The following is a 57671-nucleotide window of genomic DNA, read 5'->3' on the forward strand; positions in this document are numbered from 1 at the left end:
TCGCCGCCGCGCGCCACAGCCGTTTGGGGGCCCCCCAACTTGCCCCGCGGCCCCGCCCCACGTCGCGGGACGCTTGGCACCATCCTTCAATCCATATGCTTCAAACCGACGCGCAGATAATCCCAACCGGTTAGCAGGGTCAGGATCGCTGCGGTCCATAATGCGGCGATGCCCAGTTGCTGCATCCACAGCTGGTCGGGAAATCCGCCCGCAAAGATCAGCGTGCCCAGCGCGAGTATCTGCAGCGTCGTCTTCCATTTGGCGAGTTGCGAGACGGGCATCGAAACCTGCAGCCCGGCAAGAAACTCGCGCAACCCCGATACCGTGATCTCGCGCAGCAGGATGATAAGCGCCGCGACGACGTGCACCCCGTCGATGTCGTTATTGGCGCACAGGATCAGGATGACCGCGGCGACCATGATCTTGTCGGCGATCGGATCCAGGAAGATGCCGAGCTTCGATACCGCACCCTGCGCACGGGCGAGATAGCCATCGAAATAATCGGTGATGCCCATCAGACTGTAAACGACGAAACCCAGCAGATAGCCGGTGGCCCAATCCGGCCACCACAGCAATGCGGCGAGGAGAGGGACTGTGACGATACGCGACAGTGTCAATATGTTGGGCAAGGTAAGCATGGCTGGGGAGCCTCTTAACGGCATTTGTTCCGGATGGAAATGGCTTGACCGGTCCTGAATCCATCCCGATACCCGCCGCTGCATGGCAGCCTCGCCGGGGCGCGATGACACAAGCAGGGCTTGCGGGCAAAATCGCAGAGGATTGACTAAATGGCTTCAGCAGGCGCGCTTTTGAACAAGAGGCGCTTTCTCCCCCTGTTCGTGACCCAGTTGCTCGGGGCATTCAACGACAACCTCTACAAGAATGCGATGGTGCTGTTCGTCGTCTACAGCGTCTACAATGACGAGACGGCAGAGACCTGGTTCAGCGCGATCGCCACGGCCGTGTTCATCCTGCCGTTCTTCCTGCTGTCTGCGCTGGCCGGGCAACTTGCCGACACCCGCGACAAGGCGAGCATCATCCGCATCGTCAAATTCTGCGAAATCATCATCATGTTGGTGGGCGGCAGCGGCCTGTACCTGGCGTGGGCGGGTATGGCGGTGCATACCATCGCCATTCCGATGATGATGCTGGCGCTGTTTGCCATGGGCATCCATTCAACCTTTTTCGGCCCGATCAAATACGCCATCCTGCCCCAGCATCTCAAGGACGACGAGGTGCTTGGCGGCACCGGCCTGGTCGAGGCGGGCACCTATATCGCCATCCTGCTCGGCACCATCCTGGCTGGCTGGTTGCCGGTCGAGGTGGCTGGCATCGCGGTCGTGATTACCGCGATGATCGGCTACATGACCGGACAGCAAGTGCCTGCGGCCCCTGCGATGATCGACCGGAGCAAGCTCGATTACAATTTCGTTCGCGCCTCGATCGCGTTGATCAAGGCGACGATGAAGGTGCGCCGCGTGTTCCTGGCGATCATCGCGATCAGCTTTTTCTGGACCATCGGTGCAGTGCTGTTCATCCAGTTTCCGCCGCTCGCCAAGAACGTGCTGACCGCCAGCAAGGAGGTCGCCAGCCTGTTCCTCGTCGTGTTCTCGATCGGCGTTGCCACTGGCTCGGTCGCGATCAACGCGCTGCTCAAGGGCACCGTGTCCGCACGGTATTCCCCGATTTCGGTGATCGTCATGGGGCTGTTCGTGGTCGCATTCTTCTTCGTGTGCCAGCAATGGGTGCCCGATACCGGTGGTTCGCTGTTCACCGTGGGCGAGTTCATCCGGCATCCCATGGCGGTTCCGCTGCTGCTTTCGCTGCTCGGCATCGCGGTTGCAGGTGGCATGTTCGTCGTGCCGCTTTATGCCTTCCTGACCACCACGGTGCAGAAAAGCGAGGCTGCGCGCACGATCGCGGCCAACAACATCGTCAATTCGGGCGCGATGGTGGTCGGGTCGCTGATCGCCATCGGCCTCAGCCTCGCGGGGGTCGATGTGATCTATCAGCTGCTGCTCAGCGCTGCGATGTGCCTGTTTGCGGCATGGCTGGGGCATCTGCTGCACGTGGCGAGCCTTGAGCCGCATGCCGAGCACGAGTTCGACGGGGTTTAGGCCGCTACTCGACGACGCGGACGAGCTTGCGCTCGAGCGGGGCCAGAACCCCCGACAGCTCGTGTCCGCGCTTGAGCACGGCACCGCCCTCGCCCACCAGCGCCCACATGCCCTGCTTGCGGCGCAATGCCGGGCGTTTCTCGATGCGAAACTCCGGGCGCTCTGCGGCACGACGGAAGCACGAGAAGATCGCCGCCTCCTTGCCCAGTTCGATCGCATAATCGCGCCAAAGCCCGGCGGCGACCATGCGCCCGTATAGATCGAGGATGCGGTTGAGTTCCTGCCGGTCGAAGCCGGTCTGGTTCGCCGTCCCGCCGACCAGCGGGAACAAAGCGATGTTGCCGCCCGGGTTCACGCTGCAGCCTCAGCGGTACCGATCATCTCAGGCAGCGGTGCCCGTATCGCGATCGGGCGCTGCGTGATCGCCGCTGCGCACCGCCTTGCGGGCCTCGTCGCGCTCTTCCATCAACTGCCTGATCCGCTCCTGCATTTGAAGGATTTCGCACTGGAGCAGTTCGAGCTTCTGGGTCGAAGGATCGAACGTCTGGCTGCACGGCGTGCCATACTGCACGAACCCGCGCTGCTTTTCCGCCGCATCGACCGGGGTGGGACGCGCCGGGATGCCGACCATCACCGATCCGGGGGCGACATCGCGGGTGACGACGGCGTTCGCGCCGATACGTGCGCCCTTACCGACGGTGAGCGGGCCAAGGATCGCCGCTCCGAGGCTGACGATAACATCGTCCTCGATCGTCGGGTGGCGCTTGCCGCCGACGCCATCGGTGGGGTTGCGCCCGCCCAGGGTTGCGCCCTGATAGATCGTGACGTTGTCGCCGATCACTGCGGTCTCGCCGATCACGACGAAACCGTGGTCGACGAACAGGAAGCGCCCGATCTGCGCGCCGGGATGGATATCGATGGCGGTGAGGAAGCGCGAAATGTGGTTGATCAGCCGCGCCAGGAAATACAGCTCGCCGGTAAACAGCCAGTGCGCCACCCGGTGCAGGCCAAGCGCGAGAACGCCGGGATACAGCAATATCTCCCACCGGGATCGCGGGGCGGGATCGCGCGCGCGGATGGAATCCAGATATTCGCTCAATGCGCTGAACATGCGCCGTTCCTTCGCCTGTGACAGCTGCCTAGATAGAGGATGGCAACCGGGTTTACCAGACCCCGGCGCAATCAGCCCAGGCTCAGCCCTGCCCGAAGCCCCAGGAACTGCGCCAGACGGCGCAAGCGACGCTCGACCACTTCGCCGTAAAGCGCCCTGTCGGCGGCATCGAGCACGAGGTGAAGCGCATCGCCTTCGCGCCGCAGATGGCTGCGTTTGAGCACATCGTGCGTGCCAGCCCCCAGCCGCTGTGCAAGCCGCATCGCCAGCCCCCAGCCAATCGCGCGATCGAGCATCGCGGGAGAGGCGACGTGATGGTCGAGCGGGAACGCCTTCGGGCCGCCGCCGAAGTTGGTGTACAGCGCCTGGCCGATCATCGAGCGTCCGATCAGGTCGACCCCCACCCAGCTGCCGTGCAGCGCGATCTCCAGCCCGCGCTCGGCGCGGAAATCAGGACTCGCCTGCCACGCGACATCGGACAGATGGCATGCCGCCTTTAGCCACCGCTGCCATTGCGGCGGATCGTCGGGAAACACCCGCGAAATCCAGTCGAACAACGGCTGCGAATCCTCACCGAAGCGCGATTGCAACTGACCATAGCGATCGGATGCGACCAGCAACGGATCGCGCCTGCGCACGTCGTCGTCCATCCGCGCGAACAGCAGGCCTTCGCGCAATCCATAGGACGACACGATGAACTCGCTGGGATCGATATGTCCGCGCATCAGTTTCAGCAGCGCGATCGCATCGGGCAGTGTCTCGATCCGCGACGGCGCAAGGCCGGTGGCCTGACGCACCGAATCGCGGTCCATCGCGCGGAAGCCCTCGAGCACCGCTTCGGGCCGCGACACATCGATCCGGTACTCGTTGAGCACCCGCAAGGGGTACGCGGTCAGGTGCATGTCGAGCCGGGCAAAGGCGCGCCACGACCCGCCGACAAGGTAGAAAGGCTTGCCGGGGTGCTGGCGCAGCCATGGATAGGGTTCGATCATCTGCCGGAAGGCGCCTGCCAGCGTCATCGCATCGTCCTTGCGCACCGCAGCGGCGCGCAGAACGCCCAGCGGCAGCGTCGCGGTTTCCAGAACGGTACCATTGCCGATCCGCGCCAGATCGAGGCTGCCGCCACCCAGATCGCCGACGATGCCATCGGCATCGGGGATCGCGGACAGAACGCCCAGGCCCGAGATCCGCGCCTCGTCGTCACCCGACAGGATGATGATGTCGAGACCCAGCGCCCGCACCCGCTGCGTGAATTCATCGCCATTGCTGGCATCGCGCACCGCAGCGGTGGCGACGCACACCGTTTCATCGACGTCCATCTCGCGCGCGACGATACGGAACCGCTCGAGGGCATGGATCGCGCGCTTCATCGCGGCGGCATCGATGATTCCGGTGTCGGCGAGCGAGCGCCCCAGCCCAGCCATCACCTTTTCGTTGAAGATCAGCGCAGGGTTGCGGCGCGGACCTGAATACACCACCAGACGCACCGAGTTCGAGCCGATATCGATGATCGCCGTGCGATAGAGATGCGCCGGCTGGTTCTGCTTGCGGATGAAAAAATCCATGACGGGCCCGGTCAATCCTCGCGCGGTGCGCGGCGATGGAGACTGAGCTTGGGTACCGCGTCGCTGTTCTTGAGCGCCGTGCCGCGCCCGGACAGCGATGGGTTGGTCATGAAATACCTGTGCAGGTTGAACGGCTTGTTTTCTGGCCGGATGCGGATGTAGCGGCCATCGCCGTCGAGCTCCCAGCTTTGCTCGTTGTCGAGCAGATTGGCGACCATCACCTGCTCGAGCACCTGATCGTGCACGGTGGGGTTCTGGATCGGCAGCATGTATTCCACCCGGCGGTCAAAGTTGCGCGGCATCCAGTCGGCCGAGCTGATGAACACCTTGGCCTTGTCGTTGGGCAAGGCATCGCCATTGCCGAATGCCCAGATGCGGCTGTGCTCCAGGAACCGCCCGACCACCGACTTGACGCGGATGTTGTCCGACATGCCTGCGACGCCGGGTCGCAGGCAACAGATACCGCGAATGACCAGCTCGATCTGAACGCCGGCGTTACTCGCCGCATACAGCTTCTCGATCATCGCAGGGTCGACCAGCGAGTTCATCTTCGCCCAGATTGCGCCGATCCGCCCGGCGCGCGCCTCGTCGATCTCGCGATCGATCAGCGCGATCAGGTCGGACCGCATGTCGCGCGGCGACATCGAGAGCAGCTCGAGCTTCTCGGGTTCGACATAGCCGGTGATGTAGTTGAACAACTGGGCGGCATCGCGGCTGGCGCGCGGATCGGCAGTGAAGAAGCTGAGGTCGGTATAGATCCGCGCGGTCACCGGGTGATAATTGCCGGTGCCGAAGTGGCAATAGGTGCGGAAACCGTCGGGCTCGCGCCGCACCACCATAGAAATCTTGGCGTGGGTCTTCCACTCGATAAAGCCATAGACCACCTGCACGCCCGCACGCTCCAGCGCGCTCGCCCACAGCAGGTTCTGTTCCTCATCGAAGCGCGCCTTGAGCTCGACCACCGCGGTGACGGACTTGCCGGCCTCTGCCGCCGCGATCAGCGCGTTGATGATCGCGGACTGCTTGCCGGCGCGATACAGCGTCTGCTTGATCGCCACCACGTCGGGGTCCTGCGCTGCCTGTTTGAGGAACGCGATCACCACCTCGAAGCTCTCGTAAGGGTGATGAATGACGATGTCCTTGCTTCTTATGGCAGCAAAGCAATCGCCGTTATGTTCACGGATTCGTTCGGGAAAACGTGCCGTGAAGGCAGGGAATTTGAGATCGGGCCGGTCCTCGTCGACCAATGCAGCCAGATCGCCGATGCCCAGAAAGCCGTCGTCGGACGACTTGTTGCCGCCCTCGTGCAGCAGATTGTCGTCGAGCAGTTCGGCCAGCCCCCTGTCCATCAGCCTGGAGGTTTCCAGCCGGATCACCTGGCCGCGACGCCGCCGCTTGAGCGCGGTGCGGAAATACAGCACCAGATCTTCGGCCTCTTCCTCGACCTCGATGTCGCTGTCGCGGATGATGCGGAACAGCCCCGATCCGCGAACGTCATAGCCGGGGAACAATTTGTCGGCGAAGGCGACAACGATCTTCTCGAGCGCGACATACCAGCCCTGATCGCCTGCAATCCGCACGAAACGTGGCATGGTGGCGGGCAGCATGACCAGCTCGCGCACCGTCTTGCCGTCCGACCGGCGCTTGAGATCGAAGATCAGGCTCAAGCCCTTGTTGGGGATGAACGGGAAAGGATGGGCAGGATCGAGCGCCTGCGGGGTGAGCACCGGGAAAATCTGGGTGACGAAATGTTCACGCAGCCAGGCCTGGTTGGCCTTGTCCAGATCCTCGACATTGGCTTCCACCACGCCGTTATCGGCAAGCTGCGCGCGCAGATCGCTCCACACCTGCTGCTGCGCGGCGTTGAGCCTGTCGACCGCGCTTTCGATCTCGATGAGCTGCTGCGCCGGGGTCCGTCCATCGACCGAGCGTTCCTCGACCTGCTCGGCCACCTGGCCGACCAGCCCGGCGACGCGGACCATGAAGAACTCGTCGAGATTGTTGCCCGAGATCGACAGGAAGCGCAGCCGCTCGAGCAGCGGGTGCTTCGGGTTGCAGGCCTCTTCGAGCACCCGGTCGTTGAAGGCCAGCCAGCTCAATTCACGGTTGAAATACCGGCGGGCCGAATCGGCTGCGTCGGTCGGGGATGAAATGCTAGTCTGTATCGGGTGAGCCGCCATCTGTTCCTGCCAATGTCGCCAGTGCGTCGCGCACCAGTCTTTGGCCGATTGGGCGCTGCATTGCCAGCGCCATCTCATCGATTCGGCGCGCCAGCAGCCCGATCGCGGGATAAGACCGCTCGACCCTGAGCGCCGCATAGTCCGCCAGCGCATCGGGCAGCGCCAGGCCGGCGCGCGCCAGCAGCTTCTGCAGCAACAGCGCGGCCATCGCCTCATCGGGCGGCGGAATTTCGATCAGCAGCGATGCATTCAGCCGCGACAGCAGATCGGGCAAACGGATGTCCCAGCGCATCGGCGGCCGCTCGGCTGCGAACAATACGGGCAAGCCCTGCACCTGCGCGCGGTTCCAGGCGTGGAACAGCGTCTCGTCGTTCTCGGCGTCGGCATTGTCGATGAAGCAGCCGCCCGATCCGCTGACGAAGGCCCGACCGATAGCGGTCTTGCCCGATCCCGTCGGGCCGATCAGCACCGCCGCTCCGAAGGGCAGACGGGTCCAGTCGAACAGCCGGTCGATAACGGCGCGGTTCGAATCGGTGACCAGAAAATCGCTGTCGCCATCCGGTCCGGCTGCCGCAAAGGGCAGTACGAACTGGCCCGTCATATTTGGCTTACCCCCCGCCGCCCGGAGGCGATGCAGGCGCCTGGGCACGCGAGATCCGCAGCACTCCGGCGCCCTGCTGCACGCGCCAGCCACGCGCCTCGAGAGCGCCACGCAGCGCCTCGATGTCGATGGTTGCGTTGACCTGCATCACCGATGTGCCGCCCAGCGCAAGGCTCGCGGTGCTCGCCGATTGCACCCCGGGAATACCGCGCAGCAGCCGTTCGCCGGATTGGACGGCGGCGACGTCCGGGGTATCGAACTGGATCGAGATAATCTGGGCGCCGGTGGTGAGGCCACCGCTTTCCACCGGAATTTCCTCGGCGAGGCTATCGTCGATGAGTTCCTCGACGATCGCCGCCGGCTTTTCGATGATCAGCGAAGCATCGGGCCGCAGATCGCCCGAGCGCACGGCACCGGCATAGATGCGGTCGAGCCGCTGGATTGCCTCATCGAGCATCGCGGGAAGGCCATCGCTGTTGCGCGCACGCAGCGTGAATGATCCAAGCAACCGGCTGTCCGGGCCGAAGCGGGCTGCGAAGCGTCCGGTAATGGGGCCGCCGGGATATTGCCGCTCGATATGCGCGACAGGCACCACGACGTCGGCCGCGCCGAACTGGTCGAGAATCAGCCGCCACCAGGTGCGGCTGCGGCGACCCGATTGTGCGGCGTTGACCAGCAGCGAATCCGCACCCGACCCGTGCGGGCGGATATAATCCACGACGCTTTCTGCCGTGCGGTAACGTGCCCAGGCCGCCTGCCACGGCGTGCGGTTCTCGAATGTCTGCGCCGAGCCGCCGCTGATATATACCGGCACGACGAGCATGGGTGCCGAGCGCATCACCGATCCGCTGACCCCGAGCAGTTCACCGGCTCTCGCGCGGTCGAACAGCACGCCCAGTGTCGCGATATAGCGCCGCGGGCCGATCTGCTCGTATTCGACGACGATTGCCGAAACGATGCCGTCGAGCGCCGAATCGCTGAGCTTGGGGGCGGCGCCCGAGCGATTGACCTGCGACCAGAGCTTCTCCCAGCCCTTGCGCTGCGCATCGCGCCAGGCGTTGGCGCGTGCCTCCTGCGCGGTCTTGCCCGATGCGTCGACCTTGATGCCGCTGACCTCGAAATCGCCGCCGCTGGCGACCGGCGGGATCCCGCGGTCGCCCTCGATCTGCGCATAGACGATCGCCCCCAGGAGCAGCAGCAGCGGGAGCAGGATGCCGGCGATCCACGCGCGCGAGATTTTCGGCGCTGGGCGGGTCAGGGACAGGCTGTTGGTCAAATTATCCCTAGCTTCAATCAACCGTAAAAAGTGATGATCCCCGGCGCATGGAGCGCTGGTGGTCGTTTGGCGGCCCTTTTGGCGACAATGGCGTGGAAATCCAAGCGAGAAGTCGCTAACCGCTCTGCCCATGACTGACAAGACCGGCAATCCGCCCGCTCCGACATCCTATAGCTACGCCCAGGCCGGGGTTTCGATCGCGGCAGGCAACGCACTGGTTAAGGCCATCGGTCCGCTGGCCAAGGCGACCGCGCGCGCCGGCGCCAACGCCGAGCTCGGCGGCTTTGGAGGATTCTTCGACCTCAAGGCGGCAGGCTTCCGCGACCCTCTGCTGGTTGCGGCCAATGATGGCGTGGGCACCAAGGTCAAGCTCGCCATCGACCATGACCGCCATGACGCCATCGGCATCGATCTGGTCGCGATGTGCGTCAACGATCTGATCGTCCAGGGCGCTGAACCCCTGTTCTTCCTCGATTATTTCGCGACCGGAAAGCTCGATACCGGTATCGCGGAACGCGTCGTTGCCGGCATCGCCGAGGGCTGCAAGCTAGCCGGATGCGCGCTGATTGGCGGCGAAACGGCCGAGATGCCGGGCATGTATGCGCCGGGCGATTACGACCTTGCCGGCTTTTGCGTCGGCGCAGTCGAGCGCGACGAGGTGCTCACCGGCGACAAAGTGAAGCCGGGCGATGTGCTGCTCGGCCTCGCCTCGTCGGGCGTCCACTCTAACGGTTATTCGCTGGTCCGCCGGCTCGCCGAGGACAAGGGCTGGAAGCTGAACCGGCCTGCGCTGTTCGATCAGGACGTGCTGCTGATCGATGCATTGATCGCGCCGACGCGAATCTACGTCTCATCGCTGCTGCCGGTCGTCAAATCGGGCCGCATCGCCGCGATGGCGCACATTACCGGCGGCGGACTGCTCGAGAACATTCCGCGCGTGCTGCCCGATGGCGCGCATGCGCATGTCGATGCCGATGCCTGGGTACAACCGCGGCTGATGGCGTTCCTGCAGGCGCAGGGCCGCATCGAACCCGAGGAGATGGCGCGTACCTTCAACTGCGGTATCGGCATGGTGCTGGTGGTGGACGAAAGCGATGTCGCCTCGGTCACGACGGATCTCGAGGCGGCGGGCGAAACCGTCCGCCGCATCGGGCGGATCGATGCAGGCGACAAGGGCTGCACGGTCAGCGGATCGGTCGAAACCTGGAGCGCGCGCGGAGCGTGGAGCGCCACCCATGCGGGGTGACGCCACCCCTCTCCCCTCCCGCAAGCGGGAGGGGCAGCGCGGCTTGCCGCGCGGGGTGGGCCTGTACATTGTGCCTGCCATGCCCACCCCGGCCTCGTCTGCGGCTCGTCCACCCCTCCCGCAAGCGGGAGGGGAAAGGTGAAGGCCAAGGTCGCCATCCTGATCTCGGGCAGCGGCACCAACATGGCCGCTCTGCTCTACGCCTCGCGCGCGGCGTCCTGCCCCTATGAAGTGGTGCTGGTGGCATCGAACAATCCCGAAGCCGGGGGGCTGAAACTCGCCGCAGGCGAAGGCGTGCCGACCTTCGCGCTGTCGCACAAGGGCATGAACCGCGAGAGCCACGACGCCGCGATGGACGCCGCGATCCGCGCATCGGGCGCAGATCATGTCGCGCTGGCGGGCTATATGCGCATCCTCACCCCGGGTTTCGTGCGCGGGTGGGAGGGGCGGATGCTCAACATCCATCCTTCGCTACTGCCCAAATACAAGGGGCTCCATACCCACCAACGCGCGATCGATGCAGGCGACAAGGTCGGCGGATGCAGCGTGCATCTGGTGACCGCAGAGCTCGACGACGGACCCGTGCTGGGCCAGACCGAGGTCGCGATCCTGCCCGGCGACACAGCGGACACGCTGGCGGCGCGGGTGCTGATCGCCGAACATCAGCTCTATTCGCGCACGCTTGGAGATTATGTCGCGCGCGAATCCGATCCCGACTGGATCGTCGCCAAAATCGGCGAACTCGCGCTCGCGCTGCCCGAAACCGATGCCCGCCCCTCGCACGGTGCGCCTGGCTGGCGGGTCGGCGGCGACAAGACCGGCAAGTATTTCGCCTATGTCTCGATCCACCACCATGGCGAGGAAGCGATCGCTTTGCTGGTCAAGACCAGCGGCGCGGACGAGCAGGCGGCCTTGGTCGATCAGGACCCCGAATTGTATTACCTGCCCAAATTCTATGCCCCCTCGGGCTGGATCGCCATCCGCCTCGACACTGGGCGCACTGACTGGGAGCACATCGCCGACTGGCTGGGCAGAAGCTGGCGTAGCGTCGCGCCGAAACGGCTGACCAAGATGATGGATATCGCGGCGGAGTTTTGAGGCGCCGCTGTTCCCCTGCGAAGGCAGGGGCCCATCTCCTGCTCTCGCGCTCAATGCACCATTAATTGTGCTCGCCACCGTTCGAAGATGGGCCCCTGCCTTCGCAGGGGAACTGCAGAGCTTCAGTGCAATCCGTAACAAAAAAGGCCGCCGGATTGCTCCAGCGGCCCTTTCAATGTGATCAGCAATTCGCCGATCAGCCGACGATTTCTTCGGGCTTGAAGAAGTACGCGATCTCGATCGCGGCGTTCTCGTCGCTGTCCGAGCCATGCACGGTGTTGGCTTCGATGCTTTCGGCCAGTTCCTTGCGGATCGTGCCGGGCTCGGCATTGGCGGGGTTGGTGGCGCCCATGATGTCGCGGTTGCGCTGCATGGCGTCTTCGCCTTCCAGAACCTGCACGACGACGGGGCCGGAAATCATGAAGTCGACCAGTTCACCGAAGAAAGGGCGCTCGCGGTGGACGGCATAGAAGCCCTCGGCCTGTTCGCGGGTCATGTGGATGCGCTTGGATGCGACGACGCGCAGGCCTGCTTCTTCCAGCATCTTGGTGACCGCGCCGGTCAGGTTGCGGCGGGTGGCGTCGGGCTTGATGATCGAAAAGGTCCGGGTAACGGCCATGATGAGGTGCTCCTGAGGTTTGACTGTGTGCACGCGCACGCACGGCGCGTTTCGTCGCCGCCCCTAGACGGACCGATTGTGCGCTGCAAGGAAAACCGAATCACCCGGGCAACGGTGTCGTTTCAGCTCTCGCCGGCCAGCAGCGTGATCGAAGTGTTGCCGTCGACGTCGGTCGCCTGAAGGCTGAACGAGCCGCTATCGCTTGTGCCAGCGATGGACTTGAGCTGCGGCGTCGTGATCTCGCTTTCGATCTTGAAGCCCTTGGCCTCGACCGTCTTGCGATACCAGGCGATCACGGTGTCACGATCGGCGCTGGTTTCCATCACCACCATTCCCCCCGATTTGCCGTCGGCGTTGGTTGTCATCGTAGATACCACCTTGGCACCGGGATAGACCGACAGCCCAAGCGGCAGCTTGGCAGAGGTGCCGCCGCTGTCGATGTTGACCGTGGCCGATCCGTCCGAACTGGTGATCTTGATCTCGGACGCATCGCCATCGGCTTTGCGGGTGACGTTGACCTCATTGCCTTCGGCATCGCTGTAGACGGTCTTCTCGCCGCCGCATGCCGCCAGCGCCAGCGTTGCAGTCGCGGCCATCCACAATGTGCGCATCACCCGTTCCTCCCCAATGGCCCCAAATCCGGTCGGCCCAAATCCGGTTGGCGTGCCCCGTTACTGCGAACCTTCGGCATCCTGACGCTTACTGGACGCCTGTTCAACCCATTTGCCGCCGTCCTGCTTCCAATAATGCCTTGCCAGCCCGTCATGTGTGCCCAAGGTCACCCAGGCCTGGCGTGCAGCTGCAATGGTTTCATCGTTGAAAAGCAGAAAGATGCGCGAGAAAGCTAACGCTTCGTCACGCCACAGGCCGTCCGCCAGCGCGATAAATTTCGCGCCATTGGCGGACTCCACCCGGTCGGCGAGCAACAGCGGTTGAATCTGCGGGTTCGGCCCATCCAGATCGCCATGCGCCAGAAAGCTCTCGCGCGTATGCGTCCACAATGCATCGCTCAACATCGCCCGGTGGCCGGGGTCGGCCGAGACGATCAGCATGCGCTCGCCGAGCGCCAGCGTGCGGGTCGCCAGGACCGGCAGCACGCGCTCGACCGGATCGCGTGTCAGGTGATAGAAATCGACCTGCATTCAATGCCGCCCTTCACCAAATCTCGTCATTCCCGCGAACGCGGGAATCCCGCTCTTGCTCAACGTTTGCGCAGAAGCGGGACCCCCGCCTTCGCGGGGGTGACGATCGAGCCTTTCAAACCAGCACATGCAGGCGAGCTAAGACTCAACCTTCAAAATTGTCCGCAATCCACTGATTCAAAAGCCGAACACCAAATCCGGTAGCTCCCTTGTCCCAGACCGGGCCGGGCTTGTCCGCCCAGACCATCCCGGCGATATCGAGGTGCGCCCATTTGACGCCGGGCTTGATGAAGCGCTGCAGGAATTGCGCGGCAGTAATCGATCCGCCGCCGCGTGCTCCGACGTTCTTCATGTCGGCAATCGGGCTGTCGATCATTTTGTCATAGGCCTTGCCGAGCGGGAAACGCCACAGCGGGTCGCCTGAAGCTTTGCCCGCCGCAGTCAGTTTGTCGGCCAGGCCATCGTCGTTGGTGAACAGCCCTGCATGCTGGTCTGCCAACGAAATGATGATCGCGCCGGTGAGGGTTGCGAGATCGACGATGTATTCGGGGTCATACTGCTCCTGTGCCCAGTGCAGCGCGTCGCACAGCACCAGACGGCCTTCGGCATCGGTGTTGATGACCTCGATGGTCTGGCCCGACATGCTGGTGACGACGTCGCCGGGGCGCTGTGCGTTGCCATCGGGCATGTTCTCGACCAGGCCGCAGATGCCGATGACGTGGGCCTTGGCCTTGCGACCGGCCAGCGCCTTCATCGTGCCCGCGACCGCGCCAGCGCCGCCCATGTCCCATTTCATGTCTTCCATGCCGGCGGCGGGCTTGATCGAGATGCCGCCGGTATCGAAGGTCACGCCCTTGCCGACCAGCACGACGGGCTTGGTCTGCGCATTGCCGGTGCCGTTCCAGCGCATCGCGATCAGCCGCGGCGGGCGCACCGAGCCCTGCGACACGCCGAGCAGCGCACCCATGCCCAGTTTTTCCATCTCATCCTGGCCCAGCACCGTGATCTCGACGCCCATTGCCTCAAGTGGACGGCAGCGTTCGACGAAGCTTTCGGGGTAGATGATATTGGCTGGCTCGGTAACGAGCTCGCGGGTCAGTGCCACGCCTGAAGCGATCGCGGCATAGTCGCACCACACCGCCTGCACGCCCCTGGGCCCGCCGATCACGCCGATCTCGCCGAGCGTCACCTTGGATTTTGCGGGCAGCTTGGTGCGATACTGGTCGTGCGACCAGCTGCGCACCTCGGCACCGAAAAGGAACTGCGCAGCAGCGTCACGGTTCGAGGCAATGGCACCGGTGGTCATGTCCACGGCAAGCGATTCGACGCCCGAGCGCTGGTATTTGGCGACCAGCTGTCCCCCTGCCCGCTCCATATCGGCGCGCGCGCCAGTGCCGGTACCGACCAAAGCGACCCGCAACGTCTTGCCCGACTGATTCACGAAAATGTCGAACACTTCGCCCGCGCCAGCCTCGAAACGCGCCGCCTTGGCAGCTTCGCGCACCAGTTCGGCGGCATCCAGCGGCAGAGTCAGGCTGGCAAGTTCGTCCTTCGCAACCGGGAAGGCGACCAAGGTATAAGTATCGGCAGAGGCGTCAAAAACTATATTCATCAAGGGATCCCCGAGCGGCAGGCGTCGCTGCCAGGTTAATCGATTATGCACCATATCGCCCCTATGGCAGGGGTTTCAGGCAGCACATGGCCAGCCCCGACATATCGGTGCTGTGGCCGGACTTGCAAGCGATAGGACAGGTTCACCGTGTTTGCCAGCATTTGCCGCAGCTTTGCACGGGTTGTCGAAAGCGGTTTGCAGTTGCGGTTGCGCGGTGCGATAGGGCCGATTCTGGCGCGGGGGCGACCGGTGATTCTTGCCCGCAAGACCCGTTGGACAAATCTAGGCCGGATAGATCGATGGATGAACGGCTTGCGCGTTAACAGAGCATATCTCCTGCTGGGCACCGCGATGATCGCGGCCAATGCTGCGCCTGCGCTTGCGGCAGACCAGGCCGTGTGCACACGCACCAGCTATCTGCTGGGTGAGAACCTGACCTTCAGCCGCAAGGACATCGTCCAGTACGCCGATGCCCAGGATGCCGCCCCGGGCGCTGCCGGCCCGCAGGCTGAGGGCGAGCAGGTCATCGAATTCACCGCCGACCAGCTGGATTATGACAGCAACGCAGATGTCGTGACCGCCACCGGCAACGTGCTGCTGGTCAGGGCCGACCAATCGCTGGTTGCCGACAGCGTGACGTGGGACCGCAAATCGGGTGAAGTGCGCGCCAACGGCGAGGTGCAGATCATCGATGCGGAAGGCAACAAGCTGTACGGCGATTCGATCGAGCTGACCGAGTCGATCCGCGATGGCGTGATCGAAAACATCCTGGTGGTGCTCGATGCAGGTGGCCGGATGGTCGCCTCGCGCGGCACTCGCAACGATGGCATTATCACGCTGGACAATGCCGCATACTCCGCCTGCCTGGTCGAGACCCCGACCGGCAAACCCAAGAACCCCAGCTGGCAGCTGCGTGCGATCAAGGTGGTGTACAACCCCGCCGACAAGCGCGTGCGCTATAAAGGCGCGCGGCTGGAGCTGTTTGGATTGCCGGTCATCCCGATGCCTGGCCTGAGCCATCCCGTCGGCGAAGGGAGCGGCGGCGGCCTGCTGGTGCCCGACGTTCGGTTCAGCCGGGCCAACGGCGTGCAGTTGAGCGTGCCGTATTATTTCAATCTTGCGCCAAACCGCGACCTCACGGTGACCGGATCGGTGTTCACCGAGGTGTTGCCGATGGTGAGCGCCAACTATCGCGCCCTTACCGATCGCGGCGCCTATCAGATCACCGGCTATGCCACCGCCAGCTCGCGCATCCCGGTGGGTGCAGGCGGCATCGGGGTGGACAGCCAGGATGACTTTCGCGGCTATCTCGATGCCTCGGGAAAATTCCAGCTGAGCGAGGCGTGGAGCATCGGCGGATCGATCCGCGTCGCGACCGACCGCACCTTCCTGCGCCGTTATGATATCAGCCGCGACGACCGGCTACGTTCGACGATCGAAGCGGAGCGGATCGGCCCCAATAGCTATTTCTCGCTCGCCGGCTGGGCAACGCAGACCCTGCGCGTCAACGATCCGCAGGGCCAGGTGCCGATTGCGCTGCCCGTGCTCGATTGGCGGATGCGGTTGCCCGACCAGGTGGCTGGCGGCAAAGTCGAGTTCCAGGTCAACACGCTGGCGATCACCCGCACCGAAGGGCAGGACACCCAGCGCGCCTTCGCGCAGGCCCGCTGGGATCTTCGTCGGCTGACCGGGCTTGGCCAGGAATTCACGCTGACCGCACTGGCGCGCGGCGATGTCTACAACAGCAGCGACAACGCGCTGACCAACACGCTGATCTATCGCGGCGAATCCGGGCTGCAGGGGCGTGCGAGCGGATCGGTGGCAGCGGACATGCGCTGGCCGTTCGTCGGCGAGGCGTTCGGCGGCACCCAGGTGCTCAGCCCGCGCGTCCAGGTCGTCGCCACCCCGACCACGGGCAACCTCGAGCTTCCCAACGAGGATTCACGCGCCATCGAGCTGGAAGACAGCAACCTTTTCGCGCTCAACCGGCTGCCCGGCTATGACCGGATTGAAGAGGGTGTGCGGGTGGTCTACGGCATCGAATGGTCGTTGCAGCGCCCCGGCATGCAGCTCAACGCGGTCGTCGGGCAAAGCTATCGTTTCGATGACGAGCGCGATTTCCTTCCCGAGGGAACCGGGCTGGGCAACCGTACCTCCGATGTCGTCGGGCGGCTCGACGTCAAGCTGCGCAACTTCATCCGCTACACCCATCGCTTCCGGCTGGACAAGGACAACCTTGCCGTGCGCCGCAACGAGGTCGACATCACCGTCGGCGGGCGGCAGACCTATGCCCAGATCGGCTATCTGCGGCTCAACCGTGACATCGGCCCGGAGATCGAGGATCTGCAGGACCGCGAGGAATTGCGTGTTGCAGGCCGCATCCGCCTGGCGCGCTATTGGTCCGTGTTCGGCGCGGCGGTGGTTGATCTGAGCAACGCCGAGGAAGACCCCCGGCTGCAGTCGGACGGGTTCGAGCCGATCCGCACCCGGCTGGGCGTGGCGTATGAAGATGACTGCCTTGAACTGGGCGTGACCTGGCGCCGCGATTACATTCCGGTCGGCGACGCCCAGCGCGGCAATACCTTTCTGTTGCGGGTGGCCTTGCGCAACCTTGGCTTTTAAGCCCAAAGGCGATATTCACCGCCCCGCTCATCCACGGTTAACGCAGAGGTGGGCAAGGGATCGCTTTTCCCCAATCAGGAAGATATGAGCTTGCACGCATTGAACACCATCGCGATCCGTACCCGTCGGCTGGCGAAAAAGACGCTCCTGCTGTCGCTGATTGCCGGGCTATCGATGCCCGCGTTCGCGCAGACCGTGTCTGAAGAAGGCGCACCACCGCCTGAAGCCCAGCTCGACGTTCCCGAGGGCCTGACGATGTTCGGCAAGCAGGACCCGAACGTCCGCCGCGCCACCGCGATCGTCAACAGCGAGATCATCACCGGTACCGATATCGACCAGCGGGTCGCATTGATCCTGGCGGCCAACGATGCGCCGGTGTCTGACGAGGAACGTGAGCGGCTGCGGCTGCAGGTGCTGCGCAATCTGATCGACGAGACGCTGCAGATCCAGGAAGCCGCCGCCAACGACATCAAGGTCGACGAGGGACAGGTCGAGCGCACCTATGCGCAGGTCGCGGCGCAGAACTTCGGCCGCGACACCAGCGCGCTCGACAAGTATCTCGAGAGCATCGGATCGTCGTCGCGGTCGCTCAAGCGGCAGATTCGCGGCGAGCTCGCCTGGCAGCGGCTGCTCGGTCGCAACGTGACGCCGTTCATCAACGTGTCCGAAGAAGAAGTGAAAGAGGTTATCGAGCGGCTGCAGGCGGCCAAGGGAACCGAAGAGTTCCGCATCGGCGAAATCTACCTTTCGGCCAACTCGCAAAACCGCGCCGAAGTTGCACAGAACGCCCAGCGCATCGTCGAGCAGCTGCAGCAGGGCGGATCTTTCGTCGCCTATGCCCGTCAGTTCTCCGAAGCATCGACCGCAGCGGTCGGCGGCGATCTGGGCTGGCTGCAGCTCGCGCAGCTTCCACCTGCGCTGGGCGTGGTGGCGCGCGACATGCAGGTCGGCCAGCTTGCCGGGCCGATCGAGATCCCTGGCGGCTTCTCGCTGATCTACCTGATCGACAAGCGCCAGATCCTGACTGCCAACCCGCGCGACGCGCTGCTTGGCCTCAAGCAGCTGTCGATCGCCTTCCCAGCCGGTACCACCGAGGCTGACGCGACGCGGCGTGCGTCCGAGTTCGCCAGCGCCACACGCGCGATCAAGGGCTGCGGTTCGGCTGACGAAATCGCAGCACGATTGGGCGCAACGGTCACCAACAACGATCAGGTAGCGGTGCGCGACCTGCCTGCGCCACTGCAGGACACGCTGATCGCGCTGTCGATCGGCGAAGCGACTCAGCCGTTCGGATCGGTCAAGGATGGCGTGCGCGTTCTCGTGCTTTGCGGCCGCGACGATCCGCAGGCCGCAGGTGGCCCCAGCGCCGAGCAGCTGATGGCCAACATGGAAGAGGAAAAGGTCAGCCGCCGCGCGCAGATCTATTTGCGCGATCTTCGCCGGGACGCGGTGATCGAGTACAACTGATGCATGCGACGGACCTCACCGCGGCGTGAGCGGTTTGCTGGCCATATCGTCCGGCGACCCAGCCGGGATCGGCCCGGAGATCATCGGGAAAAGCTGGCAGGCCCGCGAACCCGAGGGCTTGCCTGCCTTTTTCGCGATTGGTGACCCGCGCGCGTTTTCCGGCGTCTGGGACGGGCCGATCGCGGTGATCGATACGCCCTCGGACGCGCTCGCGCATTTCGCCACAGCCTTGCCGGTGCTGCCGGTGATCGACAGCGGCACCGTGGTGCCGGGGCAGCCCGATCTTGACGGTGCGCGCTGCGCGTTGCAGGCCCTGGAGATGGGCGTGGGCCTGGCGCGCGCTGGCACGGCGCGCGCGATCGTCACCGGACCGATCTCCAAGATCCAGTTGCAGAAGGTCGGGTTCAACTTCCCCGGCCAGACCGAATTCATCGCCGAAGCATGCGGCGTCTCACGCCAGAACGTCGCGATGCTGCTGGCGGGGCCGGATTTGCGGGTGGTGCCGATTACCGTCCATATCGGCATCGCGCAGGTACCTGCAGCGCTGTCGATCGAGCTGATCGTCAACCGGGTGCGTGCTGCCGCCAAGGGCATGGCGCGCAACTTCGGCATCCAGAACGCACGCATTGCGATCTCCGGCCTCAACCCGCATGCGGGCGAACAGGGCAGCATGGGCAGCGAGGAGACCGAGATCATCATCCCGGCAATCGACCTGTTGCGAGCCGATGGGTTCGATGTCGCAGGTCCGCTGCCTGCCGACACGATGTTCCACGCCGCAGCCCGCGCGCGCTATGACGTCGCATTGTGCCAGTATCATGATCAGGCGCTGATCCCGGTAAAGGCGCTGCACTTCGATGATGCGGTTAACATGACGCTGGGCCTGCCGATCGTGCGGACCTCCCCCGACCATGGCACCGCCTTCGATATCGCCGGGCAGGACCGCGCCAGCCCAAGCTCGATGATCGCAGCGATCCGGATGGCGGGCGCCGCGTGGCAGCGCCGCCAGACGTACGAAGGCTGATGCGCAACCCCGTGACAGTCCTGCCCCCCTTGCGCGACGTGATCGCGCGCCATGGCCTTGCCGCGAGCAAGGCGCTGGGCCAGAATTTCCTGCTCGACGAGCAATTGCTCGACCGGATCGCCGCCGTCCCGGGCGATCTGGAGGGCACAGATGTGCTCGAAATCGGGCCCGGTCCCGGTGGCCTGACCCGCGCCCTGTTGCGCGCTGGCGCCAACGTCACCGCGATCGAACGCGACCGCCGCTGCCTGCCTGCGCTCACCGAACTGGGCGAGGCATTTCCCGGCCAGTTGACGGTGATCGAGGGTGACGCGCTCGAACTGCCGCTGGCACAGGTCATGCCGGGGCCGTGCCATATCGTCTCCAACCTGCCCTATAATGTCGGCACCGCGCTGTTCGTCGGTTGGCTGGGAGGCAAGACCTGGCCGCCGCAATGGCTGTCGCTGACATTGATGTTTCAGCGCGAGGTTGCCGATCGCATCGTCGCGGACACCAACGACGATGCCTATGGCCGCCTTGCCATCCTCAGCCAGTGGCGCTGTCATGCGCGGCTGGCGATGAAGGTCCACCGTAGCGCGTTCACCCCGCCGCCCAAGGTGATGTCCGCGATCGTCCATCTGACGCCTGCCCCGATGCCCGAAGGCGTCGCACCCGCACGGCTCGAGGCGCTGACTGCCGCTGCCTTCGGGCAACGGCGCAAGATGCTTCGGCAGAGCCTGAAGGGCCTGCCCGGCGCGCTGGCTGCGCTCGAGGCGGAAGGGATCGATGCGTCTCGTCGGGCGGAAACGCTGAGCGTGGTCGACTTTGTTCGGGTGGCAAGGGCGATGGAGGCGGGTTAGGTCGCCTCGGCTGCACAACGTCCCTCGACTACGCTCGGGAACACGGACTGTGGTGGCAACTCGCCTTTAACCGAGATAAATCGCCACCTCCCGTGTTCCCGAGCCCTTCGGCTGGCTGGCAAGCTAGCCGCTCAGGATAAACTACGTCGAGGGACGTGGCACCCCACCCCCACCCCACCCGCAATTCCCGCACAACCCCCTTCCCTTTCGCGATAGGCGCGCTAGCATCCTCCCAAACCCGCATGCAGCCCGGCACCAGACCTGGGCGCGGCGGACCGGACGAGGAGCTTGAACCATGTACGACCTTATCATTCGCGGCGGCACGATCTATGATGGCCTGGGCGGCGCGCCGTTCATCGGCGATATCGCGATCAGCGGCGATACCATAGCAGCCGTGGGTACCGTCACCGGCAGCGCGCGCGAGGAAATCGACGCCAGCGGGCACATCGTCACCCCCGGCTTCGTTGACATCCACACCCATTATGACGGCCAGGCGACCTGGGATGATGTCATGGCCCCATCGTCCTGGCATGGGGTGACGACCGTGGTGATGGGCAATTGCGGCGTCGGCTTCGCGCCCGCCGCGCCGGACAAGCACCAGTGGCTGATCGGGCTGATGGAAGGGGTGGAAGACATCCCGGGTACCGCGCTTGCCGAAGGGATGAAATGGGACTGGGAGACCTTCCCCGAATATCTTGATTCACTCGAGCGTTTGCCGCGGACGATCGATATCGGAACGCACGTGCCGCATGGCGCGGTGCGCGCCTATGTGATGGGCGAGCGCGGTGCGGCCAACGAGGAGCCGACCGACGCCGACATCGCCGCGATGTCGCGGATCGTCGAGGACGGCCTGCGCGCCGGTGCGCTCGGCTTTTCGTCGTCGCGCACGGTGCTGCACAAGTCGATCGACGGCGAGCTCGTCCCCGGTACGACCGCCACGGCCAAGGAACTGATCGGCATCGGCCGCGCGATGGGCAATGTCGGCTATGGCGTGTTCGAGATGGCGTCCGACCTCGTTCCTGAGTGGAACGAATTCGACTGGATGACCGCGCTGTCGAAGGAGACCGGGCTGCCGGTGACCTTCGCCATGCTGCAATCGCCGATGAAGCAGATGAGCTGGACGCAGCAGATGGCCGCGTGCGCCGAGGCCAACCGCACCGGCGGCAATGTCGTCGCGCAAATCTCGCTGCGTGGCACCGGCGTGGTGATGAACTGGCGCGGCACGGTGCACCCGTTCGTCCAGCGGTCCAGCTGGCGCGCGATCGCCGATCTGCCCTGGGACCAGCAACTCGCCCGCCTCAAGGACCCGGCATTCAAGGCGCAGCTGCTTGCCGAAGACAACCTCCCCCCGCCCTCGCCCGATATCGCCGCATTGTTCATGCTGGTGACCGCCTGCTGGGCGATGCAGTTCCCGATGCACGACGATTTCGACTACGAACCGACGCGGGAAGACAGCATCGCACTGAAGGCCGAGGCAGCGGGCAAGGACGGCGCAGACTACGCCTATGACGCGCTGATGGCGGACGACGGCAACGGCTTCATCTACCTGCCGATCCTGAATTACCAGGACGGCAACCTCGATTTCATCAAGGGGCTGCTCGAGCGCGACGATACCGTGGTCTCGCTGTCTGATGGCGGCGCGCATTGCGGCACCATCTGCGATGCGGCAGCGCCCACCTTTCTACTGAGCTATTGGGCGCGCGACCGCAAGGCAGGCACGATCCCGGTCGAACTCGCGGTCAAGCGCCAGTGCCATGATACCGCGCGGCTCTATGGCCTCAACGATCGCGGGGTGCTCAAGCCCGGCTATCTCGCCGATCTCAACATCATCGATTTGGCCAATATGCGGCTTTCCCGCCCTTGGTTGGCGTTCGATCTTCCGGCGGGCGGCAAGCGGCTGCTGCAGAAGGCGCAAGGGTACGTCGCCACGATCAAGTCCGGCGAGATCACCTTCCGCGATGGCGAGGTGACACAGGCGCGGCCCGGCGGACTGATCCGCGGGCCGCAGAATGTCGAGCAGCGCGTGGCCGCCGAATAAGCCCGGACGGCGCGCGGCGCGCAGGACTGCAACTCGGGAAGACAGCAGCGCATGGACTCCGAACCGCAATCAGGCGAGATCATCGACCGGATCATCCACACCGTCGCGAGCGACGGAACCCCCGTCTGCATCCGGTCGATCCGCACCTCGGATGCGGACCAGATGCGCACCGGCATCGCGCATCTCTCCACCCAGTCGCGCTATCTCAGGTTCTTTTCGGTGCAGCCGATGCCGTCGGACAGCGTGATCGAGCAGCTGGTCGATGCCGACGGGCATGAGCATATCGCCTGGGGCGCGATCCATATGAACGGCACGGACAACCCCGCAATCGGCGCCGTCCACGCCATCCGCAGCGCCGAGCGCGAAGGGTTCGGCGAGTTTTCGGTAGCAACGCTCGATGCGTATCAAGGCATCGGCATTGGCCGGATGCTGACTGCGGTGCTGCTGATCAACTGCCGGGTCAAGCAGATCGATGTCCTGGACATCCAGACCCTCGCAGAGAACCAGGCGGCCATCGGGTTCATCCGGTCGATCGGCGCCGAGATGCTGACCTGGGACGGTGGCGTGCAGGACTATGTGCTCGAGGTGGCGCCCGCAATCGCGGCGATCCGCGCCACCAGCCAGCTTCAGGGTATCGATGATATCTTCACGGCGCTGGACGACTATCTTTGAAAATCCTCAGGACGCCGCCGGACGCTGCCCCATCATTGCGCCCAGCCTCACCGGCATTTCTGCCGACCAATCCGGGTTGAACGCGATGGTACCGGGCTTGAACAGCATGACGACGGTCGATCCGAGCAGGAAGCGGCCCATCTCCTCGCCCTGCCTGAGCACGATGTCCTGGCCCGAATAGTCCCATTGCGAGGGCTTGCCGGTGCGCTTTGCGTTGACCACGCCGTGCCACACCGTCGCCATGCTGCCGACGATGGTCGCGCCGACCAGCACCATCACGAACGTCCCGTGCTGCGGCGACTCGAACACGCACACCACCCGCTCGTTGCGCGCGAACAGATTGGGCACGCCGCGCGCGGTCACCGGGTTCACCGAGTACAGCGCTCCGGGAACATGGATCATCCGCAGCAGCTTGCCATCGCACGGCATATGCAGCCGGTGATAGTCGCGCGGCGACAGGTACAGGTTGGCAAAGCTGCCATGGCGGAAGGGCTCGGCAAGCTCGGCATCGCCGCCAACCAGATCAGTGATCGTGTAACGGTGGCCCTTGGCCTGGATGATGTGATGGTCATCGATAGCGCCGAGCTGGCTGATCGCACCATCGACCGGACTGACGAAATCTGCCTCGGCAATCGGGCGGGCCCCCAGTTTGAGCGGGCGGGTGAAGAAGTCGTTGAAGCTGGCATAGCTGGCGATTTCAGGGTCGTGCGCTTCTGCCATGTCGACGCCGTAACGCTTGACGAACCAGCCGATCAGCCGCGTGGTCATCGCCCCGCCCTGCGCCCCGGCGACCCGCCCTGCCAGCGTCGTCAGCGCCTGTTTGGGCAGCGCGTGCTGCAGCAGAATTTTCAATCGATCGGCCATGGTTTTCCAGATGTTGGTTGAGCGTCGGACCGGCCCGGCGAGAGGGCGGAACTGCGACTATCTGGCCACGATTGCCTGCAACGTCCAGTGCCGACACAGATTTGACCGATCCGCTGCCCGCGCCCTGGCCTTGCGCGATCACGATTTCCGGTTGCCATTCATGCGGTTGCCATCGCATCCTGCCATCCGGTCCCGATTCTGCCGGGCGATGGAAAGATGCATGACGACGTTCGATATTTTCAAGCTGATGCATGTGCTGGGGATCATTCTGTTGCTGGGGAACATCACGGTGACGGCGGTATGGAAGGTGTTTGCCGACCGCACCCGCAATGCCGGAATCGTCGCGTTCGGCCAGCACATGGTCACCGGCACCGACTTTGGGCTGACCGTCCCGGGAATCGTTCTGACGATGGTCGGCGGCTATGGTGCGATGTTCGAGGCCCGCTATGATTTTCCCGGGCCAGGCTGGCTGGTGTGGAGCCAGCTGTGCTTCGTTGCGGCGGGGGTTATCTGGCTGGGCCTGTTGATCCCGATCCAGGTCAAGCAGGCACGCATGGCGCGCGAATTCGCCTCGGCCGGCGAAATTTCGGATGAGTACCGGATGCTTGCGCGCCGCTGGCTTTTCTGGGGCCTCGTCGCCACGGTGCCGCTGGTCTCAGCGCTCTATCTGATGATCGCGAAACCCGCCACCTGAGGGATTTTCCGCGACCCGGTTTTTATTGCTGCGGTGCGGCAACAAATATGGGCAAACGCGCGTTTATCGGCAATACTCGCGCGGGGCCCAAAACGCATCCTGGCCCGGAACGGGAGCCAGCAGGACTCGTAGACATTTTGCGCGACATCACGGCATCAGGGGGCAACGCCATGCAGTTTACTGGAGAATTCGATATGTCGAGGCGCGGTGTCATCGCGGGTGGCGCAACGACCGTGGCGACGGCGGCCATCGCACCGAGTGGAGCGCTCGCCCAACCACGTGGCAACAAGGCTGCCAGCCCGCCGGTTGCCACGACCACGCTCACCGTCAACGGCCAGCGCCACGAGATGGAACTCGACACCCGCACCTCGCTGCTCGACGCGCTGCGCGAGAACCTAAAGCTGACCGGCACCAAAAAGGGCTGCGATCACGGCCAGTGCGGTGCGTGCACCGTGATGGTCGATGGCCGCCGGATCAACAGCTGCCTGACGCTCGCAGTGATGCACGATGGCGATGACATCACCACGATCGAGGGACTGGGAACGCCCGACAATCTGCACCCGATGCAGCAGGCTTTCATCACGCACGATGGCTATCAGTGCGGCTATTGCACCCCGGGGCAGATCTGCTCGGCGGTTGCGGTGCTCGAAGAAATCAGGGCGGGCATGCCCAGCCACGTCACCAATGACATCACCAAGGCACCCCGTCTTTCGTCCGATGAGATGCGCGAACGGATGAGCGGCAACATCTGCCGCTGCGGAGCCTATTCGAACATCATCGATGCGATGAACGACGTAGCGGGGACCAAGGCGTGAAGAGCTTCACTTACGAGCGCGTCGATACGCCCCAGGCTGCCACCGCAGCGTTCGCCGCCAACACCGGCGCGCGCTATATTGCCGGTGGCACCAACCTGCTCGATCTGATGAAGCTGGAGATCGAGACCCCGACGCATCTGATCGACATCAGCCGGCTCGAGCTCAACGGCATGGGCGAGACCGAGGACGGCGGCTTCCGCATCGGCGCGACGGTGCGCAACACCGATCTTGCCTCCGACATGCGCGTCCGCAAGGATTATGCATTGCTCTCGCGTGCCTTGGTCGCAGGCGCTTCGGGTCAGTTGCGCAACAAGGCGACGACCGCAGGCAACCTGCTGCAGCGTACCCGCTGCCCGTATTTCTATGACACCAATCAGCCCTGCAACAAGCGCAAGCCCGGCAGCGGATGCGCCGCGATCGGCGGATACAACCGCCAGCTGGCGATCGTCGGCGGCAGCGCATCGTGCATCGCGACCTATCCCGGTGATATGGCAGTGGCTTTGCGCGCGCTCGATGCCAGCGTCGAGACGATGACGACCGACGGCAAGGGCCGCACGATCCCGCTTGGGCAGTTCTACAAGCCGCCGGGCGATACGCCGCATCTCGACACGGTGCTCGCACCGGGCGAACTGATTACGGCCGTGACCTTGCCCAAGCCGGTCGGCGGCACGCACATTTACCACAAGGTCCGCGACCGCGCGTCCTATGCCTTTGCACTGGTCTCGGTCGGCGCGGTGATCCAGAAGGATGGCAGCGGGCAGGTCGCTTTTGGCGGTGTCGCGTACACGCCATGGCGTGTCGAAGCCGCTGACGCAGAGCTGCCACGCGGCGCAAAGGCGGTCACCGCCAAGGCGTTCGCAGATGCCGAACCGCGCGAGCACAACGCATACAAGCTGACCTTGGCCCAGCGGACGCTGGGTGCGGTTCTGGCACAGGCAAAGGGCTGACCTTCCATGAAATTCGACACGCCCGCCACCACCAATCCCATCGATCAGCTCAAGGTCATCGGCAAGCCGACCGATCGGATCGACGGCCCACTCAAGACCACCGGCACCGCGCCTTATGCATATGAACGCAACGATGTCGCTGCCAACCAGGCCTATGGCTATGTCGTGGGCTCTGCCATCGCCAAGGGCCGTATCACCTCGATGAACCTGTCCGCCGCCCGCAATGCGCCAGGCGTGCTGGCGGTCGTGACCGCCGATAGCGCAGGGACGTTGGGCAAGGGCAGGAACAACACCGCCAAGCTGCTCGGCGGTCCGGTGATCGAGCATTACCATCAGGCGGTCGCGCTGGTGGTCGCCGAGACGTTCGAGCAGGCACGCGCCGCAGCGGCGCTGGTACAGGTCGAATACAGCCGCGGGGTCGGATCGTACGATCTCGCCGCCTCGCTCGACAAAGCGACCAAGCCCGAGGGCGACGATAACGACGACACCACTGTCGGCGATTTCGAAGGTGCCTTCGCTTCGGCGCCGGTCAAGCTCGATGCACGCTATACCACCCCCGACCAGTCGCACGCGATGATGGAACCGCATGCGTCGATCGCGGCATGGGAAGGCGACAAGCTGACCTTGTGGACATCGAACCAGATGATCGCCTGGTCTGTCGGCGATGTCGCCAAGACGCTGGTGATGCCCAAGGAAAATGTCCGGCTGGTCTCGCCCTATATCGGCGGCGGGTTCGGCGGGAAGCTGTTCGTCCGCACCGACGCGATCCTTGCAGCCTTGGGCGCAAAGGCCGCAGGGCGCCCGGTCAAGGTCGCCCTCACCCGGCCGCAGACCTTCAACAACACCACCCACCGTCCCGCGACGATCCAGCGCATCCGCATCGGCGCCGACAAGGGCGGCAAGATCACCGCGATCGGGCATGAAAGCTGGTCGGGCGATCTGCCCGGTGGCGGTCCCGAAACCGCTGTGATGCAGACCCGGCTGCTCTATGCCGGCGCCAACCGGATGACCGCGATGCGGCTCGCCGTGCTCGATCTGCCCGAAGGCAACGCCATGCGCGCGCCCGGCGAAGCACCCGGTCTGATGGCGCTGGAAATCGCGATGGACGAGCTGGCCGAACAGCTGGGTATCGATCCTGTCGAACTGCGCATCATCAACGATACCCAGGTCGACCCCGAAAACCCCGAACGCCCGTTCTCGCAGCGCCAGCTGATCGAATGCCTGCGGATCGGGGCGAAGGAATTCGGCTGGAACAAGCGCAAGGCCAAGCCGGGCACCGCGCGCGATGGCATGTGGCTGACCGGAATGGGTGTCGCTGCCGCGTTCCGCAACAACATCAACATGAAGTCGGGCGCGCGCGTCCGTCTCGAACCGTCGGGGCGGGTCATTGTCGAGACAGACATGACCGATATCGGCACCGGCAGCTACACGATCATCGCGCAGACCGCGGCCGAGATGATGGGCGTTGCGCTCGATCAGGTCGAGGTTCGGCTGGGCGATTCAGCGTTCCCGGCTGCAGCGGGTTCGGGCGGCCAATGGGGCGCCAACAGCGCGACCGCCGGGGTCTACGCCGCCTGCGTCAAGCTGCGCGAGGCGGTGGCGCAGAAGCTCGGTTTCAACAGCGCTGACGTGGCCTTTGCGGATGGTCAGGTGACATCGGGCGGTCGCTCGGTCGCGCTGGGTGATGCCGCGCGCGATGGGCAGATCGTTGCCGAGGACACGATGGAATATGGCGACCTTGCCGACAAGCAGCAACAGTCGACCTTCGGCGGGCATTTCGTCGAGGTGGGCGTGCATGCCGCGACCGGCGAGATCCGCATCCGGCGGATGCTGGCGGTGTGCGCTGCCGGACGCATCCTCAACCCCAAATCGGCGCGCAGCCAAGTGATCGGCGCGATGACGATGGGCGCGGGCGCGGCGCTGATGGAAGAACTCGCGATCGACAAGCGCTTCGGCTTCTTCGTCAACCATGACCTGGCGGCCTATGAAGTGCCCGTTCACGCCGACATTCCCCACCAGCAAGTGATCTTCCTCGACGAGACCGACCCCACCACCTCGCCGATGAAGGCCAAGGGCGTGGGCGAGCTTGGCATCTGCGGCGTGGCGGCGGCCATCGCTAACGCAGTGTACAATGCCACCGGCGTGCGGGTGCGCGAGTATCCGGTGACGCTGGACAAGCTGCTCGACAAACTCCCCGAGATGGCCTGACCGCTGCGACCAGCCCGCTCAGGAAGCGGGCTGGTCTAAATGGCTAACCCGTTCAGGGAGCGGGCGTTCAGGGAGCGGGCGTTCAGGGAGCGGGCTGGGCCTCGATCAGATTCTCGTGCAGGCGGCGTTTGAAATGCCGTTTGATCAGCGTGTCTTCGAGCAGGCGCCCTACGATGAAGAGCACCGCGAAGATGGCCGCGAACACATAGGCTGCGGTCGGCGAGTGCTTCTTGTCGTCCTTCTTGGACTTGTCGTCCTTTTTGGGCTTTTCCGGTGCAGGCGCGCCAAGAAACGCGTCTATCGGGTTGAGCTTGTGGACGACGTCTTCTTTCTTGTCCTTCTCCGCCTTTTCGGTCGATGGCCCCTCGAGCATGCCGATGCCGACGATCATCTGCCCGAAGGCAAGGAAGAGAAACGGGGCCAGAAAGCAGAACAGCAGCGACCTGCTCGCCATGCGATAGCGCAATACGGGTCCTGCGGCGCTGGCTTCCACCTGCAGCACGCCCGCATCGAAGATCGACATCTTGTCCTGGGCGGCTTGATCCTTCTTGGTGAAGCTCAGCGCATCGCCGATCCGATCGTACGTGGTGCCAGGCTGGTCGAAAAGCGGATCAAGCCGTGCAAAAACGTCGTCGCTTGACTGACCCGGTGCCAGCGGAACGCTTCCGCGAATGTTCCATATCCAGTCGATAAAGCGCATCGGGCTGAAGGTTACGCCGGCACCACCACTGTTGGGTGCGTTATCGCCGCGCCGCATCCGCCGATCTCCCAGCGTTCCGGTGTGGCCGGTCATTCCGCGGGTACTCCATACTGATCATCTGCGGTCCCGGCCTTGCCATAGCGTTGCTTGAGCGTCTTCCACCCTTCCGTGAACGGGAAGGTCATCTGCTCGCGGATCGACATCCGGCGGCCCCCTTCCATTCCCAGCAGTTCGGCCTCGCCATCGATGCAGGTGCCGAACATGCGGTCGATGAAGATGAAGATGGTGGCGTAATTGCTGCGGGTCGCCTCGAAATCCTGCGAATGGTGCAGGCTGTGATGTTCGGTGGTGTTGAACAGGTAACGCCACCACGCCGGAGTGTTGAACCGCACATTGATATGCTGATAAACCCCGATCGACATGCCGATCGCGCCCGCCAGCAGCGCAGCACGGGGGAGGAAATCGAACATTCCCCCGATACCAAGGCCGATCAGGAACAGCTCGACCGGGTTGCCGACCGCGCCCTTGTTGATGTTCAGCTGGGTGATGTAATGGTGGACCGAGTGCGGCAGCCACAATGGGTACCAGTTGTGCATCCCGCGATGCATCCAGTATTGCCCGAAATCGGCGATAAACAGGATGGCAAACGCCTGTACAAGCAAAGGCATGCTGGTGAACCAGGCGAATTTGCCCCAGTCAAAGCTGTTCAACAGATTTTCGATTAGCACATCGCTGCCGAGATACCCTTCGACCATGTTGAGCATGGTATAGCCCAGCCCGACATAGAACAGGTCGGTGACCAGCTCCTTCCAGGTGAGCTGCCAGCTTGCAAAACGCGGATTGATCCATTCAAGCCCGAGCAGCAGAATTTTGAAGGCGATGCCAATGCCGATTGCGGTCGAGGCTTTGGCGATCGAATTGGGCGCGTAATACCAGAACAAAATCAGCGCAAAAAGCACCGCCGGCTGGAAATAAGTGAACACGAACTGCTTGACCGGCCCGCCCTGCACCCGAGGGATGTTCTCCCACCCGATGGTGACGGGCGCCTGCGTGCCTATCAGCCGTTTACCTACGCGAACTCCGTCCATACGCCTGTACTCGCGATGTGACCCTTTCCTGCCGGCGTCCGGCTCTAAAAGGGTTCAGGATGTTAAAGTCAGTAAATACAACGTCGTAAATTCGGGGGCATCACGCCAGATACCAATCCGGTATAGTTGACATAGATGCGATCTATGACGTCACTCGGCACGGGCTGACACCGGCATGATGATGAAGCGATCGTGCACCTGCCCCTGGTCCGGAACGTCGAGCTTCGCCCTCAGCCCCGCACGCAATTCGGCGATGCTGGACGGAGGAAGCTCGAGCGGGTGCTCGTCGGGATGGGCGGCGGCCTCGTGCGGGTAATCCTCGCCCGGCGTCCGCGTCATCTCGATATGCGCGCCGAGCACCGCACGGATCGGGTGGTTGCGCGCGAAGACCGCCAGACGGTCGATGCTGGCGCGGTTGTCGCCGAGAAAATTGACCGGAATGTACAGCCGCCCGGGATAGAGCGTGTCACCCGAGAGCAGGATCTTGAGGCGCGGATCATAGACCATGATCGCGGCTGCCTGATGGCCCGGGGTGCCAAGAATGCTCAGCTTGCGTCCGCCGAGATCGAATTGGGCGATGGCATCGGGCCATGGCGATATCCCGAAAAACGCGGCAACATCGGCGGGCTTCAATCCGACGACGGTTGTGTCGGCGCGATCGCGAAAGGCCGCATCGCCAGCGACATGGTCGCCATGGCTATGGCTGTGCGCGACCACCAGAGGAATGGACGTGCGCTTGTTGGCCGCCAGCCATTCGGCGATCAGCCGATCGACGGTTGGCCTGATCTGCCCCCCGTCCGCGCCGCTGTCGATCAACAGCACCTTGTCGCGCCCGAACATCAGATAGAGGAACGGAGCCTCGAAATTGGTCTTCACCGATTGCCGGATCACGAAGGTATCGGCGTCGAGCGCCTGCACTTGCGTGGCAGGTTCTGCACCGTTGGTGCCGTCGATCCAGCGTTCGGCAAACAGCGCGGGTGGCGCCTCGGCCTGCGCCCCTGCCAGCGGGGTGCCGACCAGACACCCCGCCAGAAAGATCGCCGCGCCCAGCCGAATCGAAGGTTTCAGGCGTGACATGCTTGCGCGCTTAGAAGTTGAAACGTGCTTCGACGCCAACCACACGTGGTGTCAGCACCGACCGCGCATAATAACGCGAGATGATACCGCCATTGACGAAGCCGAAGCGGCTACGATCGTTGCTGATACCGGTGACGGCGTATTCGTTGGTGATGTTGTTGGCGAACAACGATATTTCGTATGTGTCGTTTACCCGGTAGGTGATGGCGGCACGATGGGTCAGATAGTCGGGTATGGTCTCACCAAAGCCGCGGTTGCCGACACGGCTGAAAATGTTGCCGGTATAGGTTGACGTCCAGTTGAAGTTGATCTCACCATTATCGCCCGCCGGGATCAGATAGTCGGCCGCCAGCGACCCACTATGCTTGGCTGAACCAGGCAGACGGTCACCATCGAACACACCGACGCGGCCAAACTTCGGCCGGAAGCTGGCCACCTGGCTGTTGCGGATTTGCAGCAGGCTGGGAACGTCGGATGTCAGCTGTGCATCCAGATAGGAATAGTTGCCGCGCAACGAGAATTCCGGCGTGATCTGGGCGGTGAAGGAGTAATCCAGCCCGCGGTTGCGCGCGGTACCACCGTTGGTGAGAATGCCGATGCCGCCGAACTGCGTGGCGCTGGCCAGCTGGATGCCATTCCAATCCACCTGGAACACCGACAGGTTCATGGTCAACCTGTTGTCAAACAGGCTCCCGCGCACGCCGAGTTCAAAGTTCTCGGTCTTGTCCGGGCCGTAGAACAGTTCGTCTGGCAACGCGCAGATGTTCTGCTGGTTGAGATTCAGCGGTAGAACACACGGTGCCGCACCGGTATTTGCACCGCCGATTCGGTAACCGGTACTGTAGGTGAGGTAGACGAGCGCAGCGTCGCTGAACTTGTAGGACGTATTCAGCTTGTAGACAAAGCCGCTGGCGCTCGCCTCACCGCTGCTCGATGGAATATCGTCATCGCTCGCGACCGCGCCGTCGTAATAAGGCAGTGTCGAGCCGCCGATGCGATCGAGATCGTATCCGTAGTAGCGCAAACCGCCGGTAATCTGCCATTCCGGCGTTACCTTGAAGGTGACTTCGCCAAAGACGGCACGTTCCTTGGTCGTGCTGCGCCCGAACGACGCATATTCATTGTCATCGGCATTGGGGATGACACCAAACGCCTGTCCCGTGGGCGAGGCAGCAAAGCCGGGAATGTATTCGCGATAACTGTTACGGGTGCGCAGCTCATTGTAGAATGCCCCCAGAACCCAGCTGAACGGTCCGCCATGCGTGGATACCAGGCGCAGTTCCTGGTTGAACTGCTTGGAACGCGCGGTTGACCGGGTGAAACCGGTGAAGGCAGGGAAACTTTCGTAGCCATAATCGAGATCGAGCAGCAGATCGGTCACATCGACGCCCCCGCTGTTCTTCGTCCAGGTGACGCCGGTGGAGGAAACCAGTTCTGCAATGCCGCCAAGCTGTGCATCGACTTCGAGGCTGAGCAGGTGGGCACGACGGGTTTGCGGCTCCAGCACACGCCACGGACCTTCATAACGGCCCTCACCCACCACGCCGCCGCCATTGGCCTGACGGCCATCGGTCTGCACCTCCTGAAAGGCATAGGTCACATAAGCGTTCAGGTTTTCGAGCGTCAGGCCCAACTGGTTGCGCGTGGTGAAGGTCTTGCCATAATTGACGTCGCGTTCGCGCTTGAAATTGGCCGCCTGCTGCGCGCTGGTGCCCAGCGGATTGGACGCCGGGCCGGGCTGCGGCAACGACACCCCGATCGTCTGCACGGTGAACGGATAATCGATGAAGCCGGGGTCGTAAAAGTAGCCGGTCGCACTACGGAAGGCCAGCCTGTCGCTGATGATCGGCAGGTTGATGGCGGCGTCGAACACATATCCCACGTCCTTGCTCTGCGACATGGCGAAGCCACGGGCGTGGGCGGTGCCGGATACCTTGGTGGTATCTGGGCGGGCAGGAATGTAACGGACTGCGCCGGCCAGTGTGCCAAGGCCGTAGAGCGTGCCTTGGGGTCCCAGCAATACCTCGATCCGTTCCATGTCGATCAGCTTGAAATCGAAATAGAGCGGCACCTCGCCGAGATACACGCCGATGGCATTGTTGGAGTTGTCGGCGAAGGTGCTGGTGTCGTCGGCTGACAGTCCGCGCATCACGATGGTGCCAGCCCCGCGCGGGCCGGTGTCGGTGATGGTCACACCCGGAGTAAAGGCGCCAAGGTCGCGGATATCGTTGAGACGCTGCTGCGCGAGCTGCTCGGATCCGATCGCGCTGATGTTGATCGGCACGTCCTGCAACGAGGTTGCGCGCCGGGTGGCAGTGACGACGATGGTATCGGCATTGGCCGCGCTATCGGCTTCCTGTGCGGAATCCTGTGCAAACGCCGGATTGGTGGCAAAACCCATGAGCGCGGTTGCGCCCAGCAGCGTGTTGCGGAACATTTTCTGTGTCATTCGGACCCCCCTTATGTGGTGAGCCTCTCTTGAACGACATCCTTCCCCACGAGCACGTTGGCCCGCTGGCGCTCTGGCTATGCCGGCACCTTGTCAGCCGCAGTCCGGCCAAGTTGTCTTGCAATTCCGTAGTTCCGATCACGGGTCGCGCCGCGGTAATCGGTCCGTCGGCGATCAGCGCCGTCTGCAACGAGACTGAACAACCGGTTCATCGTCGGGTCTCTGCGCGCTGCCACCTGCCTGCGGCTGGAAACCAGCAGCATACCGGCATGAATATCAACACTGCAGGCCCGCCTCGAATTCATGAACCCTCGCTCAGAACAATCGGTTTCTCCCTGGTCGCCTTCGTTGAGGCGATGTCCATTACGGTATGGATATTACGCTTTGCGTCAAGCGTAATAATTTTGCAGTTGCTCAGTATGAACCCGGCTTGTGCTGCAGCGCACAAAATAGCGCTTTTATAACGCGTTGGTAATACTTGTGCCTCGCCCTCGAAACGCTGAACGCCGTCGCTCGCAGCACTGTGGCCATCTCGACCTGCGAATCACTTCAACAGCTACTCTGCGTAAGTCTTAGCCGGCGGGATCGAGTAAAAAGCCCGCTGTGCCGGACATTTTGCCTCAGCGCAGAACCGATCAAGGGAATGCCTGCCGTATCTCCCCCGATGCAGCACACACGAAACGCCGTATTACCTTTTTTACGCTGGGTAATATTTTTGATGGACAAGCGTTGCGACTGGGGTGATGCTGCACTGCGAAAGGGGATCGAATCATGATGAGGCTTTTGGGCAAACTCGGCACCGCAGTGCTGATCGCAGGGTCTCTCATGCTGGCGGCCTGTTCGCAGGGTCCCGATCCCAAGACCCAGCCCAAGACCGAGTTCACCATCGGCTGGTCGATCTACGCCGGATGGATGCCATGGCCCTATGCCCAGCAGGCGGGCATCGTGAAGAAATGGGCCGACAAATACGGCATCACGATCAACCTGGTGCAGGTCAACGATTATGTCGAATCGGTCAACCAGTACACTGCGGGCAAGTTCGATGGCGTGACCGTCACCAACATGGACGCGCTGACCATCCCGGCAGCAGGCGGCAAGGATACCACCGCGATCATCATCGGCGATTATTCGAACGGCAATGATGGCATCCTGCTCAAGGGCGCCAATTCGCTGGCTGCCATCAAGGGCCGCCAAGCCTATCTGGTCGAGCTTTCGGTCTCGCATTATCTGCTGGCGCGCGGGCTCGACAAGGCCGGGCTCAAGTCGCCCGACGTCAAGACGATCAATACCTCTGATGCCGATATCGTCGCGGCCTTCGGTGCGCCCGATGTCATGGCCGCGGTCGCCTGGAACCCCCAGCTGTCGGTGATGAAGGCCGAGCAGGGCGTGAACATGGTGTTCAGCTCAGCCGATATTCCCGGCGAGATCCTCGACCTGATGGTGGTTGATACCGCAACGCTCAAGGCCAATCCCAATCTTGCCAAGGCGCTGGTCGGCATCTGGTACGAGACCGTCGCGCTGATGCAGCGGCAGGATGCGGAAGGTGCCGCCGCGCGCGCCGCAATGGCGAAACTGTCCGGCGCAGCGCCCGAGATGTTCGACAGCCAACTGGCAACCACCTTCCTCTATGCTGACCCCAAGGCCGCAGTCGCCGCCGCGACCTCTGCCAACCTGGTCGAAACGATGACGCTGGTGCGCGACTTCAGCTTCTCCAAGGGGCTGTTCAAGGGCGCGAGCTCCGCCGACGATGTCGGCATCGCGTTCCCTGGTGGCAAGACGCTGGGCAATCCCGACCGGGTAACGCTGCGCTTCGACGACAGCTTCATGAAGCTCGCCGCCGATGGCACGCTCTGACCGGTAGCGGATCGCACAGGGGCAACTGAGATGCGCTGGGTCAACCTTCACCTGAACCGAGGACAGCGGTTTCTGCTTGGCGCGCTTCCGGTTGCGCTGCTGGTGCTGGTGTATCTCGTGATGGCCGCACAGCGGCATGCCGATAACCCGATGGACAAGATCCTGCCGCTGCCCAGCGCCATGATCGCCGCGATGTCGGCGCTGATGTTCCAGCCGGACCAGCTCACGGGACAGCTCACCTTCTGGGTCGATACGCTGGCCAGCCTGCAGCGGCTGGGGCTGGGTCTCGGCATCGCGACGATCAGCGCGCTGGTGGTCGGGCTGGTGCTCGGGGTACTCCCGCCGGTGCGCGCAACCTTCGGACCTTTGGTCACCGGGATCGCCGTTATCCCGCCGATCGCGCTGCTGCCGATCCTGTTCATCGCACTGGGGCTGGGCGAGACCGCCAAGGTCGCGCTGATCGTCATCGGAATCGCGCCCGTCATGGTCCGCGATATCGCAGCCCATGTCGGTGCGCTGCCGCCTGAGCAGATCATCAAGGCGCAGACCCTGGGCGCAAGTTCGTGGCAGATCATGATCCGGGTCGCGCTGCCCCAGGCGATGCCGCGCTTGATCCACGCAGTGCGCATGGCACTGGGCCCGGCGTGGGTGTTTCTGATTTCGGCAGAGGCGATCGCTGCCGATGTAGGCCTGGGCTACCGCATCTTCCTGGTGCGCCGCTATCTCGCGATGGACGTGATCATCCCCTATGTCGCATGGATTGCGCTGCTCGCCATCCTGATGGACGCCGTGCTGACCCAGACCAGCAAGCGCGCATTCCCCTGGGCGCATGGAGCGGGCCATTGAGCGCGCTGCCCGCCCCCGTATTGAGCCTGCAGAATGTGTGGGTGGAGTATGGCGACAAGATCGTGCTCGAGCGGGTCGATCTCGACATCGCGGCGGGGTCGTTCGTTTCGATCGTCGGGCCCTCGGGCGCGGGCAAGAGCAGCCTGCTGCGCATCATCCTGGGCCAGGAGCGTCCGACCCGCGGCGCCATCGAACTCGATGGCGCGCCGTTGGCGCCCGAATGCGGGCCCGATCGCGGCGTGGTCTTCCAGCGCTATTCGGTGTTCCCGCACCTCTCGGCGCTGGGCAACACCGTGTTCGGACTGGAGTGCGCGCAGGCGCCGCTCTCGGCGCGACTGTTCGGATCGGCCAAGCGCGAAGCCACCGCGAGGGCGACCGAAATGCTCGAAGCGGTCGGGCTGGCAGATTCGATGCACCTGTATCCCGCGCAGCTTTCCGGCGGGATGCAGCAGCGGCTGGCGATCGCACAGGCGCTGATCAAGCGCCCGCGCATCCTGCTGCTCGACGAACCGTTCGGTGCGCTCGATCCGGGCATCCGCGCCGACATGCACAAGCTGATCCTGTCGCTTTGGCGCGATTATCAGCTCACCATCATCATGGTAACGCACGACATCCGCGAGGCGTTTACGCTGGGAACCCGCGTGCTCGCGCTCGACAAGCGCCGCCACGATCCGCACGCGCCGCACCGCTTCGGGGCGACCGCAGTGTACGACATCGCGCTGCGCAAGGATCCCGAGCCTGAGGAAACCGCGCCGGTTATCCCCGAGCTGACTTCCCAAGCCAAACCACAAGAGAGTGCCTGACGTGAGTACCGAACCCACAAGCCTTGCCCGGCTGTCGATGAGCCTGCCCGGCGAGCTGTTTCGGCAGCTCGACAACATGGTGGAGGAACGCGGCCTGCCGTCGCGCTCGCAGCTGATCGCCGAGCTGATCCGCCACGCGCTCGCCGAGCACGAGGCGTACACCCGCCCCGACGAGATGCTCGCGGGCACGATTACCATCGTCTATCGCGGCGATCGCGGCCGGGTGCGCCACCAGCTTGCGCAGACCCAGGCCGAGTATCTCAAGGAGGTGATCTCCTCGCAGCACGTGTTCCTCGAGGACGACCAGTCGCTCGAGGTGCTGCTGGTCCAGGGCCCTGCGGTGCGGCTCAAGGATCTGTGCGATGCGCTGCGCCGGGTCCGCGGGGTGCATCAGCTCCAATTGGTCACCACCACCGCTCTGCTGCCGCCGCTGTACGAGCCCGACGCCAATCTAACCGAAGGAGCCGCCGCATGAGCGCTGTCCTGTCTGACCCGAACGCCGCGCGCGACCATGCCCGGTCGATGGCGGGAACCAAGGTCGAGACGATGCCGGCATTGCCACCGGTGGCCGATGATCTGCCCGAAGGCGTTTCATCTGACGAACTGGTGTGGGAAGAAACGATCGCCCCCGGCGGCTATGCCACGCGGCGGCTGGCGCGCGGCACCCGGTTGCGGCTGATCGACACCAAGGGCGATGCGTGCGCCGCGCTGCAACTGTTCAACGCCGAGATGCCGACCGAACGGCTGAATGTGGCCGATACGGTCAAGGTGCAGTGGAACGCGTATCTGGGCGCGGGCAAATTGCTGCTGTCGGACATGGGCCGGGTGATGATGAGCATTCTGGAAGACGATGCGGGCACGCACGATGCCTTCTGCGGCACCTCGAACGCCGCTACCAACGCCGCGAAATACGGCGATGGCAGCAACAGCGGCCCCTGCCCCAATGGCCGCGACCGCTTTCTGCTGGGCGCTGCCAAGCATGGGCTGCAGCGGCGCGATGTCCATCCATGCGTCAACCTGTTCAAGGGCGCGAAGATCGCTCCCGATGGCGCGATTGTCCCCAATATCGGTCCGTTCGCAGGCGGACGCAGCGTGATCCTGCGCGCCGAGATGGACGTGATCGTGGTGATCGCCAACGTGCCGCATGTGCTCGATCCGCGCGACACCTACACTGTCACCCCGCTGCGCGCGACCGCGTGGCGCGGCCCGGTGACGCCGCCGGACGACGCCATCCGCAACGCGACGCCCGAAGGCCAGCGCGCCTTCCTCAACGTCGAAGACTATTTCCGCCGCTGAAAGAAGGAGCCTGTTCCCATGAGCGTCGATCCCCATCTCGCCGGGCTCTCCGGCACCGTCGTCCACGATATCATCGTGCCTGCGCGCGCACCATGGCTGCACCACGTCGCCGCGGGGCAGACGCTGCGCATCGTCGATCTGGAGGGCAACCAGGCGGTCGATTTCCTGCTCTATGCCACCGCCGACGATGCCGAGCGCTACAGCGCGCAGGATACAGTGGCGGCGCAGGGTAACCTGTTCCTGCGGCAGGGCACCGTGCTGCGCTCGAACGAGGGCCGCGCGATGATGACCATCGCGGCCACCTCGGTCGAATATCACGACACCATCGGCGGCGCATGCTCGTGCGAGTCCAATACCTTGCGCTACGGACATCACACCAAATCCGAACACGCATGTGTCGAGAACTTTCTCGAGGCCAACCTGTGGGAAGGACGCGGCAAGCGTGACATCGTCCCCAACATCAACTTCTTCATGAACGTGCCGGTCGAAGCCGATGGCGCGCTGGGCATCGTCGACGGCATCTCCGCGCCGGGGCTGACCGTAGATCTGCGCGCTGACATGGACGTGACCGTGGTCGTCTCCAACTGCCCGCAGATCAACAACCCCTGCAACGGCTTCAACCCGACGCCCGTGCGCATGATCGTCACCGCATGAGCTTCGACACGGTATTGATCGCGAACCGGGGGGCGATCGCGACGCGGATCATCCGCACTTTGCGCAAGATGGGGCTGCGCTCGGTCGCGGTCTATTCGGAGGCCGACGAAGATTCGCTGCATGTGGCGCAAGCCGACGAGGCGGTGTGCATCGGTCCGGCACGTGCGTCCGAGAGCTATCTCAACGTTGAAGCGATCCTCGATGCCGCGCGCAAGACCGGCGCGGGCGCGATCCACCCGGGCTATGGCTTCCTCGCCGAGAACGCCGAGTTCGCTGAGGCCTGCGCGCAGGCGGGAATCGTCTTCATCGGCCCGACGCCCGACAACATGCGTACCTTCGGCCTCAAGCACAGCGCGCGCGCGCTGGCGGCTGCGCACGGCGTGCCGCTGGCGCCGGGCACAGATCTGCTGACCGACGAGGACGAAGCCGCAAGCGCTGCGCAAGCGATCGGCTTTCCCGTCATGCTCAAGGCGACCGCAGGCGGCGGAGGCATCGGCATGCGCATCTGCGAGGACGAGGCCGCAGTGCGCGAGGGCTTTGCTGCTGTCCAGCGGCAGGGTCTGGGCAATTTCGGCGATGCCGGCGTGTTCCTCGAACGCTATATCCGCCGCGCGCGGCATATCGAGGTGCAGATCTTCGGTGATGGCGCGGGCCAGGTCGTGGCCCTTGGCGAGCGCGACTGCTCGCTGCAGCGGCGCAACCAGAAGGTGGTGGAAGAAGCCCCTGCCCCGCTGCTGCCCGATGCGGTGCGCGCCGATCTGATCGCCGCGGCCATCCGGCTGGGCAAGGCGGCGAACTATCGCTCCGCAGGCACGGTAGAGTTCCTCTACGATTCCGAGCGCGAGCAGTTCTTCTTCCTCGAGATGAACACCCGGCTGCAGGTCGAGCATGGCGTCACCGAAGAGGTGATGGGGATCGATCTGGTCGAATGGATGGTGCGCGGCGGCGCGGGCGATTTCGCGTTTCTTGACCACGCGCCATCACAGCCCAAGGGCCATTCGGTGCAAGTGCGGCTCTATGCCGAGGACCCCGCGCACGATTATCGCCCAACATCGGGCACCCTGACCGCGGTCGAATTTCCCGCCGATATCCGCGCCGAAACCTGGGTGATGGCGGGCAGCACGGTCAGCGTCTGGTACGATCCTATGCTCGCCAAGCTGATCGTCCATGCCGATACCCGCGAACTGGCCGTCACCGCGATGCAGGCCGCGCTCGATGCCAGCCGTATCGACGGCATCGAGAGCAACCTGCGCTGGCTGCGCGAGGTCGTGCGCTCGCCCGCCTTCGTCAGCGGCGAAGTCTCGACCCGCGCGCTCGACACGATCGAATATCACCCGCGCAGCATCCAGGTGGTCAGCGGCGGGACTGCGACCACAGTGCAGGACTGGCCCGGACGCCAGCGGCTGTGGTCGATCGGGGTTCCGCCCTCGGGGCCGATGGATGACCAGTCGTTCCGGCTAGGCAACCGCTTGCTCGGCAATGCGGAAGGCACCGCCGGGCTCGAGGTCACGATTTCGGGCCCGACTTTGACCTTCAACGCGCCCGCGCGCATCTGCCTGACCGGTGCGGACTTCGGCGCGACGCTCGATGGCGTGGCGGTTCCGCGCGGCGAGGCGATCGACATCGCTCCCGGCCAAACGCTCAGCTTGGGCCGCGCCACCGGCGGCGGATTGCGCGGCTATATCCTGCTCGCCGGCGGGCTCGACATCGCGCCGTATCTCGGCAGCCGCAGCACCTTCGAGCTCGGCCAGTTCGGCGGCCATGCGGCGCGCCGGTTGCTCGCGGGCGATACGCTGCATCTGGGTAGCGAGCCGACCGGCACGCCCCTGCCCCGCGCAGCCATGCCCGCGCTTCCCGGCGAATGGACGCTGCGCGTGCTCTATGGCCCGCACGGCGCGCCCGATTTCTTCACCGATGACGACGTCGACACCTTCGTCGCCGCGCAGTGGCAGGTCCACTACAATTCCAACCGCACCGGCGTGCGCCTGATCGGCCCCAAGCCCGACTGGGCGCGCAAGGATGGCGGCGAGGCTGGCCTCCACCCCTCCAACATCCACGACAACCCCTATGCCATCGGCGCGGTCGATTTCACTGGCGACATGCCGATCATCCTCGGCCCCGATGGTCCCTCACTTGGCGGTTTCGTGTGCCCGTTCGTGGTGATCGCCGCCGACCGCTGGAAGATCGGCCAACTCTCGCCCGGTGACACATTGCGCTTCGTTCCGGTCAACGCGCACGATGCGTTTGCCGCTGACAGCCTGCAGCGGCGGCTGCTCGCCACCGGCGACGGCTGCGAGCTCGGTCCGGCACGGCCGATCGCCACACTGTCGCCGATCCTCGGGGTGATTCCCGAAGCGCCGCAGCGGCCGCGCACCGTCTATCGCCAGCAGGGCGACCGCAACATTCTGGTCGAATACGGCCCGATCGTGCTCGATATCGAGCTGCGCATCCGCGTGCAGGCGCTGATGACCGAGCTCGAGCGGATGGCGTTGCCCGGCGTGATCGACATCGTTCCGGGAATCCGCTCGCTGCAGTTCCATTTCGATGGCGCGACCATGACGCAGGGCATGGCGCTCGCCGCGTTGATGGCGGCCGAGGAACGGCTGGGAGACCTCGAGGATTTCACCATCCCCTCGCGCATCGTGCATCTGCCGCTGAGCTGGCGCGACCCTGCGACGATCGAAACGATCGAGAAGTATATGGGCGCAGTGCGCGACGATGCGCCGTGGTGCCCCGACAACATCGAGTTCATCCGCCGGATCAACGGCCTGCCCGATTCGGCGGCGGTGGAGAACCTGATCTTCGAGGCGAACTATCTCGTACTCGGCCTCGGCGATGTCTATCTCGGAGCGCCGGTCGCGACGCCTGTCGATCCGCGCCACCGGCTGGTGACCACCAAATACAACCCCGCGCGCACCTGGACCCCGCCCAATGTCGTGGGCATCGGCGGCGCGTATATGTGCATCTATGGCATGGAGGGACCGGGCGGCTATCAGCTCTTCGGGCGAACGTTGCAGGTGTGGAACACCTACCGCCAGACCGACGCGTTCACCGAGGGCAAGCCCTGGCTGCTGCGCTTCTTCGACCAGATCCGCTTTTATCCGGTGAGCGCCGACGAGCTCACCGAATGGCGGCGCGACTTCCCGACCGGCAGGCGCTCGATCCGGATCGAGCCGTCGGAATTCCGGCTCGCAGATTACCGCGCGTTTCTTGCCGACAATGCTGCTGCAATCTCCGCTTTCGAGGAGACCCGCCAGGCCGCGTTCGATGAGGAGCGCGCAGATTGGCAGCGGCGCGGCGAGTTCGACCGTGCCGACCCTGCCGAGGCCGAGGCGGTCGAGGCAGGTGCGGTCGAAGTGCCCGAGGGCGCCGATGTGATCGAAGCCCCGTTCGGCGGCAGCGTCTGGAAGATGCTGGTTGCTGTGGGCGACGAGGTCGAGGCGGGCGATGCGATCGCGATCATCGAGGCGATGAAGATGGAGTGCCGCGTAGACAGCCCCGGCGCGGGCACGATCAGCGCGCTGTACGCGCAGGAGCGCCAGTCGGTGCAGCCCGGCGCGCCGATCCTCGCGCTGACGAGGCACGCATGAGCGCGATGACTCGCCGCAGCGCCAATGCCATCGCGCATGCCGTGAATGGCCGGGCTACCAGCGCTGTCGCCATCGCCGAGGAGACGCTGGCGCGGCTGGCGGCTTATGACGCGCTGCAGCCGCAGATTTGGATCAGCCGTGCTTCGCCCGACGAGTTGATCGTCGCAGCACGCGCGATTGATGCGAGGGTGGCGGCCGGCGAGGTGTTGCCGCTCGCAGGGGTGCCGTTTGCGGTAAAGGACAATATCGACGTTGCGGGGTTCGAGACGACTGCGGCCTGCCCGGCGTTCGCTTATCAGCCAGCTGCGTCTGCCCATGTTGTTGAGCGCCTGCTCGCAGCAGGCGCGCTGTGCATCGGCAAGACCAACCTCGACCAGTTCGCCACCGGGCTCAACGGCACCCGAAGCCCCTATGGGAGCCCACGCAACGCCTATAACCTCACCTATGTCAGCGGGGGATCGAGCTCGGGATCGTCGAGCGCGGTGGCCGCCGGGCTGGTTGCGTTCGCGCTGGGCACCGACACCGCGGGATCGGGCCGGGTCCCGGCTGCGTTCCAGCATCTGATCGGTTTCAAGCCCAGCAAGGGTCGCTGGAGCAGCCGCGGCGTCGTCCCCGCCTGCCGCACGCTCGATTGCGTTACGGTGTTCACCGACGACACGACCGATGCGCAGCTGATCGACGGCGTGGTCGCGGGATTCGATGCAGCCGATGCGTATTCCAAGCCGCTCGCCGACCTTCCGATTGCGCGCAAGACCATCGGCGTCCCGCGCCGCGACCAGCGGGTGTTCTTCGGCGATCTGGAATCCGAGTATCTCTATGATCGCGCGCTCGAAAAGCTCGGCCAGCTCGGGACGATCGTCGAGATCGACTACGCGCCGCTGCAGGAGGCCGCGCAACTGCTCTACAGCGGGCCTTGGGTGGCCGAGCGCACTGCGGCGATGGAGGGCATCCTAGCCACCAACCCCGACGCCATCGATCCCACGGTGCGCGAAATCGTCTCGGTGGGGCTTGAGACGCGCGCGGTCGACCTGTTCAACGGTATCTACCGCCTCGCCGAATTGAAGCGCCACGCCGACACGCTGTGGCAGAGCATTGATCTTATGGCCTTCCCCACCACCGGCACCACTTACCGCGTCGCCGAGCTCGCCGCCGCGCCGATCGCGCTCAACAGTGCGCTGGGGTTCTACACCAACTTCGTCAACCTGCTCGACATGGCAGCGCTCGCGGTCCCGGCGGGAACCCGCGCCAACGCCACCGGCTTCGGTATCACATTGATCGGCCCGGCGGATACCGACCGCGCGTTGCTCGATGTCGCCGACGAATATCTTTCCATCGCCGATCTTCCCCTACCACCCCCGCTCGATCTGGAGGGCAAAATGCAGACCGTGAAACTCGCCGTAGTCGGCGCGCACTTGAAAGACATGCCGCTGCACTGGCAGCTGACCTCACGCGACGCGAGCTTCGTCGGCGCGTTTCAGACCGCGCCCGAATACCGGCTCTACGCCATCGCCAACAGCAACCCGCCCAAGCCTGCACTGGTGCACAGCCCCGATGGTGCGGCCATCGCGGTCGAGGTTTACGAGATGGGCGTTGCCGAATTCGGCAGCTTCGTGGTCGAGGTGCCACCGCCGCTCGCGATCGGCACGGTGACGCTGTCGGACGGCACATCGGTCAAGGGCTTCGTCGCCGAGCCGCGCGCGCTGACCGGGGCAGAAGACATCACCCATCTGGGCGGATGGCGGGCGTATATCGCGCAACTGACCTGATCTTTTCGACACCTTGAAGGGGACGACGATGCAGAAAATTCGGATGACGGTCACAGCGCTTGCAATGGGGGTCGCTGCCCTTTCATCGATGGCGCAGGCGCACCCCGAGCAGGTGATCGACGTGCCGGGCTTTGCCGATTTCCTTGCAGTCGATGGCGACAGCGTTTGGGTGACCAACGACGGCCGGGTCGAACGCTGGTCGCGCGAAGGCAAGATTTCGGGCGTGCCCATGTCCAAGCCCTGCGGCGCGATGGCGATCCTCGACGGATCGCTGTGGGTGGCCGATTGCAAGGAGAATGCGCTCGTCCGCATCGACACGCAGACGGCTCAAAAGGTCGCGACGGTTCCAACCGGGCTGGCCAGCACTGGCGAGCTCAACGTCGTCGCGGGTGCCGGATCGGTCTGGGTGGCGAGCGACAATGTCGCGGGCAAGGTTGCGCGGGTCGACCCCGCCACAAATACGGTCATCGCCAGCATCACGGTCAGCCCAGGCACCTGGTATCTCGCGTTCGGCTTTGGTTCGGTGTGGGCGGTGAGCAGCGAGAGCCGGACGATCCAGCGCATCGATCCTGAGACCAACACGGTCACCAAAACCACGGCGCTCGGCAAGATCCCCGGTTTTCTCACCACGGGCGAAGGCGCGGTGTGGGTGCAGGAACAGGGCGATGGCACAGTCGCGAAGGTCGACCCCGAGACCGGCGAAGTACTCGGCCGGGCCAAGGTCGGCGCGGCGCTCAAATATGGCGATATCGACACCGGCGCCGGGATGGTGTGGCTGCGCACCACCGAAGATCAGACGTTCGTCGCGATCGATCCGAATACGCTTGAGGTCGTCGCGCGGCTGGGCAAAGCGGAAGGCAGCGGCGCGCTGCGTTACACCCCCGCGGGCATCTGGACATCAGCGCACGACGTGCACACGCTGACCTGGTGGCCCGCGCCAGTCCTGACCGCGCAACAGTAGCCCTTCGCGACCGGGTATCCCGGTCGCGAACCAGGCAGGATCAGCGCAGCGCTGCGACCTGGCCGGTCGAGCGGGTGTTGCTGGCAAGCCGGGTTTCGATCTGCTGACGGACATCGGCTACGACTGCGGCGCGGCACTCCTGTGCCTTGGCTTCGAGCGCGAGGTGGATTCCCGACAGGCGCTCGCCGCACACCGCGCGCGCAGCCTGATCGACGCGGATCGCCAGCCGCTGCTGGCCGTCGGCGGTCGCAAGGTCGAGGTCTTGAAGGTTGAGGATCACCTGGTCGCGGGCGAAGGGGTTTTCGGCTGCGACAGCGCCGGTGGCCGAAAGCGCGAATGCGAAAGTGGCAGGTGCCACGAGGCCGGATTTCATAGATCATCTCCTGCGTAGGACGGTCGCGGCTCTTTGGCCGCTGTCGCCCATATAGCAACAGACAGTCTGGCTTTCAATATAGTACCCAAATTTGTACTTTTATTACTTAGACTTGGCGTGGTTATTACTTCACTCTGACCACCAGCATCGCAAGGTCGCCCGATGTTCCGAGCATCCCGATCGGCAGCCGCGCGTCATGCGCAACGTCTGCCACCCTGACTGACACGCTCCGGGCATAAGGTGGCGACCAGGCGCGCACGGTTGCAACCGGTATGCGAACCCGCCAGCGGCGCCCCCCTTTGGGTGCGACGGCGTGACCGTTGACCACGATCGGCGCCGCCGCATCCGCACGCCGACCGGAGATGAGCAGGCAACTCTCCGATCCGCATGCGACCAGCCGCGTCGACGGCGCATCGGCCGCGAGCGCCGGCGCGGACATCGCCAGCAACGGACTGAGCATCAGCAGGATCATTCGCGTCATCGGTTGGTGGCTCCTTGCCATTCGACTGCTTATCATTCGACTGCGATTCCGTGCTGCTCGAAGAACCACCGCACGGGCTCGAGCACCTCGGCATGCCGCTTCCAGCGCGCGACCGAGTCGGTGTAGATCGGGCGGCGGACCTGCGCGGCGCTGGGGGTTGAGACCGGGGCGGAATTGGTGTGGAAGGAAAGGCAGTCGTTGGACCAATCGAGCCCGCAATGCTCGAGCAGGCGGCGGGTCTGACCTTCCTGGTCGGCGATCAGATCCTCGTAGCGCAGCCCGAGCACGCGCCCGGGCATCTCTTTCGCCCACAACGCCATCAGCCGGTCGAAGCGGAGATAATAGGCCGCGATGTCGAGCAGGTCGTAGCTGTAGTCGTAATAGCGTGAGCTGATCGCGAACAGGTTGCGGAAGTTGGCGAGCACGGTGTCCATGGGGTTGCGGCGCAGGCACACGATCCTGGCCTCGGGCAGCGCGCGCGCGATGAACCCGGCGTACTGGAAGTTGCCCGGAAACTTGTCGGTGAAACGCAGCGCGGGGTTGCGCCGGTGGTGGCCGGCACGCTGGAGATACTCGCGCCCGATCTCACCCATGCCGGCACGGGCGGCAGCGGCGATCGTTTCAGGATCGAGCACGGTCGGGCTGCGGGTGCCAGACGCCTTCTTGACCGCGATCGGCATCGCCTGGAGTTCACCCGCGCTCTCGACGCCGGGGTGTGACGACACTATGCGATCGACCAAAGTCGTTCCCGTGCGCGGCATGCCGATGATGAAGATCGGCGCTTCGGACGGCGGATTGTAGACGGGTGCGGTGCGCACTTGCGGCCAGTGCGCCTCGATCGCGTCGAACGCGGCGGCATCGCGCTTGAAGCTGTAGGGCAGTTTCCGCCGATGCTCGCCATTAGCGGCGCACAACGTATCGAGCGCCTGGTCATGCTCACCGATATCCTCGAGTTCCTTGGCCAGCGCATAGCCGAGGAGCAGCCGGTCGCGGCCATCCCTCGCCCGCGCCCGGGCCTGCCCCAATCGCGCGATGTGGTTGTTGGCCGCGCTTTGCTTGCGCAGCGCGGCGAGCAGATGGTGCGCGCGGGCGTGATCGGCATCGAGCGCGATCAACGCTTCGAGCGCAGCCTCGGACTCATCGACCCGTCCCAGAAAATTGAGCGTGACTGCCAGATTGTAGCGATATTCGGTATTGTCGGGCTCGAGCCGCACCGCCTGTTCGAAATGGGGCAAAGCCGCGGCATGGTCGCCAAGCCGCGCGTAAACACACCCCATCGTGTCACGGCTCAACGCATCGGTCGGCAGCGCCTGCTCTGCGGCGCGCAGTGTCTCGGCAGCATCGCCATCGCGGCGGACAAGCGAAAACAACCTGGCAAGCTGCGCACGATATTCGCCTTGTGGATCGAGCGCCACCGCGTTGCCCAGATGCTGGATGCCCGCCTGGATGCGGCCAGCGCTGGATTCGGCGATCCCCAGCAGGAAATGCCCTTCGGCGTCGCAGGGATCGTCCGCCAGCAAAGTCGCGGCAAAGCTGTGCGTGGCGCGAATGTCGCCCTGCCCGAGCGCCGAACGCGCCGCATCGATCCGTCGGGAGCGCGAGGCGATCATGCGGCGGCAGCGCCTCCCGTGCCGGCGTCGCCCTGCCCCGCTGTGGCTCCGTTTGCGGCCACGGTGCCTGCACCGGCCCGGCGCGCCTTGAGCCGTTCGATCAGCGGCACGAACGGAAAGATCGTCTGCTCCCAGATCGAAAGCCGCCTGCGGTCATCCTGCCCCACCAGCACCCCTTCGCCCTCGCGATAGGTGCCGAAGATGCGGTCGAGCAGGATCAGCGAGTTGCCATAATTGCAGCGGGTGTTTTCGTAATCGGTCGAATGGTGCAGGCTGTGGTGGCGGATGGTCGTGAAGAAGAAGGAATACCAGATCGGCGGATCGGACTTCACATTGGCGTGCGCAAAGGTCGAGATCACGCCCAGGGTGTTGAGCCCGGCAAACAGCGCAGTGTTGTCGAAATCGAACAGCGCCAGCAGGCTCAGGCTGATCAGGAACAGCTCGATCGGGTTGCCGACCGCGCCCTTGGCGGCATTGAGCTGGGTGATGTGATGGTGCGGGGCGTGGGTCAGCCAGAATGGCGTCGAATTGTGCATCAACCGGTGCATCCAGTACTGGCCGAACTCGAGAACCACGATGACCATGATCACCTGCGCCAGCCAGGGCACCTGCGCCATCCAGGTGGTCGAAATCCCCAGCGCCGACTTCGCGGCCAGCAACGGATCTTCCGCCAGCACCTTGCTGAGCCACGCGATCACCGTGGCGCTGAGCACGACGTAGAACAGGTCGGTGAAGAACTCCTGCCGGTTCATCCGCCAGCCGCTGTGCCGTTCGTGGACGAATTCGAGCAGCAGCACGGTGATAGTGATCGCCGAGGATGTAACGATCAGCGTCAGGCCGTTCTCGACGATGGCCTTGGGGGCATATGCCCAGAACAGCAGAACCATCGCGATCATCGCAGGCGGTGCCAGGTTGAAAGCCCTGTCCTTGATGCTGGCCCGGGCGTCTACATTGGTCGTCATTGCAAACCTCCGCTTGTCGGCAGAAGTTTGCGTTGCAGTGCACCATAAGGGGAGATGCTTTTACACGATGAAAGGCATAGGCACGGTCTATGCCCTGCGCAGCGCTCTCACCCGGCGAAAGACCTCGTCCCAGAACAGCTGGGTCGCGGTATCGCGCGACGGATCGGTCCGGGCCAGCAGGAAGATGTCGTAGGACGGCTCGGCATCGGCATGCAGCAGTGGCCACAGCCGACCTTTCGCGACCGCCCCTTCCGCCGCCAGGATGGGCAGGAACCCGATGCCTACGCCCAGAGTGATCAGCCGCTGCGCTTCGTTGATGTCCTCGGCGAGCCCGCTGACCTTGGTTCCCAACTGGTTGCGGCGGCGCAGGTTGCGGATCAGTTCGATCTCGTCATCGCCGGTGAGCACGAAACGCTCGTCCTTCAGATCGCTCAGCCGACCGACGCGGCGACCGAAATACGGGCTGCTGCGCGAGCAATACAGCTGCTGCCGTTCGACCAGCAACGGCTCGTACATCAGGCCGCCGCGCACGTTGCTGTCATAGCTGACGCCGATCTCGACCTCGCCCTGCTCGAGAGCGTCGAGCACCTGCCGCCAGGGCGATACCCGCACTTCGATATGGATGTCGGGGTTGCGCCGGTGGAAGCTGGCGATCGCCTCGTCGAATTCGGGCGAGACCAGCCCCGATACGATCTGGATGCGGACAAAGCCTTCGACGCGCTTTGTCGCCTGGGCAATTTGATGCGGCATCATCCGCGCGGATTCGAGCATGTCTTCGCACAGCGCCATCATCGCCTTGCCCGCGGCGGTCATCTCAACCCCGGTCGCGGTGCGGTGCAGCAAGGTCGCGCCGACATGATCCTCGAGCCGTTTGAGCGCGGCACTGATGCTCGGCTGCTGTCGGTTGAGCTTGCGCGCCGCCGCGCCGATGCCCCCTGCCCGCACGATGTCGACAAAGGTGCGCATCAGATTCCAGTCGACCCGGCTGGCAAACTTGGTGTCGATCAATGGTACCCGGTCGCTCATGCTGTTGTCCCCCAACCCGTGCCGCCGCTCGTTTCAAGACCGACTGCGGCGGTCACCATAGATCATATCGATGCCACACAGCAAAAATTGCTTTGCGTGTCTATGCCCTCCTGCTTGCTATCCTCGCCGAGTGTCGGCACAGGCTAAGCGCATGTCGACGCCCAAAGACCTGGAGACCATCCTGCTGGGGCCGGTGCTGCCCGAGCGCGATTGCGGCGCCTGCACGGTGTGCTGCACCGTGCTGACCGTCGATACGCCCGATCTCAAAAAGCCGGCGGGTACACCCTGTGCCATGCTGACGGCGCAGGGGTGCAGCATCCATGCCGTCCGCCCGACGATCTGCCGGACATGGTTCTGCGCATGGCGAAGGGTTGAGCAGATGCCCGACGACGCCCGGCCCGATCGCTCGGGGCTGCTCGCATCGGTCAACTATGTGCGCGAGCCGCGCAATCCGCTCGAAGCCGTGTCGATCAACGTCCGCGCCCTCCCCGGCGCGGATGCGCCGTCGCGCGAGATGACCCAGGCGATCCTGGACAGTCTGTGCGACCGGCTGGTTGCGGTGTGGTACAGCGACGGATCGCGCAAGATGCTGCTGCACCCCGAGAATGATGTCGCACAGCTCGTGCTATCGGGTGAACCGCCGCCGCCGCACCTTGCCGAAGAGGTCGCCGCGTGGCGCGAGCGCTATGGCGTCTTTGCCGGCGACGTCCCATCGCAACCCAATTCTGGGTCATGACAGGAGACCGGCCATTCAATGAAAAGAGTATCCGAACGTGATGCTCTTGTTGAAATCGTCGGAGAACAGCCTGTAGCCGTCGCTGTTGTAATGGCTGAAGATGAACACGAGTTCTGAACGGCCATCGGCGTCGTAATCGCCCGTGTCGAGCAGCCGCATGTCATGGCCCAGATCGATCAGCTCGCCATCTGGGGCAAAAGCGACCGTGAGGGCTGAAAACGCGCTTTCCCCCGTGTCCGGCAACATGCCATCGCACCGATAGGCATCCGGGTTGAGGCCGACGCGTGCAATCTTCCAGCCAATGCCGGAGGAATAGGCCTCATCCACGACGAGGTCGCTGTCGGCATATTTCCATTCTGCAGGTTCGGTCTGCTCGGCGCTGGCGCAACGCTGAGCCGTGGGGAACTTGGCGCGTATCCGCTGGTGAAGGGCTTTGGCCATGTTTGCAGACACCGCCATCGGTTTCCACTCGCCAGGATCGCTCACGTTCGGGGAAGAAACGCTGACCAGTGGTCGGCGAACGCTGCCGCCGGACCAGCCGGAGAACGTTTCCGACGGCTCCCCGACGAACGGAGCCTTGGCGCCTTCAGCCAGGCTCTGGCGACCGACATCGCCCATGGTGCTCCATCCGGAGGGCGTCACGCCTTCCACCGTTCCAATCGCCTTGCCGCTGCGGCTGACGGTCCATGTCGTTTGGCGCGGAAAGCAGGCGCCCTGGTCGCATGCCGGGTCGTAAGCCTTCCATGCGCCGCCTACCTTGTAGAAGGCTGCCCGCACAAAGGCGGAGGGCTTGCCCGTCGTTGTGTCGATGTGCTCTTCCATGATGCCGACGACAACATCGCTGCCGGCGGCGTCAGGTTCCTCAACCCGCAGGCCACACGCCGCGAGGGGCAGCGCGGCGAGTGCCAGCATCAGGCGATAGCGATGGGTGACCATCATGCCATGCTCTCCAGCCGGGCGACCATGGATCCGTATTCGGGGTGCATAATGTCGCTGATCCGCCAGCCTTCCGATTCCTTGATCAACTGGTAGCGCTGCGACAGATTTCGATCGCCGCCCATCACCAGATCGACCGACGCATGGGTTTCATCCATCATGCTTGCCTTGGCCGAGATGACCTTGAGCGACATCCAATCCTGGCAATCGCAGAACGGATCGGCGCCGAACGGCATCCCGTCATTGGCGGTGACGCGGCCGATCAGTTGCTTGGTGCTGGTGGAAAAGAACGCCTGATTGTCGGGCAACATGTCCGGTGCGACATTGCCCTCCTTGTAGAGATCGACAACGGCGCGGACGAACGCTTCGAGCGACCCTTGCGAGGCTGCCAGGATAGCAGGGTCGAGTCCTGGCTGCGACGCGGGGGCGACATCTTTTGATGCTAAGGCGGCGTCCTGCGATGTTTCGTCGGATGTCGACGTTGCCGCTTCCGAACAGCTTGCCAGGCAAAGCGCATATGCGGCCATCACGCCCGATACTGCCATCCGTCTCTTGAAACCCATCGCCCTCACCTTCCAGAATTTGCCAGGGCGCTGCGCTGCTGTGCCGGCCCCATAGTGGTCGTTAGCGGCATTCTTCGCCCCGGGAGTCCCATTGTTGGAACTGCGCCGCGCTGCAAGCGGGCTGTTCAGGTGTGCGGTGGGATGCGATGCCGGCTGGCCCGGAATTGCTGCGTTGAACTCTGCTTTGCATTGGTGTTTGCCTGATAGTGTGCCAAGCGTCTGTTTTTATTAACCTTGATAGCGAATTGCCCATGCCGCTTCAGCATCCGCTATCCATCGCGTGGTCGACATCGTCCGATCAGCGCAGCGACGCGTTCGACACATACCGCGATTCACTGTCCGATATTTTCGACGTCGTCGGTGTGGCGAACGATGGGCGCAAGGGCTTTACCAGCCAGACCAACGTCACCCGCTTTGGGGCGAGCGTGATCGGTCGCGGGCAATCGGTCGGTCAGACCTTCGTGCGGGATGCACAGCGCGTGCGCCAGTCCGGGCTCGATCATGTCATGATGGTGGTCAATCTGTCGGACGGCATCGGAGATTTCGACGGCCGAGAGGTCCGGTCAGGTGGTGGGTCGGTCCAACTGCGCGATCTGGCGCGCCCCTCGTCGGTGCAAACGAGCGCGGTCGATATCGTCAACCTTATCGTGCCGCGCCACATGCTGCCATCCTGGCTGCTCGGGCAGCGCTTTCATGGATTGACGCTGCCGGGCGATAGCGCGGGTGCGCGGCTGATTGGCTCGCACCTGCTCATGCTTGCGACGGTCAGCAATGACCTTTCCGAAGACGAAGGCATTGCAGCGGTCGAAGCCACGTTCATCATCGCCGAGCGTTTTCTGGGGCGCGACCCGGTCACCTCACCGATCCACACCCAGGCGATCCACCGGACCATCCGGCGCCGTGCGATGCATGTCTTCGACAGCCTGCCTCCGCGCAGCGCGACGAGCGTGGATAATGTCGCGCGCATGATCGGGGTATCGCGCAGCAGCCTCTACCGCGCCTTCGAGCCGATGGGCGGCGTTCTCAAATATGTCCGCCAGCGGCGGCTGGACCGGGTCTATGCGGCTTTGCGTTCGCCCAACAGACAGCCCGGAACGATCGACGGCATGGCCCGCGAACATGGCTTCAGCAGCGGCGAGCAGTTGGCGTCCGCATTCTACAGACGCTTTGACATCCGCGCCGAGGACATCGCCCCTGCCCCTCGGCAATCGCTGAACGGCAGGCGCAACCCGGCACCGGGCGCGATGGACCATGCCGCCCATGACGTCTTCATCGACTGGTTGCGGATCGGCGAGGCGATCTGAGAGGGGAGCGCGAGGCGTGGGGCTCAGCTTCCGTCGCAGCGATCACACCCGCCAGTCGATCCAGTCGCCATAGGGGTGACAGACCGCAAGCAGCCGGGTCGAACCCTGGGGCCACAGCGTCAAGGTCAGGTGCACCTGCCGCCGCGTGAGGTTCCACTCGAATGCGATCCTGGCCAGCGGGCGCTTGGCATCGGCCCGTTGCCCCGCCTCGCGGAACATCCTGCCAAAGGCCTTGCGCTCCGCACGCGTGAAATACTGCACCACCATCGAGTGGATCACCACACGGCAGGTTCCGGCAGCCTGCGGTTCGGCGAGCCGTTCGGCGAGCCACGGCCGCGCATCGGCGCATTCGACATCGGGCACCGCATGGCGGGCGATGTCGAGCGCCTGCTCGAGCCGGTTGGTGCGCCGGGGCTGGTCCGCCCAGACATACGCCATCAACCGCTCGCGCGTGGCCGCATCGCGCGGATCGAGCGGATTGAGATCGACGCCGCGCGCCGAGACGATCTCAAGCGGCTGGCTGGGCGGTGCGCTGCCGCTCCATACGGGCGCGATGAGCACCTGCGACGTGGTATTGCCGGCAACAGTGCCGCCCAGCACATAGCCATAAAGATCGAGATTGAGGTTCAACCCGCAACTCGCACCGACCTCGATCAGCGCAGCGGGCATGCCGGTTTCCTGACGCACGACCATCAACGCTGCCGCCAATGCGGCGGCACGGCCGACCTCGTTGGTCTGCGTAGGGTTGCGCATCCAGTTGGCGATGAACCGGTCCTCGGTCTGAAACACGGTGGCGAGCGCAGCGTCGAAATCATTGTGGCAATGGTTGAAGAGCGCCTGCAGCACCGGCGGCGTGCCACGCCGGGCGAGCGCGTGCACCGCCGAATTGAGCCGCAGCCCCAGCGCGGCAGCAGCAGCATCGCCCTGCCAGTTGCCAATCAGCGCGGCGGTGCGCGGGGCATACGCCAGCTGGCGTTCAGCGGCTGCCAGAACCTCTGCGACAAACGGCGAGCCGAGCAGGCGCGCGCGCTGCGCCTGGCGCCGCAATTCAGAGCGACCACCGGGATGCACGATCATGTTCATGTCAAATTCCCCGTGCACATGGGATATTGCCAGACCAGGCGCGCGGCCCCGCACGAAAGCCGGTCTCACGGCAGAAGCGAGGCGGCGCAACCATGGCTCCGTCACCTAGCGAAGCGTTCTAGAAGCTGCTCCATTCGTCTGCAGAATCGGGCCTGACCAAAGCCGCCACGGCTGCAGCGGGGAGATCGCGCGTGGGGCCGCCGAAACGCGCCGACGCGTTGCCTGCCGCCTTGTGCCGCACCGGCGCGCCGACGTTGAACTGGCCCGCCTGCTCGGCAAGGTTGGTGACTTCGCCTGCCAGGTTGCGCGCTGCTGCGGAGGTCTGCTCGACCATCGCGGCGTTCTGCTGGGTGGCGTGATCCATCGTGCCGATCGCGTTGCTGACTTCGCCGATGGTCTGCGATTGCGCGTTGTTGTCATCGGCGATCCGTCCGAGCAGAGCATGCACCTCGCGGACATCGCCCGAGATATTGGCCAGCGCCGAATCGACTTTCTGCACCATGTTCACGGCCGAACCGATCTCGTCCTGGGTGGCGGTGAGCTGGTCGCGGGCGCGGCCCGCTTCTTCTTCGGCCCGCATCGCAAGCGCGCTGACCAGATCGGCGACGACCGCAAAACCGCGCCCCGCCTCGCCAGCCCGGCCTGCCTCGACTGCGGCGTTCATCGCCAGAACGCGGGTCTGGAAGGCGATCTTGTCGAGACCTTCGATGACGCTATCGATGCCCTTGGCGCTTTCGCTGACCCGGCTCATCGCGTTGACCGCTTCGTCGGCGACGTGGCGGCCATTGGCCACGGTGTCGATGGCACCATTGGCGCGTTCGACCGTCTGGGTTGCTGCCTGGGCAGTCGCCTTGAGCCGCTGGTCCATCTGGTTGACTGCAGCCGAAGTTTCTTCGAGGCTGGCAGCATTGGCTTCGGTGCGCCGTGCCAGATCTTCCGATGCGTGGGCGATTTCGTTCGAGCCGGTGCGGATCGTCGCTGCGGCTTCGGCAACCGATGCGATCAGTGTACGCAAGCCGTTGATAGCATTGTTGAAATTGCTCTTGACCGTGGCGTATTCGGGGGCGAACTCCGCATCGATCTTCGCGGTGAGATCGCCGCGCGACAGCCGTCCGAGTTCGCGTTCGAGCGCCTCGACCACCACGAGCTGCGACGCCTTGGTGCGCTCGAAATAAATGGTTATCGAAAGTTCCAGATCGAGCAAAGCCGCCTTCATGACCGCGATCGTCAGCTCGATGTCGGACGATTTACCGGGCAGCAGGCGCTTGAGGCGCGATCCGCTCGACAGGCCGCGGAAGAGTTCCTCGAGCATCACCGCATAAGCGCCGATGTACCAGCGCGGCTCGAGCCCGATCAACGCATGGCGTTCACCGATGCGGCGCACGCTTTCGTAATAGGCGTCGTCGAACTGACCGCTGGCAACCTGGTTCCAATGTCGTGACTGCGCGCCCTTCGCGCTGCCGATGTGCTTTTCGTCCTTGAAGAAGCGCATCGTCTGCGGGGTGTTGCGCACATGCGTGTAGAACCGGTCGAGCGCGCGCGGCATGATCGCCTCGATCCGCGAACGGGCTGCGGCCAGCAATGATCTTTGCTTGCTGTCGAAACCTGCGAAGTCGAGCCGCGACGTCATCTCGGTATTGGGCATATAGGCTATTCCTTTGATAAAACTGGGGTCACGCAAAAGCGCGGGTGGCTATGCCCCGTGCGTGGCTGCGCGCCTGTCTTGCGCCTTTCTGCGCAGTCGCAGGCATCCCCGCCGCTGATGCCGGTTGGCCGGTGTCGATCGCAAAGGCTGCGGCCTGGCTGTTCAATCCATCGACTTCGCTCATCAGGTTGCTTGCCGCGGCGCTGGTCTGCTCGACCATGGCGGCATTTTGCTGGGTGGTCTGATCCATCGTTGCGATCGCGGAATTGATCTCGGTGACCGCCTGGGATTGGGTCTGGTTGTCTTCGGCCATGCTGCCGAGCAACGCGTGCACCTCGCTCACGCCTTCGGTGATTTCCACCAGCGCGCCATCGACCCGCTCCACCGCGTGGACAGCTGTGCCGATTTCCGCCTGGGTCACGGTCAGCTGGTCGCGTGCCAGCTTGGCTTCCTCCTCCGCGCGCATCGCAAGCGCGCTCACGAGATCGGCCACCACCGCAAATCCTCGCCCGGCATCGCCGGCCCGTCCGGCTTCGACCGCCGCGTTCATCGCCAAGACGCGCGTCTGGAAAGCGATCTTGTCGAGTCCTTCGATCACGCTGTCGATGCCCTTGGCGCTCTCGCTGACCCGGCTCATCGCCTGCACGGCTTCGATGGTTATGGAGCGCCCGCCACCGACCACCGTGATGGCGGCATCGGCACGTTCGACCGTCTTGTGCGCCGCCAGCGCGCCCTGCTTGAGCCGTTGGTCGATCTGCGCCAGCGCGGCAGCGGTTTCTTCCAGGCTCGCGGCGGTGTTTTCCGTCCGCCGGGCGAGATCCTCGGATGCCAGCGAGATTTCCCGGGACCCTGTCCCGATCGCCTCGGCGCTGACCGAAACCGCAGCGATCATCTGGCGAAGGCTTGTCACCGCTTCGTTGAAATTGGTCTTCAACGCGGCATATTCGGGTGGGAAGGCCGCGGTGACTTCCGTGGTCAGATCACCCTGCGACAGGCTTGCCAGATGCCCGGCCAATATTCGCACGACCTCCGCCTGTTCCCGTGCCTGAACCTGCTGGGCCACCGAGGCATCACGAAATCCCGCCATGCCCCGGCAAATCCGGCCGACGCAGTCCTG

General features: G+C 64.2%; 50 protein-coding genes (1 of these 50 running past the window's edge). 24 read left to right on the forward strand and 26 right to left on the reverse strand.

All coding sequences use genetic code 11. The features are described 5' to 3' along the window. Positions 1 to 86: 86 nt before the first annotated feature. The gene (pgsA, locus tag ACK4R0_RS13955; protein ID WP_409675097.1) at positions 87 to 638 is read right to left on the reverse strand and encodes a CDP-diacylglycerol--glycerol-3-phosphate 3-phosphatidyltransferase; all 552 of its coding nucleotides are present in this window, start codon (positions 636 to 638) and stop codon (positions 87 to 89) included. A gap of 150 nt (positions 639 to 788) precedes the next feature. Between pgsA and ACK4R0_RS13960 the strand changes: the two genes are divergently transcribed. Next, positions 789 to 2117, forward strand: a complete 1329-nt coding sequence (locus tag ACK4R0_RS13960) for an MFS transporter (RefSeq protein ID WP_409675100.1) — start codon at positions 789 to 791, stop codon at positions 2115 to 2117. 4 nt (positions 2118 to 2121) lie between these two features. On the opposite strand, the gene ACK4R0_RS13965 is transcribed toward ACK4R0_RS13960, so the two are convergent. The 6 genes from ACK4R0_RS13965 to ACK4R0_RS13990 form a co-directional block, all read right to left on the reverse strand. Then, positions 2122 to 2472: a DUF2794 domain-containing protein gene (locus ACK4R0_RS13965; protein WP_409675103.1), complete on the reverse strand. Its 351-nt coding sequence runs from the start codon at positions 2470 to 2472 to the stop codon at positions 2122 to 2124. A 27-nt stretch (positions 2473 to 2499) separates the two neighbouring features. Further along, positions 2500 to 3228, reverse strand: coding sequence for a serine O-acetyltransferase EpsC (gene epsC, locus ACK4R0_RS13970; protein WP_409675106.1), 729 nt, complete (start codon positions 3226 to 3228; stop codon positions 2500 to 2502). A gap of 71 nt (positions 3229 to 3299) precedes the next feature. Beyond that, entirely contained in the window at positions 3300 to 4793 is a 1494-nt protein-coding gene (locus ACK4R0_RS13975) for a Ppx/GppA family phosphatase (protein ID WP_409675109.1), read from the reverse strand. Positions 4794 to 4804: 11 nt separating this feature from the next. After that, on the reverse strand, positions 4805 to 6973 hold the full coding sequence (locus tag ACK4R0_RS13980) for an RNA degradosome polyphosphate kinase (protein ID WP_409675112.1): 2169 nt from the start codon (positions 6971 to 6973) through the stop codon (positions 4805 to 4807). After that, positions 6948 to 7574, reverse strand: coding sequence for a chromosomal replication initiator DnaA (locus ACK4R0_RS13985; protein ID WP_409675115.1), 627 nt, complete (start codon positions 7572 to 7574; stop codon positions 6948 to 6950). Before ACK4R0_RS13985 ends, ACK4R0_RS13980 begins: the two co-directional genes overlap by 26 nt. A gap of 7 nt (positions 7575 to 7581) precedes the next feature. Then, positions 7582 to 8850, reverse strand: a complete 1269-nt coding sequence (locus tag ACK4R0_RS13990; RefSeq protein ID WP_409675118.1) for a heavy-metal-associated domain-containing protein — start codon at positions 8848 to 8850, stop codon at positions 7582 to 7584. A 130-nt stretch (positions 8851 to 8980) separates the two neighbouring features. On the opposite strand from ACK4R0_RS13990, the gene purM reads away from it, so the two are divergent. Further along, a complete protein-coding gene (purM, locus tag ACK4R0_RS13995; protein ID WP_409675121.1) occupies positions 8981 to 10096 on the forward strand; it encodes a phosphoribosylformylglycinamidine cyclo-ligase in 1116 nt (371 codons plus the stop codon). Between the two features lie 138 nt (positions 10097 to 10234). Then, positions 10235 to 11194, forward strand: a complete 960-nt coding sequence (gene purN, locus ACK4R0_RS14000) for a phosphoribosylglycinamide formyltransferase (protein ID WP_409675124.1) — start codon at positions 10235 to 10237, stop codon at positions 11192 to 11194. A 196-nt stretch (positions 11195 to 11390) separates the two neighbouring features. On the opposite strand, the gene ndk is transcribed toward purN, so the two are convergent. From ndk to ACK4R0_RS14020, 4 genes are all read right to left on the reverse strand, one after another. Further along, positions 11391 to 11813 carry a nucleoside-diphosphate kinase gene (gene ndk / locus ACK4R0_RS14005; protein WP_017671330.1) on the reverse strand — a complete coding sequence of 141 codons (423 nt, stop codon included), beginning with the start codon at positions 11811 to 11813 and terminating at the stop codon, positions 11391 to 11393. 122 nt (positions 11814 to 11935) lie between these two features. Continuing rightward, a complete protein-coding gene (locus ACK4R0_RS14010; protein ID WP_409675128.1) occupies positions 11936 to 12424 on the reverse strand; it encodes a hypothetical protein in 489 nt (162 codons plus the stop codon). 60 nt (positions 12425 to 12484) lie between these two features. Further along, positions 12485 to 12955: a DNA polymerase III subunit chi gene (locus ACK4R0_RS14015; protein ID WP_409675132.1), complete on the reverse strand. Its 471-nt coding sequence runs from the start codon at positions 12953 to 12955 to the stop codon at positions 12485 to 12487. A gap of 145 nt (positions 12956 to 13100) precedes the next feature. Further along, positions 13101 to 14567, reverse strand: a complete 1467-nt coding sequence (locus ACK4R0_RS14020; RefSeq protein WP_409675135.1) for a leucyl aminopeptidase — start codon at positions 14565 to 14567, stop codon at positions 13101 to 13103. A gap of 351 nt (positions 14568 to 14918) precedes the next feature. Between ACK4R0_RS14020 and ACK4R0_RS14025 the strand changes: the two genes are divergently transcribed. The 6 genes from ACK4R0_RS14025 (at position 14919) to ACK4R0_RS14050 (ending at position 23223) form a co-directional block, all read left to right on the forward strand. After that, positions 14919 to 17189, forward strand: a complete 2271-nt coding sequence (locus ACK4R0_RS14025; RefSeq protein ID WP_409675281.1) for an LPS-assembly protein LptD — start codon at positions 14919 to 14921, stop codon at positions 17187 to 17189. 84 nt (positions 17190 to 17273) lie between these two features. After that, positions 17274 to 18656: a peptidylprolyl isomerase gene (locus tag ACK4R0_RS14030; protein WP_409675138.1), complete on the forward strand. Its 1383-nt coding sequence runs from the start codon at positions 17274 to 17276 to the stop codon at positions 18654 to 18656. Positions 18657 to 18681: 25 nt separating this feature from the next. Beyond that, complete coding sequence (gene pdxA / locus ACK4R0_RS14035; RefSeq protein ID WP_409675141.1) at positions 18682 to 19677, forward strand: 4-hydroxythreonine-4-phosphate dehydrogenase PdxA; 996 nt, start codon at positions 18682 to 18684, stop codon at positions 19675 to 19677. 11 nt (positions 19678 to 19688) lie between these two features. Beyond that, the gene (gene rsmA, locus ACK4R0_RS14040) at positions 19689 to 20513 is read left to right on the forward strand and encodes a 16S rRNA (adenine(1518)-N(6)/adenine(1519)-N(6))-dimethyltransferase RsmA (protein ID WP_409675144.1); all 825 of its coding nucleotides are present in this window, start codon (positions 19689 to 19691) and stop codon (positions 20511 to 20513) included. A 295-nt stretch (positions 20514 to 20808) separates the two neighbouring features. After that, positions 20809 to 22551 carry an N-acyl-D-amino-acid deacylase family protein gene (locus tag ACK4R0_RS14045; RefSeq protein ID WP_409675147.1) on the forward strand — a complete coding sequence of 581 codons (1743 nt, stop codon included), beginning with the start codon at positions 20809 to 20811 and terminating at the stop codon, positions 22549 to 22551. Positions 22552 to 22602: 51 nt separating this feature from the next. Next, positions 22603 to 23223 (forward strand): N-acetyltransferase family protein, encoded by a 621-nt coding sequence (locus ACK4R0_RS14050; RefSeq protein WP_409675150.1) that lies wholly within the window; start codon positions 22603 to 22605, stop codon positions 23221 to 23223. A gap of 6 nt (positions 23224 to 23229) precedes the next feature. On the opposite strand, the gene asd is transcribed toward ACK4R0_RS14050, so the two are convergent. Beyond that, a complete protein-coding gene (asd, locus tag ACK4R0_RS14055) occupies positions 23230 to 24087 on the reverse strand; it encodes an archaetidylserine decarboxylase (RefSeq protein ID WP_409675153.1) in 858 nt (285 codons plus the stop codon). Between the two features lie 220 nt (positions 24088 to 24307). On the opposite strand from asd, the gene ACK4R0_RS14060 reads away from it, so the two are divergent. The 4 genes from ACK4R0_RS14060 (at position 24308) to paoC (ending at position 28751) form a co-directional block, all read left to right on the forward strand. Beyond that, positions 24308 to 24781, forward strand: coding sequence for a DUF2269 family protein (locus ACK4R0_RS14060; protein ID WP_409675156.1), 474 nt, complete (start codon positions 24308 to 24310; stop codon positions 24779 to 24781). Positions 24782 to 24951: 170 nt separating this feature from the next. Beyond that, complete coding sequence (gene paoA, locus ACK4R0_RS14065) at positions 24952 to 25596, forward strand: aldehyde dehydrogenase iron-sulfur subunit PaoA (RefSeq protein ID WP_409675159.1); 645 nt, start codon at positions 24952 to 24954, stop codon at positions 25594 to 25596. After that, positions 25593 to 26543: an FAD binding domain-containing protein gene (locus tag ACK4R0_RS14070; RefSeq protein ID WP_409675162.1), complete on the forward strand. Its 951-nt coding sequence runs from the start codon at positions 25593 to 25595 to the stop codon at positions 26541 to 26543. The genes paoA and ACK4R0_RS14070 overlap by 4 nt, the downstream gene beginning before the upstream one ends. Before the next feature lie 6 nt (positions 26544 to 26549). Beyond that, positions 26550 to 28751 carry an aldehyde oxidoreductase molybdenum-binding subunit PaoC gene (paoC, locus tag ACK4R0_RS14075; RefSeq protein ID WP_409675165.1) on the forward strand — a complete coding sequence of 734 codons (2202 nt, stop codon included), beginning with the start codon at positions 26550 to 26552 and terminating at the stop codon, positions 28749 to 28751. Positions 28752 to 28833: 82 nt separating this feature from the next. Here the strand turns inward: paoC and ACK4R0_RS14080 are convergent, their stop codons facing one another. The 4 genes from ACK4R0_RS14080 to ACK4R0_RS14095 all read right to left on the reverse strand — a co-directional run bounded on the left by ACK4R0_RS14080 (position 28834) and on the right by ACK4R0_RS14095 (position 34065). After that, positions 28834 to 29544 (reverse strand): hypothetical protein, encoded by a 711-nt coding sequence (locus ACK4R0_RS14080; RefSeq protein WP_409675168.1) that lies wholly within the window; start codon positions 29542 to 29544, stop codon positions 28834 to 28836. Further along, a complete protein-coding gene (locus ACK4R0_RS14085) occupies positions 29541 to 30539 on the reverse strand; it encodes a sterol desaturase family protein (RefSeq protein WP_409675170.1) in 999 nt (332 codons plus the stop codon). Before ACK4R0_RS14085 ends, ACK4R0_RS14080 begins: the two co-directional genes overlap by 4 nt. A gap of 150 nt (positions 30540 to 30689) precedes the next feature. After that, positions 30690 to 31616, reverse strand: coding sequence for an MBL fold metallo-hydrolase (locus ACK4R0_RS14090; RefSeq protein WP_409675173.1), 927 nt, complete (start codon positions 31614 to 31616; stop codon positions 30690 to 30692). A 10-nt stretch (positions 31617 to 31626) separates the two neighbouring features. After that, a complete protein-coding gene (locus tag ACK4R0_RS14095; protein ID WP_409675176.1) occupies positions 31627 to 34065 on the reverse strand; it encodes a TonB-dependent receptor in 2439 nt (812 codons plus the stop codon). 771 nt (positions 34066 to 34836) lie between these two features. On the opposite strand from ACK4R0_RS14095, the gene ACK4R0_RS14100 reads away from it, so the two are divergent. From ACK4R0_RS14100 to ACK4R0_RS14140, 9 genes are read left to right on the forward strand one after another with little or no spacing between them, the layout of a single operon-like run. Next, on the forward strand, positions 34837 to 35919 hold the full coding sequence (locus ACK4R0_RS14100; protein ID WP_409675179.1) for a putative urea ABC transporter substrate-binding protein: 1083 nt from the start codon (positions 34837 to 34839) through the stop codon (positions 35917 to 35919). A 30-nt stretch (positions 35920 to 35949) separates the two neighbouring features. Next, the gene (locus ACK4R0_RS14105) at positions 35950 to 36765 is read left to right on the forward strand and encodes an ABC transporter permease (protein ID WP_409675182.1); all 816 of its coding nucleotides are present in this window, start codon (positions 35950 to 35952) and stop codon (positions 36763 to 36765) included. Positions 36766 to 36770: 5 nt separating this feature from the next. Then, entirely contained in the window at positions 36771 to 37568 is a 798-nt protein-coding gene (locus ACK4R0_RS14110) for an ABC transporter ATP-binding protein (protein WP_409675284.1), read from the forward strand. A gap of 37 nt (positions 37569 to 37605) precedes the next feature. Beyond that, positions 37606 to 38043: a CopG family ribbon-helix-helix protein gene (locus ACK4R0_RS14115; protein WP_409675287.1), complete on the forward strand. Its 438-nt coding sequence runs from the start codon at positions 37606 to 37608 to the stop codon at positions 38041 to 38043. After that, on the forward strand, positions 38040 to 38864 hold the full coding sequence (locus ACK4R0_RS14120) for an urea amidolyase associated protein UAAP1 (protein ID WP_409675185.1): 825 nt from the start codon (positions 38040 to 38042) through the stop codon (positions 38862 to 38864). Before ACK4R0_RS14115 ends, ACK4R0_RS14120 begins: the two co-directional genes overlap by 4 nt. Positions 38865 to 38882: 18 nt before the next feature. Further along, the gene (locus tag ACK4R0_RS14125) at positions 38883 to 39518 is read left to right on the forward strand and encodes an urea amidolyase associated protein UAAP2 (protein ID WP_409675188.1); all 636 of its coding nucleotides are present in this window, start codon (positions 38883 to 38885) and stop codon (positions 39516 to 39518) included. Next, the gene (gene uca, locus ACK4R0_RS14130) at positions 39515 to 43108 is read left to right on the forward strand and encodes an urea carboxylase (protein ID WP_409675191.1); all 3594 of its coding nucleotides are present in this window, start codon (positions 39515 to 39517) and stop codon (positions 43106 to 43108) included. Before ACK4R0_RS14125 ends, uca begins: the two co-directional genes overlap by 4 nt. Further along, positions 43105 to 44874, forward strand: coding sequence for an allophanate hydrolase (gene atzF, locus ACK4R0_RS14135; protein WP_409675194.1), 1770 nt, complete (start codon positions 43105 to 43107; stop codon positions 44872 to 44874). The genes uca and atzF overlap by 4 nt, the downstream gene beginning before the upstream one ends. Positions 44875 to 44902: 28 nt before the next feature. Further along, on the forward strand, positions 44903 to 45835 hold the full coding sequence (locus ACK4R0_RS14140) for a DUF6923 family protein (protein ID WP_409675197.1): 933 nt from the start codon (positions 44903 to 44905) through the stop codon (positions 45833 to 45835). A gap of 40 nt (positions 45836 to 45875) precedes the next feature. On the opposite strand, the gene ACK4R0_RS14145 is transcribed toward ACK4R0_RS14140, so the two are convergent. The 5 genes from ACK4R0_RS14145 to ACK4R0_RS14165 all read right to left on the reverse strand — a co-directional run bounded on the left by ACK4R0_RS14145 (position 45876) and on the right by ACK4R0_RS14165 (position 50287). Continuing rightward, on the reverse strand, positions 45876 to 46208 hold the full coding sequence (locus ACK4R0_RS14145) for a UrcA family protein (RefSeq protein ID WP_409675200.1): 333 nt from the start codon (positions 46206 to 46208) through the stop codon (positions 45876 to 45878). Positions 46209 to 46332: 124 nt separating this feature from the next. Next, entirely contained in the window at positions 46333 to 46689 is a 357-nt protein-coding gene (locus ACK4R0_RS14150; protein WP_409675203.1) for a hypothetical protein, read from the reverse strand. Between the two features lie 32 nt (positions 46690 to 46721). Continuing rightward, positions 46722 to 48299 carry a sulfotransferase gene (locus ACK4R0_RS14155; protein ID WP_409675206.1) on the reverse strand — a complete coding sequence of 526 codons (1578 nt, stop codon included), beginning with the start codon at positions 48297 to 48299 and terminating at the stop codon, positions 46722 to 46724. Beyond that, a complete protein-coding gene (locus tag ACK4R0_RS14160) occupies positions 48296 to 49261 on the reverse strand; it encodes a sterol desaturase family protein (RefSeq protein WP_409675209.1) in 966 nt (321 codons plus the stop codon). The genes ACK4R0_RS14155 and ACK4R0_RS14160 overlap by 4 nt, the downstream gene beginning before the upstream one ends. Before the next feature lie 87 nt (positions 49262 to 49348). Next, the gene (locus ACK4R0_RS14165) at positions 49349 to 50287 is read right to left on the reverse strand and encodes a LysR family transcriptional regulator (RefSeq protein ID WP_409675212.1); all 939 of its coding nucleotides are present in this window, start codon (positions 50285 to 50287) and stop codon (positions 49349 to 49351) included. A gap of 151 nt (positions 50288 to 50438) precedes the next feature. Here ACK4R0_RS14165 and ACK4R0_RS14170 point away from each other — a divergent pair, with 151 nt between their 5' ends. After that, positions 50439 to 51023 carry a YkgJ family cysteine cluster protein gene (locus tag ACK4R0_RS14170; protein ID WP_409675215.1) on the forward strand — a complete coding sequence of 195 codons (585 nt, stop codon included), beginning with the start codon at positions 50439 to 50441 and terminating at the stop codon, positions 51021 to 51023. A gap of 15 nt (positions 51024 to 51038) precedes the next feature. Here the strand turns inward: ACK4R0_RS14170 and ACK4R0_RS14175 are convergent, their stop codons facing one another. Together ACK4R0_RS14175 and ACK4R0_RS14180 are read right to left on the reverse strand one after the other, a co-directional pair. Then, positions 51039 to 51962, reverse strand: coding sequence for a hypothetical protein (locus tag ACK4R0_RS14175; protein ID WP_409675218.1), 924 nt, complete (start codon positions 51960 to 51962; stop codon positions 51039 to 51041). Beyond that, complete coding sequence (locus tag ACK4R0_RS14180; RefSeq protein ID WP_409675220.1) at positions 51959 to 52522, reverse strand: DUF3828 domain-containing protein; 564 nt, start codon at positions 52520 to 52522, stop codon at positions 51959 to 51961. Before ACK4R0_RS14180 ends, ACK4R0_RS14175 begins: the two co-directional genes overlap by 4 nt. A gap of 251 nt (positions 52523 to 52773) precedes the next feature. Here ACK4R0_RS14180 and ACK4R0_RS14185 point away from each other — a divergent pair, with 251 nt between their 5' ends. Beyond that, on the forward strand, positions 52774 to 53826 hold the full coding sequence (locus ACK4R0_RS14185) for a hypothetical protein (protein ID WP_409675223.1): 1053 nt from the start codon (positions 52774 to 52776) through the stop codon (positions 53824 to 53826). A gap of 42 nt (positions 53827 to 53868) precedes the next feature. On the opposite strand, the gene ACK4R0_RS14190 is transcribed toward ACK4R0_RS14185, so the two are convergent. The 3 genes from ACK4R0_RS14190 to ACK4R0_RS14200 form a co-directional block, all read right to left on the reverse strand. Further along, positions 53869 to 54909: a DUF2332 domain-containing protein gene (locus ACK4R0_RS14190; RefSeq protein ID WP_409675226.1), complete on the reverse strand. Its 1041-nt coding sequence runs from the start codon at positions 54907 to 54909 to the stop codon at positions 53869 to 53871. A 118-nt stretch (positions 54910 to 55027) separates the two neighbouring features. Beyond that, positions 55028 to 56554: a protoglobin domain-containing protein gene (locus ACK4R0_RS14195; RefSeq protein WP_409675229.1), complete on the reverse strand. Its 1527-nt coding sequence runs from the start codon at positions 56552 to 56554 to the stop codon at positions 55028 to 55030. Between the two features lie 28 nt (positions 56555 to 56582). Continuing rightward, positions 56583 to 57671, reverse strand: partial view of a methyl-accepting chemotaxis protein gene (locus tag ACK4R0_RS14200; protein WP_409675232.1) — the 3' portion only. The gene runs 270 nt beyond the window's last position; 1089 of the gene's 1359 nt are visible here — the last part of the coding sequence; the start codon falls outside the window, past its right edge — the gene reads right to left on this strand; the stop codon is at positions 56583 to 56585.

Origin of the sequence: Blastomonas sp., assembly GCF_046294995.1 — a bacterium.
Lineage (GTDB): Bacteria > Pseudomonadota > Alphaproteobacteria > Sphingomonadales > Sphingomonadaceae > Blastomonas.

Excerpts from the sequence above, each read along its gene's own strand:
- ndk (WP_017671330.1), bottom strand. The coding sequence starts at position 11,813 with ATGGCCGTTACCCGGACCTTTTCGATCATCAAGCCCGACGCCACCCGC.
- ACK4R0_RS14195 (WP_409675229.1), bottom strand. The coding sequence starts at position 56,554 with ATGCCCAATACCGAGATGACGTCGCGGCTCGACTTCGCAGGTTTCGAC.
- asd (WP_409675153.1), bottom strand. The coding sequence starts at position 24,087 with ATGGCCGATCGATTGAAAATTCTGCTGCAGCACGCGCTGCCCAAACAG.
- ACK4R0_RS14160 (WP_409675209.1), bottom strand. The coding sequence starts at position 49,261 with ATGACGACCAATGTAGACGCCCGGGCCAGCATCAAGGACAGGGCTTTC.
- ACK4R0_RS14045 (WP_409675147.1), top strand. The coding sequence starts at position 20,809 with ATGTACGACCTTATCATTCGCGGCGGCACGATCTATGATGGCCTGGGC.
- ACK4R0_RS14180 (WP_409675220.1), bottom strand. The coding sequence starts at position 52,522 with ATGGGTTTCAAGAGACGGATGGCAGTATCGGGCGTGATGGCCGCATAT.
- uca (WP_409675191.1), top strand. The coding sequence starts at position 39,515 with ATGAGCTTCGACACGGTATTGATCGCGAACCGGGGGGCGATCGCGACG.
- ACK4R0_RS14170 (WP_409675215.1), top strand. The coding sequence starts at position 50,439 with ATGTCGACGCCCAAAGACCTGGAGACCATCCTGCTGGGGCCGGTGCTG.
- ACK4R0_RS13975 (WP_409675109.1), bottom strand. The coding sequence starts at position 4,793 with ATGGATTTTTTCATCCGCAAGCAGAACCAGCCGGCGCATCTCTATCGC.
- ACK4R0_RS14105 (WP_409675182.1), top strand. The coding sequence starts at position 35,950 with ATGCGCTGGGTCAACCTTCACCTGAACCGAGGACAGCGGTTTCTGCTT.
- ACK4R0_RS14190 (WP_409675226.1), bottom strand. The coding sequence starts at position 54,909 with ATGAACATGATCGTGCATCCCGGTGGTCGCTCTGAATTGCGGCGCCAG.
- ACK4R0_RS14100 (WP_409675179.1), top strand. The coding sequence starts at position 34,837 with ATGATGAGGCTTTTGGGCAAACTCGGCACCGCAGTGCTGATCGCAGGG.
- ACK4R0_RS14080 (WP_409675168.1), bottom strand. The coding sequence starts at position 29,544 with ATGACCGGCCACACCGGAACGCTGGGAGATCGGCGGATGCGGCGCGGC.
- ACK4R0_RS14015 (WP_409675132.1), bottom strand. The coding sequence starts at position 12,955 with ATGCAGGTCGATTTCTATCACCTGACACGCGATCCGGTCGAGCGCGTG.
- ACK4R0_RS14115 (WP_409675287.1), top strand. The coding sequence starts at position 37,606 with ATGAGCCTGCCCGGCGAGCTGTTTCGGCAGCTCGACAACATGGTGGAG.
- ACK4R0_RS14150 (WP_409675203.1), bottom strand. The coding sequence starts at position 46,689 with ATGACGCGAATGATCCTGCTGATGCTCAGTCCGTTGCTGGCGATGTCC.
- ACK4R0_RS13980 (WP_409675112.1), bottom strand. The coding sequence starts at position 6,973 with ATGGCGGCTCACCCGATACAGACTAGCATTTCATCCCCGACCGACGCA.
- ACK4R0_RS14060 (WP_409675156.1), top strand. The coding sequence starts at position 24,308 with ATGACGACGTTCGATATTTTCAAGCTGATGCATGTGCTGGGGATCATT.
- ACK4R0_RS14125 (WP_409675188.1), top strand. The coding sequence starts at position 38,883 with ATGAGCGTCGATCCCCATCTCGCCGGGCTCTCCGGCACCGTCGTCCAC.
- ACK4R0_RS14185 (WP_409675223.1), top strand. The coding sequence starts at position 52,774 with ATGCCGCTTCAGCATCCGCTATCCATCGCGTGGTCGACATCGTCCGAT.
- ACK4R0_RS14155 (WP_409675206.1), bottom strand. The coding sequence starts at position 48,299 with ATGATCGCCTCGCGCTCCCGACGGATCGATGCGGCGCGTTCGGCGCTC.
- ACK4R0_RS13985 (WP_409675115.1), bottom strand. The coding sequence starts at position 7,574 with ATGACGGGCCAGTTCGTACTGCCCTTTGCGGCAGCCGGACCGGATGGC.
- epsC (WP_409675106.1), bottom strand. The coding sequence starts at position 3,228 with ATGTTCAGCGCATTGAGCGAATATCTGGATTCCATCCGCGCGCGCGAT.
- ACK4R0_RS14175 (WP_409675218.1), bottom strand. The coding sequence starts at position 51,962 with ATGATGGTCACCCATCGCTATCGCCTGATGCTGGCACTCGCCGCGCTG.
- ACK4R0_RS14145 (WP_409675200.1), bottom strand. The coding sequence starts at position 46,208 with ATGAAATCCGGCCTCGTGGCACCTGCCACTTTCGCATTCGCGCTTTCG.
- paoC (WP_409675165.1), top strand. The coding sequence starts at position 26,550 with ATGAAATTCGACACGCCCGCCACCACCAATCCCATCGATCAGCTCAAG.
- atzF (WP_409675194.1), top strand. The coding sequence starts at position 43,105 with ATGAGCGCGATGACTCGCCGCAGCGCCAATGCCATCGCGCATGCCGTG.
- pgsA (WP_409675097.1), bottom strand. The coding sequence starts at position 638 with ATGCTTACCTTGCCCAACATATTGACACTGTCGCGTATCGTCACAGTC.
- ACK4R0_RS14050 (WP_409675150.1), top strand. The coding sequence starts at position 22,603 with ATGGACTCCGAACCGCAATCAGGCGAGATCATCGACCGGATCATCCAC.
- ACK4R0_RS14165 (WP_409675212.1), bottom strand. The coding sequence starts at position 50,287 with ATGAGCGACCGGGTACCATTGATCGACACCAAGTTTGCCAGCCGGGTC.
- ACK4R0_RS13960 (WP_409675100.1), top strand. The coding sequence starts at position 789 with ATGGCTTCAGCAGGCGCGCTTTTGAACAAGAGGCGCTTTCTCCCCCTG.
- ACK4R0_RS14140 (WP_409675197.1), top strand. The coding sequence starts at position 44,903 with ATGCAGAAAATTCGGATGACGGTCACAGCGCTTGCAATGGGGGTCGCT.
- ACK4R0_RS14030 (WP_409675138.1), top strand. The coding sequence starts at position 17,274 with ATGAGCTTGCACGCATTGAACACCATCGCGATCCGTACCCGTCGGCTG.
- ACK4R0_RS14120 (WP_409675185.1), top strand. The coding sequence starts at position 38,040 with ATGAGCGCTGTCCTGTCTGACCCGAACGCCGCGCGCGACCATGCCCGG.
- ACK4R0_RS14010 (WP_409675128.1), bottom strand. The coding sequence starts at position 12,424 with ATGCGCACATTGTGGATGGCCGCGACTGCAACGCTGGCGCTGGCGGCA.
- ACK4R0_RS14020 (WP_409675135.1), bottom strand. The coding sequence starts at position 14,567 with ATGAATATAGTTTTTGACGCCTCTGCCGATACTTATACCTTGGTCGCC.
- ACK4R0_RS14025 (WP_409675281.1), top strand. The coding sequence starts at position 14,919 with ATGATCGCGGCCAATGCTGCGCCTGCGCTTGCGGCAGACCAGGCCGTG.
- purM (WP_409675121.1), top strand. The coding sequence starts at position 8,981 with ATGACTGACAAGACCGGCAATCCGCCCGCTCCGACATCCTATAGCTAC.
- paoA (WP_409675159.1), top strand. The coding sequence starts at position 24,952 with ATGCAGTTTACTGGAGAATTCGATATGTCGAGGCGCGGTGTCATCGCG.
- ACK4R0_RS14090 (WP_409675173.1), bottom strand. The coding sequence starts at position 31,616 with ATGTCACGCCTGAAACCTTCGATTCGGCTGGGCGCGGCGATCTTTCTG.
- ACK4R0_RS14095 (WP_409675176.1), bottom strand. The coding sequence starts at position 34,065 with ATGACACAGAAAATGTTCCGCAACACGCTGCTGGGCGCAACCGCGCTC.
- ACK4R0_RS14085 (WP_409675170.1), bottom strand. The coding sequence starts at position 30,539 with ATGGACGGAGTTCGCGTAGGTAAACGGCTGATAGGCACGCAGGCGCCC.